Annotated in this window: 55 protein-coding genes; 43 read left to right on the forward strand and 12 right to left on the reverse strand. The window is 76.2% G+C overall.

All coding sequences use genetic code 11. The features are described from left to right. Positions 1-129: 129 nt before the first annotated feature. From aroC to nusB, 7 genes are read left to right on the forward strand one after another with little or no spacing between them, the layout of a single operon-like run. A complete protein-coding gene (gene aroC, locus ACI8AD_RS19750; protein ID WP_456872229.1) occupies positions 130-1308 on the forward strand; it encodes a chorismate synthase in 1179 nt (392 codons plus the stop codon). Further along, positions 1305-1838 carry a shikimate kinase gene (locus ACI8AD_RS19755; RefSeq protein ID WP_456872230.1) on the forward strand — a complete coding sequence of 178 codons (534 nt, stop codon included), beginning with the start codon at positions 1305-1307 and terminating at the stop codon, positions 1836-1838. The genes aroC and ACI8AD_RS19755 overlap by 4 nt, the downstream gene beginning before the upstream one ends. A 5-nt stretch (positions 1839-1843) precedes the next feature. Beyond that, a complete protein-coding gene (gene aroB, locus ACI8AD_RS19760; RefSeq protein ID WP_456872231.1) occupies positions 1844-2884 on the forward strand; it encodes a 3-dehydroquinate synthase in 1041 nt (346 codons plus the stop codon). Positions 2885-2915: 31 nt separating this feature from the next. Next, positions 2916-3350, forward strand: a complete 435-nt coding sequence (aroQ, locus tag ACI8AD_RS19765; RefSeq protein WP_456872232.1) for a type II 3-dehydroquinate dehydratase — start codon at positions 2916-2918, stop codon at positions 3348-3350. Then, entirely contained in the window at positions 3347-4468 is a 1122-nt protein-coding gene (locus ACI8AD_RS19770) for a M24 family metallopeptidase (protein WP_456872233.1), read from the forward strand. Before aroQ ends, ACI8AD_RS19770 begins: the two co-directional genes overlap by 4 nt. Beyond that, the gene (efp, locus tag ACI8AD_RS19775) at positions 4469-5029 is read left to right on the forward strand and encodes an elongation factor P (RefSeq protein ID WP_456872234.1); all 561 of its coding nucleotides are present in this window, start codon (positions 4469-4471) and stop codon (positions 5027-5029) included. A 35-nt stretch (positions 5030-5064) separates the two neighbouring features. After that, on the forward strand, positions 5065-5475 hold the full coding sequence (gene nusB, locus ACI8AD_RS19780) for a transcription antitermination factor NusB (protein ID WP_456872235.1): 411 nt from the start codon (positions 5065-5067) through the stop codon (positions 5473-5475). A 37-nt stretch (positions 5476-5512) separates the two neighbouring features. Here the strand turns inward: nusB and ACI8AD_RS19785 are convergent, their stop codons facing one another. Beyond that, entirely contained in the window at positions 5513-5662 is a 150-nt protein-coding gene (locus ACI8AD_RS19785; RefSeq protein ID WP_456872236.1) for a hypothetical protein, read from the reverse strand. Positions 5663-5979: 317 nt separating this feature from the next. Next, complete coding sequence (gene bldD, locus ACI8AD_RS19790) at positions 5980-6522, reverse strand: transcriptional regulator BldD (protein ID WP_089404849.1); 543 nt, start codon at positions 6520-6522, stop codon at positions 5980-5982. Positions 6523-6753: 231 nt separating this feature from the next. Here bldD and pyrR point away from each other — a divergent pair, with 231 nt between their 5' ends. From pyrR to ACI8AD_RS19880, 18 genes are all read left to right on the forward strand, one after another. Beyond that, positions 6754-7335 carry a bifunctional pyr operon transcriptional regulator/uracil phosphoribosyltransferase PyrR gene (pyrR, locus tag ACI8AD_RS19795; RefSeq protein ID WP_456872237.1) on the forward strand — a complete coding sequence of 194 codons (582 nt, stop codon included), beginning with the start codon at positions 6754-6756 and terminating at the stop codon, positions 7333-7335. After that, on the forward strand, positions 7332-8249 hold the full coding sequence (locus tag ACI8AD_RS19800; protein ID WP_456872238.1) for an aspartate carbamoyltransferase catalytic subunit: 918 nt from the start codon (positions 7332-7334) through the stop codon (positions 8247-8249). The genes pyrR and ACI8AD_RS19800 overlap by 4 nt, the downstream gene beginning before the upstream one ends. After that, entirely contained in the window at positions 8246-9547 is a 1302-nt protein-coding gene (locus ACI8AD_RS19805; protein WP_456872239.1) for a dihydroorotase, read from the forward strand. The genes ACI8AD_RS19800 and ACI8AD_RS19805 overlap by 4 nt, the downstream gene beginning before the upstream one ends. Then, positions 9544-10650 carry a glutamine-hydrolyzing carbamoyl-phosphate synthase small subunit gene (gene carA, locus ACI8AD_RS19810; RefSeq protein WP_456872240.1) on the forward strand — a complete coding sequence of 369 codons (1107 nt, stop codon included), beginning with the start codon at positions 9544-9546 and terminating at the stop codon, positions 10648-10650. The genes ACI8AD_RS19805 and carA overlap by 4 nt, the downstream gene beginning before the upstream one ends. Further along, positions 10650-13943 carry a carbamoyl-phosphate synthase large subunit gene (gene carB, locus ACI8AD_RS19815; RefSeq protein WP_456872241.1) on the forward strand — a complete coding sequence of 1098 codons (3294 nt, stop codon included), beginning with the start codon at positions 10650-10652 and terminating at the stop codon, positions 13941-13943. The genes carA and carB overlap by 1 nt, the downstream gene beginning before the upstream one ends. Next, positions 13940-15268, forward strand: a complete 1329-nt coding sequence (locus ACI8AD_RS19820) for a dihydroorotate oxidase (RefSeq protein ID WP_456872242.1) — start codon at positions 13940-13942, stop codon at positions 15266-15268. The genes carB and ACI8AD_RS19820 overlap by 4 nt, the downstream gene beginning before the upstream one ends. Then, the gene (gene pyrF / locus ACI8AD_RS19825) at positions 15265-16143 is read left to right on the forward strand and encodes an orotidine-5'-phosphate decarboxylase (RefSeq protein ID WP_456872243.1); all 879 of its coding nucleotides are present in this window, start codon (positions 15265-15267) and stop codon (positions 16141-16143) included. Before ACI8AD_RS19820 ends, pyrF begins: the two co-directional genes overlap by 4 nt. Further along, on the forward strand, positions 16140-16433 hold the full coding sequence (locus ACI8AD_RS19830; RefSeq protein ID WP_456872244.1) for a hypothetical protein: 294 nt from the start codon (positions 16140-16142) through the stop codon (positions 16431-16433). Before pyrF ends, ACI8AD_RS19830 begins: the two co-directional genes overlap by 4 nt. A gap of 292 nt (positions 16434-16725) precedes the next feature. Continuing rightward, the gene (gene mihF / locus ACI8AD_RS19835) at positions 16726-17082 is read left to right on the forward strand and encodes an integration host factor, actinobacterial type (protein WP_089404841.1); all 357 of its coding nucleotides are present in this window, start codon (positions 16726-16728) and stop codon (positions 17080-17082) included. Positions 17083-17138: 56 nt separating this feature from the next. Further along, positions 17139-17741, forward strand: coding sequence for a guanylate kinase (gene gmk / locus ACI8AD_RS19840; RefSeq protein WP_456872245.1), 603 nt, complete (start codon positions 17139-17141; stop codon positions 17739-17741). Between the two features lie 52 nt (positions 17742-17793). Continuing rightward, positions 17794-18057: a DNA-directed RNA polymerase subunit omega gene (gene rpoZ, locus ACI8AD_RS19845; RefSeq protein WP_012949163.1), complete on the forward strand. Its 264-nt coding sequence runs from the start codon at positions 17794-17796 to the stop codon at positions 18055-18057. 136 nt (positions 18058-18193) lie between these two features. Next, on the forward strand, positions 18194-19438 hold the full coding sequence (gene coaBC / locus ACI8AD_RS19850; protein WP_456872246.1) for a bifunctional phosphopantothenoylcysteine decarboxylase/phosphopantothenate--cysteine ligase CoaBC: 1245 nt from the start codon (positions 18194-18196) through the stop codon (positions 19436-19438). 75 nt (positions 19439-19513) lie between these two features. Beyond that, entirely contained in the window at positions 19514-20707 is a 1194-nt protein-coding gene (gene metK / locus ACI8AD_RS19855) for a methionine adenosyltransferase (RefSeq protein WP_456872247.1), read from the forward strand. Positions 20708-20831: 124 nt separating this feature from the next. Beyond that, positions 20832-22778: a primosomal protein N' gene (locus tag ACI8AD_RS19860; RefSeq protein WP_456872248.1), complete on the forward strand. Its 1947-nt coding sequence runs from the start codon at positions 20832-20834 to the stop codon at positions 22776-22778. A 170-nt stretch (positions 22779-22948) separates the two neighbouring features. After that, positions 22949-23482, forward strand: a complete 534-nt coding sequence (gene def / locus ACI8AD_RS19865; RefSeq protein ID WP_456872249.1) for a peptide deformylase — start codon at positions 22949-22951, stop codon at positions 23480-23482. Continuing rightward, positions 23431-24408 (forward strand): methionyl-tRNA formyltransferase, encoded by a 978-nt coding sequence (gene fmt / locus ACI8AD_RS19870; protein ID WP_456872250.1) that lies wholly within the window; start codon positions 23431-23433, stop codon positions 24406-24408. Before def ends, fmt begins: the two co-directional genes overlap by 52 nt. Continuing rightward, entirely contained in the window at positions 24405-25814 is a 1410-nt protein-coding gene (locus tag ACI8AD_RS19875; RefSeq protein ID WP_456872251.1) for an RsmB/NOP family class I SAM-dependent RNA methyltransferase, read from the forward strand. Before fmt ends, ACI8AD_RS19875 begins: the two co-directional genes overlap by 4 nt. Before the next feature lie 52 nt (positions 25815-25866). Next, positions 25867-26391, forward strand: coding sequence for a hypothetical protein (locus tag ACI8AD_RS19880; protein ID WP_456872252.1), 525 nt, complete (start codon positions 25867-25869; stop codon positions 26389-26391). 52 nt (positions 26392-26443) lie between these two features. Here the strand turns inward: ACI8AD_RS19880 and ACI8AD_RS19885 are convergent, their stop codons facing one another. Beyond that, entirely contained in the window at positions 26444-28708 is a 2265-nt protein-coding gene (locus ACI8AD_RS19885; protein WP_456872253.1) for an immune inhibitor A domain-containing protein, read from the reverse strand. A gap of 210 nt (positions 28709-28918) precedes the next feature. On the opposite strand from ACI8AD_RS19885, the gene rpe reads away from it, so the two are divergent. From rpe to ACI8AD_RS19930, 9 genes are all read left to right on the forward strand, one after another. Further along, positions 28919-29593, forward strand: coding sequence for a ribulose-phosphate 3-epimerase (gene rpe / locus ACI8AD_RS19890; RefSeq protein ID WP_456872254.1), 675 nt, complete (start codon positions 28919-28921; stop codon positions 29591-29593). Continuing rightward, the gene (gene ribD, locus ACI8AD_RS19895; RefSeq protein WP_456872255.1) at positions 29590-30651 is read left to right on the forward strand and encodes a bifunctional diaminohydroxyphosphoribosylaminopyrimidine deaminase/5-amino-6-(5-phosphoribosylamino)uracil reductase RibD; all 1062 of its coding nucleotides are present in this window, start codon (positions 29590-29592) and stop codon (positions 30649-30651) included. Before rpe ends, ribD begins: the two co-directional genes overlap by 4 nt. A 1-nt stretch (position 30652) precedes the next feature. Next, entirely contained in the window at positions 30653-31288 is a 636-nt protein-coding gene (locus ACI8AD_RS19900) for a riboflavin synthase (RefSeq protein ID WP_456872256.1), read from the forward strand. After that, on the forward strand, positions 31285-32631 hold the full coding sequence (locus ACI8AD_RS19905) for a bifunctional 3,4-dihydroxy-2-butanone-4-phosphate synthase/GTP cyclohydrolase II (RefSeq protein ID WP_456872257.1): 1347 nt from the start codon (positions 31285-31287) through the stop codon (positions 32629-32631). Before ACI8AD_RS19900 ends, ACI8AD_RS19905 begins: the two co-directional genes overlap by 4 nt. Next, positions 32628-33155, forward strand: a complete 528-nt coding sequence (gene ribH, locus ACI8AD_RS19910; RefSeq protein WP_456872258.1) for a 6,7-dimethyl-8-ribityllumazine synthase — start codon at positions 32628-32630, stop codon at positions 33153-33155. The genes ACI8AD_RS19905 and ribH overlap by 4 nt, the downstream gene beginning before the upstream one ends. After that, positions 33152-33415 (forward strand): phosphoribosyl-ATP diphosphatase, encoded by a 264-nt coding sequence (locus ACI8AD_RS19915; protein ID WP_456872259.1) that lies wholly within the window; start codon positions 33152-33154, stop codon positions 33413-33415. The genes ribH and ACI8AD_RS19915 overlap by 4 nt, the downstream gene beginning before the upstream one ends. A 31-nt stretch (positions 33416-33446) precedes the next feature. Continuing rightward, complete coding sequence (gene hisG, locus ACI8AD_RS19920; protein WP_456872260.1) at positions 33447-34313, forward strand: ATP phosphoribosyltransferase; 867 nt, start codon at positions 33447-33449, stop codon at positions 34311-34313. Further along, the gene (locus ACI8AD_RS19925) at positions 34310-34756 is read left to right on the forward strand and encodes an SSI family serine proteinase inhibitor (protein WP_456872261.1); all 447 of its coding nucleotides are present in this window, start codon (positions 34310-34312) and stop codon (positions 34754-34756) included. Before hisG ends, ACI8AD_RS19925 begins: the two co-directional genes overlap by 4 nt. A gap of 95 nt (positions 34757-34851) precedes the next feature. Further along, a complete protein-coding gene (locus tag ACI8AD_RS19930) occupies positions 34852-35667 on the forward strand; it encodes a DUF899 family protein (RefSeq protein WP_456872262.1) in 816 nt (271 codons plus the stop codon). A 76-nt stretch (positions 35668-35743) separates the two neighbouring features. Here ACI8AD_RS19930 and ACI8AD_RS19935 read toward each other — a convergent pair whose 3' ends face one another. Beyond that, positions 35744-36733 (reverse strand): DUF2877 domain-containing protein, encoded by a 990-nt coding sequence (locus ACI8AD_RS19935; protein WP_456872263.1) that lies wholly within the window; start codon positions 36731-36733, stop codon positions 35744-35746. Positions 36734-37000: 267 nt separating this feature from the next. On the opposite strand from ACI8AD_RS19935, the gene ACI8AD_RS19940 reads away from it, so the two are divergent. Both ACI8AD_RS19940 and ACI8AD_RS19945 read left to right on the forward strand, forming a co-directional pair. After that, complete coding sequence (locus ACI8AD_RS19940) at positions 37001-38938, forward strand: PucR family transcriptional regulator (RefSeq protein ID WP_456872264.1); 1938 nt, start codon at positions 37001-37003, stop codon at positions 38936-38938. A gap of 258 nt (positions 38939-39196) precedes the next feature. Then, complete coding sequence (locus ACI8AD_RS19945) at positions 39197-39664, forward strand: hypothetical protein (protein WP_456872265.1); 468 nt, start codon at positions 39197-39199, stop codon at positions 39662-39664. Positions 39665-39713: 49 nt separating this feature from the next. Here ACI8AD_RS19945 and ACI8AD_RS19950 read toward each other — a convergent pair whose 3' ends face one another. Continuing rightward, positions 39714-40586, reverse strand: a complete 873-nt coding sequence (locus tag ACI8AD_RS19950; protein WP_456872266.1) for an SDR family NAD(P)-dependent oxidoreductase — start codon at positions 40584-40586, stop codon at positions 39714-39716. A 90-nt stretch (positions 40587-40676) separates the two neighbouring features. Here ACI8AD_RS19950 and ACI8AD_RS19955 point away from each other — a divergent pair, with 90 nt between their 5' ends. The 3 genes from ACI8AD_RS19955 to ACI8AD_RS19965 all read left to right on the forward strand — a co-directional run bounded on the left by ACI8AD_RS19955 (position 40677) and on the right by ACI8AD_RS19965 (position 43128). Then, positions 40677-41252, forward strand: a complete 576-nt coding sequence (locus ACI8AD_RS19955; protein WP_456872267.1) for a TetR/AcrR family transcriptional regulator — start codon at positions 40677-40679, stop codon at positions 41250-41252. Positions 41253-41325: 73 nt separating this feature from the next. Continuing rightward, on the forward strand, positions 41326-42069 hold the full coding sequence (locus tag ACI8AD_RS19960; RefSeq protein ID WP_456872268.1) for a DUF5995 family protein: 744 nt from the start codon (positions 41326-41328) through the stop codon (positions 42067-42069). Between the two features lie 18 nt (positions 42070-42087). Next, entirely contained in the window at positions 42088-43128 is a 1041-nt protein-coding gene (locus tag ACI8AD_RS19965) for a heparan-alpha-glucosaminide N-acetyltransferase domain-containing protein (protein ID WP_456872269.1), read from the forward strand. Positions 43129-43134: 6 nt separating this feature from the next. Here the strand turns inward: ACI8AD_RS19965 and ACI8AD_RS19970 are convergent, their stop codons facing one another. Continuing rightward, complete coding sequence (locus ACI8AD_RS19970; RefSeq protein ID WP_456872270.1) at positions 43135-44031, reverse strand: polysaccharide deacetylase family protein; 897 nt, start codon at positions 44029-44031, stop codon at positions 43135-43137. Positions 44032-44151: 120 nt separating this feature from the next. On the opposite strand from ACI8AD_RS19970, the gene ACI8AD_RS19975 reads away from it, so the two are divergent. Next, positions 44152-44910 carry an SDR family NAD(P)-dependent oxidoreductase gene (locus tag ACI8AD_RS19975; protein WP_456872271.1) on the forward strand — a complete coding sequence of 253 codons (759 nt, stop codon included), beginning with the start codon at positions 44152-44154 and terminating at the stop codon, positions 44908-44910. Positions 44911-44927: 17 nt separating this feature from the next. Here ACI8AD_RS19975 and ACI8AD_RS19980 read toward each other — a convergent pair whose 3' ends face one another. Both ACI8AD_RS19980 and ACI8AD_RS19985 read right to left on the reverse strand, forming a co-directional pair. Further along, positions 44928-45410, reverse strand: coding sequence for a VOC family protein (locus ACI8AD_RS19980; protein ID WP_456872272.1), 483 nt, complete (start codon positions 45408-45410; stop codon positions 44928-44930). A gap of 118 nt (positions 45411-45528) precedes the next feature. Beyond that, complete coding sequence (locus ACI8AD_RS19985; protein ID WP_456872273.1) at positions 45529-47109, reverse strand: helix-turn-helix domain-containing protein; 1581 nt, start codon at positions 47107-47109, stop codon at positions 45529-45531. 85 nt (positions 47110-47194) lie between these two features. On the opposite strand from ACI8AD_RS19985, the gene ACI8AD_RS19990 reads away from it, so the two are divergent. Both ACI8AD_RS19990 and ACI8AD_RS19995 read left to right on the forward strand, forming a co-directional pair. After that, positions 47195-47947, forward strand: a complete 753-nt coding sequence (locus tag ACI8AD_RS19990) for an SDR family oxidoreductase (protein WP_456872274.1) — start codon at positions 47195-47197, stop codon at positions 47945-47947. A gap of 101 nt (positions 47948-48048) precedes the next feature. Beyond that, positions 48049-48963 carry a DMT family transporter gene (locus ACI8AD_RS19995; protein ID WP_456872275.1) on the forward strand — a complete coding sequence of 305 codons (915 nt, stop codon included), beginning with the start codon at positions 48049-48051 and terminating at the stop codon, positions 48961-48963. A 44-nt stretch (positions 48964-49007) separates the two neighbouring features. Here the strand turns inward: ACI8AD_RS19995 and ACI8AD_RS20000 are convergent, their stop codons facing one another. From ACI8AD_RS20000 to ACI8AD_RS20015, 4 genes are all read right to left on the reverse strand, one after another. After that, complete coding sequence (locus ACI8AD_RS20000) at positions 49008-49868, reverse strand: DUF998 domain-containing protein (protein WP_456872276.1); 861 nt, start codon at positions 49866-49868, stop codon at positions 49008-49010. A 31-nt stretch (positions 49869-49899) separates the two neighbouring features. After that, positions 49900-50313 carry a hypothetical protein gene (locus ACI8AD_RS20005; protein ID WP_456872277.1) on the reverse strand — a complete coding sequence of 138 codons (414 nt, stop codon included), beginning with the start codon at positions 50311-50313 and terminating at the stop codon, positions 49900-49902. A gap of 35 nt (positions 50314-50348) precedes the next feature. Continuing rightward, entirely contained in the window at positions 50349-50552 is a 204-nt protein-coding gene (locus ACI8AD_RS20010; protein ID WP_456872278.1) for a hypothetical protein, read from the reverse strand. 64 nt (positions 50553-50616) lie between these two features. Beyond that, positions 50617-50925 (reverse strand): hypothetical protein, encoded by a 309-nt coding sequence (locus tag ACI8AD_RS20015; RefSeq protein ID WP_456872279.1) that lies wholly within the window; start codon positions 50923-50925, stop codon positions 50617-50619. A 489-nt stretch (positions 50926-51414) separates the two neighbouring features. Between ACI8AD_RS20015 and ACI8AD_RS20020 the strand changes: the two genes are divergently transcribed. Continuing rightward, positions 51415-53778, forward strand: a complete 2364-nt coding sequence (locus ACI8AD_RS20020) for an ExeM/NucH family extracellular endonuclease (RefSeq protein ID WP_456872280.1) — start codon at positions 51415-51417, stop codon at positions 53776-53778. The last annotated feature ends 70 nt before the right edge of the window (positions 53779-53848 follow it).

Genomic DNA, 53848 nt, shown 5'->3' on the forward strand with positions numbered 1-53848 from the left:
CTGGGGGCGGGGCGCCGGGGGCCCCGGCCGGCGGGGGGGGCGGGGGGCCCCCCCGCCGCACGATCAGGTCACCTGATCATCGCCCGGGCGGCGCGGGCGGGCGGGGCGTCGGCTCCTACACTCCGGGGCATGTTGCGCTGGCTGACCGCCGGTGAGTCGCACGGCCAGCAGCTCACCGCCGTCCTCGAGGGACTGCCCGCCGGCGTGCGGGTGCAGACCACCGACCTCGACGTCGACCTCGCCCGCCGCCGCCTGGGCCACGGCCGCGGCGCGCGGATGTCCTTCGAGCAGGACGAGGTCACCCTCACCGGCGGCGTCCGGCACGGCCTGACCATGGGCGGCCCGATCGCGGTGCAGGTGGGCAACACCGAGTGGCCCAAGTGGACGACGGTCATGTCGCCGGACCCGGTCGACCCCGAGGTGCTCGAGGGCCAGGCGCGCAACGCCCCGCTGACCCGCCCGCGGCCCGGCCACGCCGACCTCGCCGGCATGCAGAAGTACGGCTTCGACGACGCCCGCCCGGTGCTCGAGCGCGCCAGCGCCCGCGAGACCGCCGCCCGCGTCGCCCTCGGCACGATCGCGCGGGCGTTCCTCCGCCAGGCGCTCGGCGTCGAGGTGGTCAGCCACGTCGTCGCGATCGGCCCGGTCACCGTCCCCGACGGCGTCGTCCCCGGCCCGCAGGACAACCCGCGCATCGACGAGGACCCGGTGCGCTGCGCCGACCCGGCCACCAGCCCGGTCATGGTCGCCGAGGTCGACGACGCCCGGAAGAACGGTGACACCCTCGGCGGCGTCGTCGAGGTCGTCGTCCACGGCCTGCCCCCGGGCCTGGGCAGCCACGTGCACTGGGACCGCCGCCTGGACTCCCGGCTGGCCGCCGCGCTCATGGGCGTGCAGTCGGTCAAGGCCGTCGAGGTCGGCGACGGGCTGGAGACCGCCCGCCGCCGCGGCTCGGTCGCCCACGACGAGATCGTCAGCGCCGACGGCCGGCTGCGGCGGGTCACCGACCGCGCCGGCGGCATCGAGGGCGGCATGACCACCGGCGAGGTGCTGCGGGTCCGCGCCGCGATGAAGCCGATCTCCACCGTGCCGCGGGCGCTGGCCACCGTCGACGTCGCCACCGGCGACGCCGCGGTCGCGATCAACCAGCGCAGCGACGCCTGCGCCGTGCCGCGCGGGTCGGTGGTGATGGAGGCGATGGTCGCCCTCGTGCTCGCCGACGCCGCGCTGGAGAAGTTCGGCGGCGACTCGGTGGCCGAGACCGCCCGCAACGCCCGCGCCTACCTCGACGCCCTCCCGTTCCGGTGAGCCGGCCCCTCCTCGTGCTCGTGGGCCCGCCCGCGTCGGGCAAGACCACCGTCGGCACGGCGGTCGCCGCCGCGCTCGGCGTGCCCTTCCGCGACACCGACGCCGACGTGGAGGCCCGGGCCGGCACCACCGTCGCCGACCTGTTCGTCACGCACGGCGAGCCGCACTTCCGCGCGCTGGAGGAGGCCGCCGTGGCGGCGGCCCTGACCGGGCACGACGGCGTGCTGGCCCTCGGCGGCGGCGCGGTGCTCAGCGCGGCCAGCCGCGAGCTGCTCGTGGCCTACGGGCGGGACGGCGGCACCGTCGTCCACCTCGACGTCGACCTGCCCTCGGCCGCCAAGCGCGCCGGCCTGTCCCGCGACCGCCCGCTGCTGGCGGTCAACCCCCGCGCGATGCTGCGCACCCTGCTGGAGCAGCGCGCCCCCCTGTACGCCGAGGTGGCCACCGCGGTCGTCCCCACCGGCGGCCGCACCCCCGACGACGTCGTCGCCGACGTGCTGTCCGCGCTGCCCGCCGGGACCGCCCGGTGAGGCGGGTGACCGTCGCGGGGGAGGAGCCCTACGACGTCGTCATCGGCCCCGGTGCGCAGGCCGAACTGGGCCTGGTGCTGGCCGGCACACCGAAGGCCGCCGTCGTGCACGCCCCACCGCTGGCCGCCCTCGCCGGTGCCGCCGTCGAGACGCTGCAGACCGCCGGGGTGGCCGCCGAGGCCGTCGTCGTCCCCGACGGGGAGGCGGCCAAGACCGCCGCCGTCGCCGCCGCCGCGTGGGAGGAGTTCGGCCGGCTCGGGCTCACCCGCTCCGACGCCGTCGTCGGCGTCGGCGGGGGAGCGGTCACCGACCTCGCCGGGTTCCTCGCCGCCACCTGGGTGCGCGGCGTGCGCGTCGTGCACCTGCCCACCAGCGTCCTCGGCATGGTCGACGCCGCGGTGGGCGGCAAGACCGGCATCAACACCGGCGCGGGCAAGAACCTCGTCGGCGCGTTCCACCCGCCGGCCGGCGTGCTCGCCGACACCGACGTCCTCGCCGGGCTGCCCGAGGCGGAGTTCCGGTCCGGCATGGCCGAGGTCGTCAAGTGCGGCCTCATCGCCGACGGCACGATCCTCGACCTGCTCGAGGCCGACCCCACCGGCCGCCGCGACACCGAGGAGCTCGTCGAGCGCGCCGTCCGGGTGAAGGCCGACGCGGTGGGCCAGGACCTCTTCGACACCGGCGTCCGCGAGTTCCTCAACTACGGCCACACCCTCGGCCACGCCATCGAGCGCGTCGAGGACTTCGGCTGGCGGCACGGCGAGGCGGTCGCCGTCGGGCTGGTGTTCGCCGCCGAGCTCGGCGTGCGGTCCGGGCGGCTGTCGCGGGCCGAGGCCGACCGGCACCGCGACCTGCTCACCGCCATGGGCCTGCCCACCCGCTACGCCGGGGACTGGGCGGCGCTGCAGGCGGTGATGCGGGTGGACAAGAAGGCCCGCGGCGCGACGTTGCGCTTCGTCGTCCTCGACGGCCTCGGCGACCCGGGGATCCTCACCGACCCCGATCCCGCATGGCTCGACGCGGCGTGGGCCGCGGTCGCCGCGTGACCACCCGCCCCACCACCCCGACGGAGGCAGCGTGACCGTCCAGGTCCTCAACGGCCCCAACCTCGGCCGGCTCGGCACCCGCGAGCCCGAGGTCTACGGGACGACGACGTACGCGCAACTCGTCGAGCTGCTCGAGGACGCCGGGCGCGAGCTGGCCCTGGAGGTCCGCGTCCGGCAGACCGACGACGAGGCGGAGATGCTCCGCTGGATCCACGAGGCCACCGACGCCGGTGACCCCGTGGTGCTCAACCCGGCGGCCTGGTCGCACACCTCGGTCGCGCTGCACGACGCGCTCGCCGCGCTCGGCGCGCCGCTGGTGGAGGTGCACATCAGCAACGTCCACAAGCGCGAGCCGTTCCGGCACCACTCCTACGTGTCGGCGGTGGCCGACGGCGTCATCGCCGGCCTGGGCATCGAGGGCTACGTGCTGGCCCTGCAGTGGCTGTCCCTGCGGGGCGCGCGGTGAGCGGCAGCGGGGCGCAGCGGCGGGAGGCGCAGCGGCGCGAGCGGCTGCGGGCGACGGCGGCCGAGCGCGGCCTGGACGCCGTGCTGGTCACGAATCTCCTCAACGTGCGCTACCTGACCGGCTTCACCGGCTCCAACGGCGCACTGCTGCTGCGCACCGACGGCGGCGACGTCCTCGGCACCGACGGCCGCTACACCACCCAGGCCGGCACCCAGGTGCCCGACGTCGAGCTGCTCGTCGACCGCGCCACCGTGCCGGCGCTCGCCCAGGAGGCGGTGCGGCGCGGCGCCGGGCGGCTCGGCTACGAGAGCCACGAGGTCACCGTCGACGGGCACGCCCAGCTGCAGCGGGTGCTCACCGACGCCGCCGCCGGCGGCACGGTGCCCGAGCTGGTGTCGGTGCAGCGGGCGGTGGAGGCGCTGCGCGCGGTCAAGGACGACGACGAGGTCGACGCCCTGCGGCGGGCCTGCGCGGTCGCCGACCAGGCGCTGGCCGAGCTCGCCGCCGAGGGCGCCCTGCGGCCCGGGCGCACCGAGCTCGAGGTCGGCCGGGAGCTCGACGCCCGGATGCTGACCCTGGGGGCCGAGGCGCCGTCGTTCGAGACGATCGTGGCCACCGGCGCCAACTCGGCGATCCCGCACCACCGCCCCGACCGCACGGTGCTGGCCGGCGGCGACCTCCTCAAGCTGGACTTCGGCGCGACCGTCGACGGCTACCACTCGGACATGACCCGCACGCTGGTCCTCGGGCACGCCGCCGACTGGCAGCGCGAGATCCACGCCCTGGTGGCCGAGGCGCAGGCGGCCGGGCGGGCGGCGCTGGCCGTCGGTGCCGACGTCGTCGCCGTCGACGCCGCCGCCCGCGACGTGATCGCCGCCGCCGGGCACGCCGAGCACTTCACGCACGGCCTCGGCCACGGCGTGGGCCTGGAGATCCACGAGGCACCGGGCATCGGCCCGCTCGGCGCGGGTAGGCTGACCGCCGGCATGGCCGTCACCGTGGAGCCGGGGGTCTACCTCCCCGGCCACGGCGGTGTCCGGATCGAGGACACCCTCGTCGTCACCGGTGACGCGCCCGAACTGTTGACCCTCACGAGCAAGGAACTGCTGGTCCTCTAGATGGCTACCACCAACGACCTCAAGAACGGCATGGTCCTCAACCTCGACGGCCAGCTGTGGTCCGTCACCGAGTTCCAGCACGTCAAGCCCGGCAAGGGCGGTGCGTTCGTGCGCACCACGCTGAAGAACGTGCTCTCGGGCAAGGTCGTGGACCGCACCTTCAACGCCGGCACCAAGGTCGAGACGGCCACCGTCGACAAGCGGAACATGACCTACCTGTACAAGGACGGCGCCGACTTCGTCTTCATGGACGGCGAGACGTTCGACCAGATCCACGTGCCGGCCGAGACCGTCGGCAGCGGCGCGGACTACCTGCTGGAGAACACCGAGGCCGTCGTCGCCGTGCACGAGGGCACGCCGCTGTACGTGGAGCTCCCGGTGACCCTCGAGCTCGTCGTCGAGCACACCGACCCGGGCCTGCAGGGCGACCGCTCCACCGGCGGGACGAAGCCGGCCACCCTGGAGACCGGCGCGCAGATCCAGGTGCCGCTGTTCGTCAACACCGGCGACAAGCTCAAGGTGGACACCCGCGACGGCCGGTACCTCGGCCGCGCCAACTGACCCCGCCTCCCGGCACCGCACCCCGGACCCGTCCGATGGCCGCCCGCACCAAGGCGCGCAAGCGCGCCGTCGACGTCCTCTACGCCGCCGACCTGCGGGGCGCCGACGCGCTGGAGCTGCTGCGCGAGCGCGTGGCGCTCGCCGACCCGCCGGTGCCCGACCACGCGGTCCGGCTGGTGGAGGGCGTCGCCGCGCACGCCCGGCGCATCGACGAGCTGATCGGGCAGCACGCCCGCGGCTGGTCGCTGGAGCGGCTGCCCGACGTCGACCGGGCGATCCTCCGGATGGCGGTCTTCGAGCTGCTGTGGGTCGACGACGTGCCCGACGCCGTCGTCATCGACGAGGCCGTGGAGCTCGCGCGGGCGCTGTCCACCGACGACTCGCCGGCCTACGTCAACGGCGTCCTCGGGGCCATCCTCGACGCCGAGGTGCCCACCTCCTCCTGAGCCCCGGGCAGGCCGCTCGAGCCGGCCCCCAGCAGGCTCAGCCGCGCACGCCGGCCTCGGCGGCGGCCAGCATCGCCGCCGCCCGGACCCCGGCGTTCAGCCGCCGCGCCCGGCGCAGCGCGGACCGCAGGTCGGCCGCCAGCAGGACCTCGGGGTCGGGCATCGGGACGGGCGGGGCGGTGCTCACGCAGGACTCCTCGGGGGCGCGGTGTCGGTGCCGCCGACGCTAGGTGCGCCCCCTGACAGTTCCCGGTGACCGGCCTGCGCCCTCGTCGTGTGCACGCACCGCGGCCCGGGAGCCGTCCCGCGCGCGGGAGGTGCACGTACCGCGGCCGGCCGCGCCCGCGGACCGCGCTGCGTGCACGGACCGCGGACCCGACCGCTCCCGGACGCGACGAGGCCCGCCCCGGCAGCAGCCGGGACGGGCCTGGTGACGTGCTGGAACGGCCCCCGCAGGGGCCCGACGCGAGCTCGCGAGCGGTGGGGGGGTGAGAGGGTCCTCCGTCAGCGGGGGGCGCGCCGGCGGTCCCAGGCGTCGTCCTCGTCGTCGGCACCGGCGGCGCCGAGGCCGTCCATGCCGCCGGGGTTGAGCACGCCCCACTCGATGAGCCGGGTGGTCAGCTCGTCGGGGCTCATGTCGTAGATGATCGCCAGCGACTTGAGGTCCTCGGCGCGGATGGAGAGGACCTTGCCGTTGTAGTCGTGCCGCTGGGCCTGGATGGTCGAGGCGTAGCGGGCCAGCGGGCCGGCCTCGTCGGCGGGCAGCGAGCCCAGCGACTCGAGGTTCAGCACGATCTTGGTGGTGGACGTGACGGCCGAGGAGGGGCGCGGGTCGGGCAGCAGCTCGGAGACCGGCACGCCGTAGAAGACCGCCAGCTCCGAGAGGCGCTGCACGGTGACCGCCCGGTCACCGCGCTCGTAGGACCCGACGACGACGGCCTTCCAGCGGCCGTGCGACTTGTCCTCCACGCCCTGCAGGGAGAGGCCCTGCTGGTTGCGGATCGCCCGCAGCCGGGCACCGAGGGCCCGCGAGTAGTCCGTGCTCATCCGTGTCTGCTCACTGTCCGTCGTCGTGTGGAGGGCTCGGTCGTCACGCAGCGTACTGGTAACGCGGGAGTCACGACAGCACATCCCTCGTCCGTGCGCATCCTCGTCCACGCAGGGCCACCTGCGGCACCCCGGGGCGCGGCACGTTCACCCGACCGCGTGCAGTACGGTCGGCACCGGTCCGATCCGCTCCTTTAACGACCCGTCCCGTGAGGCGGGGAAGGAGGCCTGATGGCCGGCTCTCGCGAGCCTGCTGCGAGCCGCACGTCCACCGCCGGCGTCCTGCTCGCCCCCGCCGACGTCGCCCGTGTGGTCGACCGCATGGCGCACCAGCTGATCGAGAAGGCCGGCGACGCCCTCGCCGACCTCGTGCTGATCGGCATCCCCACCCGCGGCGCCCCGCTGGCCCGCCGCCTCGCCGCCCGCGTCGCCGCGTTCAGCGGCACGGCGGTCGACGTCGGCACCGTCGACATCACCCTCTACCGCGACGACCTGCGGCTGCGCGGCGTCCGGGCGCTGGAGGACACCCTCCTGCCGGCGCAGGGCATCGACGGCCGGCTGGTCGTCCTCGTCGACGACGTCCTGTTCTCCGGGCGCTCGGTGCGCGCGGCCCTGGACGCGCTGCGCGACCTCGGCCGCCCGCGGGCGGTCCAGCTCGCCGTCCTGGTCGACCGCGGCCACCGGGAGCTGCCGATCCGCGCCGACTACGTGGGCAAGAACGTGCCCACCGCGCGCACCCAGCAGGTGCGCGTCCACCTGACCGAGACCGACGGCGCCGACGAGGTGCTGGTGACGGAGGGGGAGGGCCGGTGAAGCGGCACCTGCTGGAGAGCGCCGACCTCGACCGCGACGACGCCACGCTGGTGCTCGACACCGCCGCGCAGATCGACCAGGCGCTGGCCGGCCGCGAGGTCAAGAAGCTGCCCACGCTGCGCGGCCGCACGGTGGTCAACCTCTTCTACGAGGACTCCACCCGCACCCGCATCTCCTTCGAGCTGGCGGCCAAGCGGCTGTCCGCCGACGTCATCAACTTCTCCGCCAAGGGCAGCAGCGTCTCCAAGGGCGAGAGCCTCAAGGACACCGCGCTCACCCTCGAGGCGATGGGCAGCGACGCGATCGTCGTCCGGCACGGCGCCTCCGGGGCGCCCCACCGGCTGGCGAACTGGGTGCGGGGCAGCGTGGTCAACGCCGGCGACGGCACCCACGAGCACCCCACCCAGGCGCTGCTGGACGCCTACACGATCCGCCGCCGGCTGGGCCGCCTCGACGGCGTCCGGGTGACGATCGTCGGCGACGTCCTGCACAGCCGGGTGGCCCGCTCCAACGTGTGGCTGCTGACGACGCTGGGCGCCGAGGTCACCCTCGTCGCCCCGCCGACGCTGCTGCCGGTGGGCGTGGACTCCTGGCCGGTGGAGGTCTCCTACGACCTCGACGCCGTGCTGCCCAAGGCCGACGCGGTGATGATGCTGCGGGTCCAGGCCGAGCGGATGAACGCCTCGTTCTTCCCCAGCGCCCGGGAGTACAGCCGCCGCTACGGCCTCGACGCGCTCCGGCTGGCCGCGCTGTCCGACGACGCGATCGTCATGCACCCCGGCCCGATGAACCGCGGCATGGAGATCGCCGCCGACGTCGCCGACTCGGTCCGCTCGACGATCGTCGAGCAGGTCGGCAACGGCGTCAGCGTGCGGATGGCCGTGCTGTACCTGCTCCTGGGAGGCAACGCGTGACCGTGCTCGTCAAGGGGGCGCGCGTCCTCGGCGGCGAGCCCGCCGACCTGCTGCTGAAGGACGGCCGGATCGCCGCGGTCGGCGAGCGGCTGAGCGCGACCGGCGCCACCGTCGTCGACGCCGACGGGCTGGTCGCCCTGCCCGGCCTGGTCGACCTGCACACCCACCTGCGCGAGCCCGGCCGCGAGGACGCCGAGACCGTGGAGACCGGCAGCCGTGCCGCGGCGCTGGGCGGGTTCACCGCGGTGCACGCCATGGCCAACACCGACCCGGTCGCCGACACCGCCGGGGTCGTCGAGCAGGTGTGGCGGCTGGGCCGGCAGGCCGGGCTGGTCGACGTCGTCCCGGTCGGGGCGGTGACCGTGGGCCTGCGCGGCGAGCGGCTGGCCGAGCTCGGCGCGATGGCCGACTCCGCCGCCCGGGTGCGGGTCTTCTCCGACGACGGGCACTGCGTCGCCGACCCCGCGCTCATGCGCCGCGCGCTGGAGTACGTGAAGGCCTTCGACGGCGTCGTCGCCCAGCACGCCGAGGAGCCGCGGCTGACCGCCGGCGCGCAGATGAACGAGGGCGACCGCTCGGCGCGGCTCGGGCTCACCGGCTGGCCGGCCGCCGCCGAGGAGGCGGTGATCGCCCGCGACGTGCTGCTGGCCCAGCACGTGGGCGCCCGGCTGCACGTCTGCCACGTGTCCACCGCCGGGTCGGTGGAGCTGCTGCGCTGGGCGAAGTCCCGCGGCGTGCAGGTGACCGCCGAGGTCACCCCGCACCACCTGCTGCTCACCGAGGCCTGCGCCGAGTCCTACGACCCGGTGTTCAAGGTCAACCCGCCGCTGCGCACCGAGGAGGACGTGCGGGCGCTGCGGGCCGGGCTGGCCGACGGCACGATCGACGCCGTCGCCACCGACCACGCCCCGCACGCGGTGGAGGACAAGGAGAGCGAGTGGGCGCAGGCCCGGCCCGGGATGCTCGGGCTGGAGCAGGCGCTGTCGGTCGTCGTCGAGACGCTGGTGGAGCCCGGCCTGCTGGACTGGGCCGGGGTCGCCGACCGCATGTCGGTCCGCCCGGCGGCCATCGGCCGCCTCGACGGGGCCGAGGACCGCGCGCACGGCCGCCCGCTGGCGCCCGGCGAGCCGGCCAACCTGCTGCTGGTCGACCCCGCCGCCCGGGTCGTCGTCGACCCGGCCGCGCTGGCCAGCCGCAGCCGCAACACCCCCTACGCCGGGCGTGAGCTGCCCGGCCGCGTGGTCGCGACGTTCCTGCGCGGCGAGGCGACGGTGCTCGACGGGAAGGCTGTGCGGTGACAGAGGCTGTGCTCGTCCTGGAGGACGGGCGGACGTTCCGCGGTGAGGCCTACGGGGCGGTCGGCACCACGGTCGGCGAGGCGGTGTTCGCCACCGGGATGACCGGCTACCAGGAGACGCTCACCGACCCCAGCTATGCCGGCCAGATCGTCACGATGACCGCGCCGCACATCGGCAACACCGGCGTCAACGGCGAGGACGACGAGAGCCGCCACATGTGGGTGGCCGGGTTCGTCGTCCGCGACCCCGCCCGCCGCCCGGCGAACTGGCGGGCCACCGGCACCCTCGACGACGAGCTCGCCGCGCAGGGCGTCGTCGGCATCAGCGGCGTCGACACCCGCGCGCTGACCCGGCACCTGCGCGAGCGCGGCGCGATGCGGGCGGGCATCAGCAGCGAGTCGCTGGACGCCGACGCGCTGCTCACCCGGGTGCGCGCCGCCGAGAGCATGGTCGGCGCCGACCTCGCACCGCAGGTGAGCACCCGCGCGCCCTACGTCGTGCCGGCGGTGGGGGAGCGGCGGTTCACCGTCGCCGCGCTCGACCTGGGCATCAAGACCGCCACCCCGCGGCACCTGGCCGCCCTCGGCGTCGAGACCCACGTGCTGCCCGCGACGGCGACCGCCGACGACCTGCTGCGGCACGGCACCGACGGCGTCTTCCTCTCCAACGGGCCCGGCGACCCTGCCGCGGCCGACTACGCGGTGGCCGCCGTGCGCGGCGTGCTCGACGCCGGCCGGCCGCTGTTCGGCATCTGCTTCGGCAACCAGCTGCTCGGCCGCGCGCTGGGCCTGGGCACCTACAAGCTGCGCTTCGGCCACCGGGGGCTCAACCAGCCGGTGCTCGACCGGGTCAGCGGCACCGTGCGGGTGACCAGCCACAACCACGGGTTCGCCGTCGACGCGCCGCTGGACCGGGCCACCGACACCCCCCACGGGCGGGTCGAGGTCAGCCACGTCGGCCTCAACGACGACGTCGTCGAGGGGCTGCGCTGCCTCGACGCGCCGGCGTTCAGCGTCCAGTTCCACCCCGAGTCCGCCGCGGGCCCGCACGACGCCGCGCCGCTGTTCGAGCGGTTCACCGACCTGATGGGGGAGGCCCGCTGATGCCCAGGAGAACCGACATCTCGCACGTCCTGGTCATCGGCTCCGGGCCGATCCTCATCGGGCAGGCCGCGGAGTTCGACTACTCCGGCACCCAGGCCTGCCGCGTGCTGCGCGCCGAGGGGCTGCGGGTCAGCCTGGTCAACAGCAACCCGGCGACGATTATGACCGACCCCGAGGTCGCCGACGCCACCTACGTCGAGCCGCTGACGCCGGAGTTCGTCGAGCGGGTCATCGCCCGGGAGCGCCCCGACGCGCTGCTGGCCACCCTCGGCGGGCAGACCGCGCTCAACATCGCCATCGGCCTGTACCAGAACGGCACGCTGGAGCGGTACGGCGTGCGGCTCATCGGCGCCGACGTCGACGCGATCAACCGCGGCGAGGACCGGCAGCTGTTCAAGGACATCGTCCGCGCGGTCGGCGCCGACACCCCGCGCTCGCGGGTCTGCTCGACCGTCGAGGAGGCCCTGGCCACCGCCGCCGACGTCGGCTACCCGGTGGTCGTCCGGCCGTCGTTCACGATGGGCGGGCTGGGCTCGGGCTTCGCCACCGACGAGCCGATGCTGCGCCGGATGGCCGGCCACGGCCTGACCGACTCCCCGGTGCACACCGTGCTCGTCGAGGAGTCGGTGCTCGGCTGGAAGGAGTACGAGCTCGAGCTCATGCGCGACCGCAGCGACAACGTGGTCGTCGTCTGCTCGATCGAGAACGTCGACGCCATGGGCGTGCACACCGGCGACTCGGTCACCGTCGCACCGGCCATGACCCTCACCGACGTCGAGTACCAGCGGATGCGCGACGTCGGCATCGCGGTGCTGCGCGAGGTCGGCGTCGACACCGGCGGCTGCAACATCCAGTTCGCCGTGAACCCGGCCGACGGGCGGCTGGTCGTCATCGAGATGAACCCGCGGGTGTCGCGGTCGAGCGCGCTGGCGTCGAAGGCGACCGGCTTCCCGATCGCGAAGATCGCCGCCAAGCTCGCGATCGGCTACACCCTCGACGAGATCACCAACGACATCACCGGCGTCACCCCGGCCAGCTTCGAGCCGGCGCTGGACTACGTCGTGGTGAAGATCCCGCGGTTCGCCTTCGAGAAGTTCCCCGGCGCGGACCCGCGGCTGACCACGACGATGAAGAGCGTCGGCGAGGTCATGGCGCTGGGCCGCAACTTCCCCGAGGCGCTGGGCAAGGCGATGCGGTCCACCGAGACGAAGGCCGCCGGGTTCTGGACCGGGCCGCCGGAGCACCGCTCGGCCGCCGAGCTGCTCGAGGCGCTGCGCACGCCCGTCGACGGCCGGCTGTACCTGGCCGAGCGGGCCCTGGCGGCGGGCGCGACGGTGGAGCAGGTGGCCGAGGCCAGCGGCTTCGACCCCTGGTTCGTCGACCAGGTCGCGCTGGTGCACGAGGTGGGCGAGCAGGTGCGCGCAGCGCCGTCGCTGACGCCGGAGCTGCTGCGGCGGGCCAAGCGGCACGGGCTCTCCGACCGCCAGGTCGCGGCGCTGCGGCCCGAGCTCGCCGGCGAGGACGGCGTGCGGGTGCTGCGCCGGCGCCTCGGCATCCGGCCGGTGTTCAAGACGGTGGACACCTGCGCCGCGGAGTTCGCCGCCCGCACGCCCTACCACTACTCGTCCTACGACGAGGAGACCGAGGTCGAGCCGCGGGAGAAGCCGGCGGTGCTCATCCTCGGCTCGGGGCCCAACCGGATCGGCCAGGGCATCGAGTTCGACTACTCGTGCGTGCACGCGGTCATGGCGCTGCAGGACGCCGGCTACGAGGCCGTGATGGTCAACTGCAACCCCGAGACCGTCTCCACCGACTACGACACCGCCGACCGGCTCTACTTCGAGCCGCTGACCTTCGAGGACGTCCTCGAGGTGGTCGAGGCCGAGCGGGCGGCCGGCCCGGTCGCCGGGGTGGTGTGCACCCTCGGCGGGCAGACGCCGCTGGGCCTGGCGCAGCGGCTCAAGGACGCCGGGGTGCCGGTGCTGGGGACCTCGCCGGAGTCCATCGACGCCGCCGAGGACCGCGGGGCGTTCTCCCGCGTGCTGGCCGACGCCGGCCTGCGCGCGCCCGAGCACGGCACCGCCACCGCCTTCGCCGAGGCGCGCCGCATCGCCGCGACCATCGGCTACCCGGTGCTGGTGCGCCCGTCCTACGTGCTCGGCGGCCGCGGCATGGAGATCGTCTACGACGACGCCACGCTCGAGGCCTACATCGCCAAGGCCACCGACGTCAGCCCCGCCCACCCGGTGCTGGTCGACCGGTTCCTCGAGGACGCCGTCGAGATCGACGTCGACGCGCTCTACGACGGCACCGAGCTCTACCTCGGCGGGGTCATGGAGCACATCGAGGAGGCCGGCATCCACTCCGGCGACTCGGCGTGCGCGCTGCCGCCGATCACGCTCGTCTCGGCGGACCTCGCGCGGATCCGCACCGCCACCGAGGCGCTGGCCGCCCGGATCGGCGTCCGCGGGCTGCTCAACGTGCAGTACGCGCTCAAGGACGACGTCCTGTACGTGCTGGAGGCCAACCCGCGGGCGTCGCGGACGGTGCCGTTCGTCTCCAAGGCGACCGCCGTGCCGCTGGCGAAGGCCGCGGCCCGGATCGCCGTGGGGGAGACGATCGCGGAGCTGCGGGCCGCGGGCGTGCTGCCGGCCACCGGCGACGGCGCGGACCTGGCCGAGCGGGCGCCGATCGCGGTCAAGGAGGCGGTGCTGCCCTTCCACCGGTTCCGCACCGTCGACGGCCACGGCGTCGACACCGTGCTGGGCCCGGAGATGAAGTCCACCGGCGAGGTCATGGGCCTCGACGACGGCTTCGGCACCGCGTTCGCCAAGTCGCAGGTGGCCTCCTACGGCCCGCTGCCCACGACCGGCACGGTGTTCGTCTCGCTGGCCAACCGGGACAAGCGGGCCGCCGTCTTCCCGGTCAAGCGGCTGGCCGACCTCGGCTTCCGCGTGCTGGCCACCGCCGGCACCGCGCAGGTGCTGCGCCGCAACGGCGTCGAGTGCGAGGTGGTCGGCAAGTACAGCGAGGGCCCGGGCAACTGCGTGGAGCGGATCCTCGCCGGCGACGTCGACATCGTCGTCAACACGCCGTTCGGGTCCCCGGGCAACAGCGGGCCGCGGCTGGACGGCTACGAGATCCGCACCGCCGCCGTCGCCGCGGACATCCCGTGCATCACCACGGTGCAGGGCATGGCCGCGGCGGTGCAGGGGATCGAGGCGCTGCGCCGCGGCGGCCTGGGCGTGCGCAGCCTGCAGGAGGTCCACGCGGCGCTGTCCACGCCGTCGTGACGATCGTCCGTGCCGTGCGCGACGACCTGGTCGCCCGCGGGCTCCTCGACGGGCTGGCCGCGGCCTACGCCGCCGGCCTCGCCCGCTTCGCGACGCCGCCCGACCTCGACGCCCGGGTCGCCCCCGCGGCCGCGCTCGCCGGCCGGCTCGCGGCGGGGGAGGCCGGGACGAGCGACCTGCCGCTGCTCACCCGGGTGCTGTTCCTCGCCGGGCACGGCGGGGTGCTCGCCGCGCACGATGTGCGGACGCCGTCCTACGACCTGCTCCGCTCCTACCGGGAGAACCTGGCGACGCCGGTCGGCCCGCGGCTGCCGGAGCGCCCGCGCGCGGGGGACCGGCGGTGGCGGGTGCTCGGCCGCGACGTCGGCTTCCCGATCGGCGTGCCCGCGTGCGTGCTGGCCGGCGGGGAGGAGTGGGTCCGCTTCCACGCGCGCAACGGGTTCAGCGTGCTCACCTACAAGACGGTGCGCAGCCGCGCCCACGAGCCCAACGCCCGGCCCAACTGGACCTTCGCGCCACGGCCCCCGGACGGCGACGTCGTCGTCTCCGACCCGTGGGACTGGGTCGAGCCCGGGGACCCCGGGGTGAGCACGGTGAACTCCTTCGGGGTGCCCTCGCCGCCGCCGGAGGAGTGGATGCCCGACCTCGAGCGGTCGCTGGCCGCGGTCGACCACGACCAGCTGCTGCTGGTCAGCGTCATGGGCTCCGGGGACGGCCCGGCCCTGGCCGGGGACTTCGCCGCGACGGCGCGGCTGGCGCAGGAGGCCGGCGCGACGGTGGTGGAGCTGAACCTCTCCTGCCCCAACACGCTCACCGCGTCCCCCGACGGCGTGCAGCCGCCGCTGTGCCTCGACGCCGACGCGACGGTCGCGGTGGTCGAGACGGTGCGCCGCGACCTCGACGACCGCACCGGCCTGGTCGCCAAGCTGTCGTGGCTCGACGAGCAGCGCCTCGCCGCGCTGGTGCCCCGGCTGGCCCCGCTGGTCGACGGCGTGGCGGGCATCAACACGGTCGCCCGCCGGGTGGTGCGCAGCGACGGCGAGCCGACCTTCCCCGGCCGCGCCGTCGCGGGGCTGTCCGGGGCCGCCGTCCGCGGGCAGGCGCTGGACCTCACCCGCCGCCTGGTCGCGCTGCGCGAGGCCGGTGGGCACCGCTTCGACGTGCTGGCGATGGGCGGGGTGACCGACCCGGCGTCGTTCCGGGCGCTGTACGACGCCGGCGCCGACGCCGTGCAGTCGGCCTCCGGCGCGTTCGCCGACCCGTTCCTGGCCCGCGACTGCATCGCCGCGCACGGCGACACCCTGCCGCGGGCGGTGCCGAGGTGACCGCGCCGTTCGGGCAGCGGCTGGCCGACGCCGTCGCCGCGCGCGGCCCGCTGTGCGTGGGCCTCGACCCGCACGGCGGGCTGCTGGAGCGCTGGGGCCTGCCCGACTCCCCGGACGGCCTCGCCCGGTTCACCGACGCCGTCGTCGGCGCGCTGGCCGGGGAGGTCGCCGTCCTCAAGCCGCAGTCGGCGTTCTACGAGCGGCACGGCTCGCGCGGCCTGGCGGTGCTCGAGGACGGCGTCGCCCGGGCCCGCGCGGCCGGCGCGCTGGTGCTGCTCGACGCCAAGCGCGGCGACATCGGCTCCACGATGGACGCCTACGCCGACGTGCTGCGGCCCGGGCACCCGTGCGCCGTCGACGCGCTGACCGTCAGCCCCTACCTCGGCCCCGGCGCACTGCAGCCGGCCGTGGACACCGCGCGGCTCACCGGCGGCGGGCTGTTCGTGCTGGCCCGCACCTCCAACCCCGACGCCGGCGCGCTGCAGTCCGCGGCGGTGGGGGAGCGGTCGGTGGCGCAGGTCGTCGTCGACACCGTGCGCGGCTGGAACACCCCGGGCTGGGTGGTCGGCGACCCGCTGCCCGACCTCGGCGCGGTGCAGGACCTCGGCAGCCGCTGGGGGGCGGCCACCGGGTCCTTCGGCGTCGTGGTCGGGGCGACCCTGCCCGACCTCGACGTCGACCTCGACGGGCTCGGCGGCCCGGTGCTCGCGCCCGGGCTCGGCGCCCAGGGCGGGACGCCGGCGGACCTGCGCCGGCTCTTCGGCGCCGGGCGCGCCGTCGTCCCGACCGTCTCCCGCGACGTGCTCGCCGCCGGCCCCGACCCGGCCGCCCTGCGCGCGGCGGCGGCGCGGTGGGCGGGGGAGCTCGCGGCGTGAGACGGGCGCTGCCCTGGGGGCTCGGGCTGCTGGGCGCGGCCCTCGCCGTCGCGGGGGTGGCCGTGTTCTGGTGGACGAACACCCACCCGGCGGCCGCGGGGATCCCCCGCGGCTCCGCGCCGCTGGAGCCCGTGGACGCCTACGACAGCACGCTCACCCTGACCTTCGACGACGGGTGGGCGGTGCTCTGGGACCGGGGCCACCTGGTGGGTGCGGGCCTGCTCGTGGCGGGGGCGCTCGTGCTCGCGGGGGTCGGCGGGTGGGTGCTGGGCCGCCGCTCCGCCCGCTGAGTTCCAGGTCCCCGGCGTGTCGTCCTCCGCGTGTCTCCCCGCATCGATGCGGACCTAATACGTTCCGTATACTTCGTGACCTGCGGCTCTCACGCACCGTCACACAGCCCGTGGACAGAGCGTGAGGAGCGGACGGACGGAGATCGGAAACTCCGCGCGCACCGCGCGTGACCTGCGGATTCCCGGTTACTAGGTTGACCGCCGGGCCCGAGACCACGGGTGCCGCACGGCACGGACACAGCACCGAGACGCCGGGGCGCAGGCCCCCGCGACGACACGATTGGGACGCACCATGCCCCTGCCTGACCTGTCCCCGGAACAGCGCGCCGCCGCCCTGGAGAAGGCCGCCGCGGCCCGCAAGGCACGTGCCGAGCTGCGCGAGCGGCTCAAGAGCAAGGGCGCCACGGTCGGCGACGTCCTGCGCCAGGGCGAGACCGACGAGGTCATCGGGAAGATGCGCGTGTCGGCGGTGCTGGAGTCCCTGCCCGGCGTCGGCAAGGCGCGTGCTGCGAAGATCATGGAGCGGCTCGAGATCTCCCCGACCCGCCGGGTCCGCGGCCTGGGCGCCAACCAGCGCCGGGCCCTGGAGTCGGAGTTCGGGGGCGAGCAGGTGGTCGCCGACCAGGTGCCCGCCGACTCGGCCAGCTGACCGGGATCGCCTGCCGCACCACACCGCACCACCGCACCGAGGACGAGGACGACGCGTTGCCCACTGCACCACGGTCCCCGGTCCCGGCGCGCCTCACGGTGCTCTCCGGGCCCTCGGGGGTCGGCAAGGGCACCGTCGTGGCGGAGGTCCGCCGCCGGTACCCCGAGGTGTGGGTCTCGGTGTCGGTGACCACCCGGCGGGCCCGGGCGGGGGAGGTGGACGGCGTCCACTACCACTTCGTCGACGACGCCGAGTTCGACCGGCTCGTCGCCGAGGACGGCCTGCTGGAGTGGGCGGAGTACGCCGGCAACCGCTACGGCACACCGGCCGCCCCGGTCCGCGAGCGACTCGCGACCGGGGCGCCGGCGCTGCTGGAGATCGAGCTGCAGGGCGCCCGCCAGGTCCGTGCCCGCGACGGCGGGGCCCAGCTGGTCTTCCTCGCGCCGCCGTCGTGGGCGGAGCTGAAGAGCCGGCTGGCCGGCCGGGGCTCGGAGCCGCCCGCCGTGCAGGAGCGCCGGCTGGCCATCGCGCAGGCCGAGCTGGACGCCGCGGGGGAGTTCGACGTCGTGGTGGTCAACGACGACGTCGCCAGGGCCGCCGACGAGTTGGTATCCTTGCTCGCTGCGCCGTCGTCGGAGACGACCGGCGCCTCCGAGTGACGGCCCCCGAGGCCCCTCACTCCCGCCGAACCAGCCGAGGAGTCCTGCGCCCGTGTCCGGAGTCGCACCTGCCCCCGAGGGCATCACCAACCCGCCGATCGACGAGCTGCTCGAGCGCACCAGCAGCAAGTACGGTCTGGTGATCTTCGCCGCCAAGCGTGCGCGGCAGATCAACGCCTACTACAGCCAGCTCTCCGAGGGCCTCCTGGAGTACGTCGGCCCGCTGGTCGACACCGCGCCGCAGGAGAAGCCGCTGTCGATCGCCCTCCGCGAGATCAACGAGGGTCTGCTGACCCACACCGCCGGCGAGAACTGACGGAGCACCCCCTCGCCCCCCACCGCTCGCAGGCTCGCGGCGGGGCCCTGCGAGGGGGCCGTTCCAGGCCCCTGCGAGTGACGCCCCCGGTACTCGGTGCCGGGGGTGTCGTCGTCTCTGCGGGAGGATGGGGCGCATGAGCCGGATCGTGCTGGGCGTCGCCGGGGGCGTGGCCGCGTACAAGGCCGCGCTGCTGCTGCGTGCGCTGACCGAGGCCGGGCACGACGTCCGCGTCGTCCCCACCCCCGGGGCGCTGCACTTCGTCGGCGCGGCCACCTTCGAGGCGCTGTCGGGCCACCCGGTGACCACCGACGTGTGGTCCGACGTGCCCGAGGTCGCCCACGTCCGGATCGGGCAGACCGCCGACCTCGTCGTCGTCGCGCCGGCCACCGCCGACCTGCTCGCCCGCGCCGCCGCCGGCCGGGCCGACGACCTGCTCACCGCCACGCTGCTCACCGCGCACTGCCCGGTGGTGTTCGTGCCGGCCATGCACACCGAGATGTGGCTGCACCCGGCCACCCAGGACAACGTGGCCACGCTGCGCCGCCGCGGCGCGGTCGTGCTGCCCCCGGCCGTGGGCCGGCTCACCGGTCCCGACTCCGGCCCCGGCCGGCTGCCCGAGCCCGCCGACGTCGCCGCGCTCGCCCACGTCGCGCTCACCGCCGGCGCCGGCGCGCTGCGCGCCGACCTCACCGGCCGCCGCGTGGTGGTCAGCGCCGGCGGCACCCGCGAGCCGCTGGACCCGGTGCGCTACCTGGGCAACCGATCCTCGGGCCGGCAGGGGTGGGCGCTGGCCCGCGTCGCCGCCGCCCGCGGCGCCGAGGTCACCCTGGTCGCGGCCAACGTCGACCTGCCCGCGCCGTTCGGTGTCCGCGTCGTCCCGGTCGGGACGGCGGAGGAGCTGCGCACCGCGGTGCTGGCCGAGGCGCCGGAGGCCGACGTCGTGGTCATGACCGCCGCGGTGGCCGACTTCCGGCCGGCGACGGTCGCGGCCACCAAGCTGAAGAAGGACAGCGCGAGCGAGCCCGACAGCGTGCCGCTGGTGCGCAACCCCGACGTCCTCGCCGAGCTGGTCACCAAGCGCACCCCCGGGCAGCTGGTGGTCGGGTTCGCCGCCGAGACCGGCGACGAGACCGGCGACGTGCTGGCCCACGCCCGCGCCAAGCTCGCCCGCAAGGGCTGCGACCTGCTGGTCGTCAACGACGTCTCCGGCGGCGGGGTGTTCGGCCGGCCGGACAACGCCGCCGTCGTCCTGGCCGCCGACGGCAGCGCCACCGACGTGCCCCACGGCACCAAGGACGCCGTCGCGGCGGCGGTCTGGCAGGCCGTGCTGCCCCGGCTGGCCCGACCGCCGGCCACCCCGCCCGGGGCGCGCCGGTAACGTGCTCCCCCGGCGCGGACCGCCCCGCGCCCCACCTCGTGACCGCGAGCCCGTCACCGAAGCAGGGAGAACCGAGTGCCACGCCGCCTCTTCACGTCCGAGTCGGTGACCGAGGGCCACCCGGACAAGATCGCCGACCAGATCAGCGACGCGATCCTCGACGAGATGCTCACCCAGGACCCGCACAGCCGGGTCGCGGTGGAGACCCTGATCACCACCGGGCAGGTGCACATCGCCGGCGAGGTCACCACCGCCGGCTACGTCGACATCGCCGACGTCGTCCGCCGGACCGTGCTGCGGATCGGCTACGACTCCTCCCGCAAGGGCTTCGACGGCTCCTCCTGCGGCGTGAGCGTCTCCATCGGCGCCCAGTCGCCCGACATCGCCCAGGGCGTCGACACCGCCTACGAGGCGCGCACCTCCGGCGCGGCCGACGACGAGATCGAGCGGCAGGGCGCCGGCGACCAGGGCCTGATGTTCGGCTACGCCACCGACGAGACCCCCGAGCTGATGCCGCTGCCGATCGCGCTGGCGCACCGGCTCGCGCGCCGGCTGTCGGCGGTCCGCAAGGACGGCTCGGTGCCCTACCTGCGCCCCGACGGCAAGACCCAGGTCACCGTCGTCTACGAGGACGACCGGCCGGTCGGCGTCGACACCGTCGTCGTCTCGTCCCAGCACGCCGAGGACATCTCCATCGAGCAGCTGCTCACCCCCGACGTGCAGGAGCTCGTCGTCGAGCCGGAGCTGACCGCGCTCGGCCTGCCCACCGAGGGCTACCGGCTGCTGGTCAACCCGACCGGCAAGTTCGTCATCGGCGGCCCGATGGGCGACGCCGGCCTCACCGGCCGCAAGATCATCGTCGACACCTACGGCGGCATGGCCCGCCACGGCGGCGGCGCCTTCTCCGGCAAGGACCCCTCGAAGGTCGACCGGTCGGGTGCCTACGCGATGCGCTGGGTGGCCAAGAACGTCGTCGCCGCGGGCCTGGCGCGCCGCTGCGAGGTGCAGGTGGCCTACGCGATCGGCGCCGCGCACCCGGTCGGGCTGTTCGTCGACACCCACGGCACCGGCACCGTGCCCGACGACGTCCTGGAGAAGGCGGTCACCACGGTGTTCGACCTGCGGCCGGGCGCGATCGTGCGCGACCTGGACCTGCTGCGGCCGATCTACGGGCCCACCGCCGCCTACGGCCACTTCGGCCGCACCGACGTCGAGCTGCCGTGGGAGCGCACCGACCGCGTGGAGGCCCTGCGCTCCGCCGCGGGCTGAGCGCACGGCACCGTCGTACCCGGCGGGGACACTGCTGCGCGACGACCCCGCCGGAACGGAGGACCCCCTGACCTCGGCTCCCGCGCAGGACGCGCCGGCCGGCCCGGGCACCCGCACGCCGCGGGTGGCGCGGGTCGTCGTCGACGTGCCGTTGGCGCACCTCGACCGGGCCTTCGACTACGCCGTCCCCGACGAGCTGGCCGGCGAGGTGCGGGCCGGGTGCCGGGTGCGGGTGCGGTTCGCCGGACAGCTGGTCGACGGGTTCGTCCTGGAGCTCACCGACGTCAGCGAGTCCGGCCGGGCGCTCGCGCCGCTGACCAAGCTGGTCTCGTCCGAGCCGGTGCTCACCCCGGAGGTCGCCGCGCTGGCCCGCTCCGTCGCCGAGCGCTGGGGCGGCACGCTGCCCGACGTGCTGAGGCTGGCCGTCCCGCCCCGCCGGGCCGCCGCCGAGAAGCGCCCGCCGGCCGAGCCGCCCGCGCCCCCGGCGCCCCCGGACCCGGCCGGCTTCGCGCGCTACCCGACCGGGCCGGCGCTGCTGGCCGCCGTCGCCGAGGGCCGCCCGGCCCGCGCGGTGTGGACGGCGCTGCCGGGGGAGGACTGGCCCGCCCGGCTGGCCGAGCTGTGCCAGGCGGCGCTGTCGGGCGGGCGCGGGGCGCTGGTGGTGGTCCCCGACGGCCGCGACCTCGACCGGCTGGAGGCCGCGGCCGCGGCGCGGCTGCCGGCGGGGTCGTTCGTCGTGCTCCGCGCCGACGCCGCCCCCGACGCCCGCTACCGCCGGTTCCTCGACGCCGCCCGCGGCAGCGCGAGGGTCGTCCTCGGCACCCGGGCGTCGGTGTTCGCGCCGGTCGCCGACCTCGGCCTGGTGGTGGTCTGGGACGACGGCGACGACCTGCACGCCGAGCCCCGGGCGCCCTACGCGCACGCCCGCGACGTGCTGCTGCACCGCGCCCACCTGGCCTCGTGCGCGGCGGTGGTCGCGGCCACCGCGCGGACGGCGGAGGCGGCGCTGCTGGTGGAGAGCGGCTGGGCGCACGAGCTCGTCGCCGACCGCGTCACGCTGCGCGCGGCCGGCCCGCGCGTGCAGGCCCTCGGCGAGGACTCCGAGCTCGCCCGCGACCCCGCGGCGCGCACCGCCCGGCTGCCCAGCCTCGCCCACCGGGTGGCCCGCGCGGCGCTGGCCGAGGGCGCCCCGGTGCTGGTCCAGGTGCCGCGCGCCGGGTACGCGCCGGGGCTGTCCTGCGACCGCTGCCGGGCACCGGCCCGGTGCGCCGTCTGCTCCGGACCGCTGGGCATCGCACCCACCCCGGGCCCGGGCGGCTCCCGGGTGCCGGCCTGCCGCTGGTGCGCCCGCCCGGCGGCCACCTTCGACTGCCCGCACTGCCACGGCAGCAAGCTGCGCGCCTCCGTCGTCGGCGCCGCCCGGACCGCCGAGGAGCTCGGCCGTGCGTTCCCCGGCGCGCCCGTGCGGGTGTCGGGGCGCTCCTCCGGGGTGGTGCCGTCGGTGCCGTCCGGTCCGGCCCTGGTCGTGGCCACGCCGGGCGCCGAGCCGGTGGCCGAGGGTGGCTACGGCGCCGCGCTGCTGCTCGACTCGTGGGCGCTGCTCGGGCGCGCGGACCTGCGGGCGGGGGAGGAGACGCTGCGCCGCTGGATGAACGCCGCCACGCTGGTGCGCCCGCACGGCTCGGTCGTCGTCGCCGCCGACGCCGCGCACCCCGTCGTCCAGGCGCTGGTGCGCTGGGACCCGGGCTGGCTCGCCGCGCGCGAGCTCGCCGACCGCCGCGCCCTCGGCTTCCCCCCGGCCACCCGGATGGCCGCCGTCTCGGGGTCGCCGGCGGCCCTGGCGGAGTTCCTCGACGCCGCCCGGCTGCCCGACGGCGCCGACCTGCTCGGGCCGGTCCCGGAGCCACCGCGGCCGGGGCAGGAGGGCGAGCGGGCGCGGTACCTGGTGCGGGTGCCGCGGGGGGAGGGTGCCGCGCTGGCCACCGCGCTGGCTGCGGTGCAGGGGGTGCGCAGTGCCCGCAAGGCGCGCGAGCACGTGCGCGTCCAGCTCGACCCACTCGAGCTCGTCTGACGGCGGACGCACGATCAGGTGACCTGATCGTGCGGTGTCCTGGCTCACCGCCGGAGCTGAGCCAGGACGCGGTGCGCTGAGCTCACCTGATCGTCGCGCGCGGGGCGGCCCGAGCGACCGCCCGGGCACTTCCGCGGAAGTGCGCGGAGGGCGCCACCTACGCTGGACCGGTGAGCGTCACCCCCATCCGGCTGCTCGGCGACCCGGTCCTGCACCGGCCCGCGGCGCCCGTCGTCGACTTCGACGCCGAGCTGCGGCGGCTGGTCACCGACCTGACCGAGACCATGCACGCCGCCGGGGGAGCGGGCCTGGCCGCGCCGCAGATCGGCGTCGGCCTGCGGGTGTTCACCTGGTACGTCGACGGCGAGGTCGGCCACCTGGTCAACCCCTCGCTCGACCTGGTCGGCGACGAGACGGAGGAGGCGCCCGAGGGCTGCCTGTCCATCCCCGGGTACCGCTTCGACTGCCGCCGCCACCTGCACGTGGTCGCCACCGGCTGGAACCAGCACGGCGACCCGGTCCGCGTCGAGGGCTCGGACCTGCTCGCCCGCGCGGTGCAGCACGAGGTCGACCACCTCGACGGCGTCGTGTTCGTCGACCGGCTCGACCCCGGGGCCCGCGCCGCCGCCCTCGCCGCGCTGGCCGAGGCCGAGTGGAGGGACATGGCCGCCTGGGTCCCGCGGGTGGAGGTGAGCCCCCACTGAGGCTGCTCTTCGCCGGGACGCCCGAGGCGGCCGTCCCCTCCCTCGACGCGCTGCTCGCCTCCGGCCACGAGGTCGCCGCCGTCCTCACCCGGCCTGACGCCCGCTCCGGCCGCGGCCGGACGGTGAGCCGCTCCCCGGTCGCCGAGCGCGCCGACGCCGCCGGCCTGCCGGTGCTGCAGCCCCGCTCGCCGCGCGAGCCGGAGTTCCTCGCGCAGCTGGCCGACCTCGCCGTCGACTGCGCGCCGGTGGTCGCCTACGGCGCGCTGGTGCCGCCGGCCGCCCTCGACCTGCCCCGGCACGGGTGGGTCAACCTGCACTTCTCGCTGCTGCCGGCCTGGCGGGGCGCCGCGCCCGTGCAGCACGCGGTCATGGCCGGGGACGAGGTCACCGGCGCCTGCACCTTCCGCCTCGAGCAGGGCCTCGACACCGGGCCGGTGTTCGGCGTGGTCACCGAGCCGATCGGCCCGCGCGACACCGCCGGTGACCTGCTCGGCCGGCTCGCCGTCAGCGGCGCCCGGCTGCTGGTGGCCACCCTCGACGGCATCGAGGCCGGCACCCTGCAGGCGCGCCCGCAGCCGGCCGACGGCGTCAGCCTGGCCCCGCGGATCGAGACCGCCGACGCCGAGGTCGACTGGGGCCTGCCGGCGCACGTCGTCGACCGGCGGGTGCGCGGGGTGACCCCGGCGCCGGGCGCGTGGACCACCTGGCGCGGCGACCGGCTCCGGCTCGGTCCGGTGGAGCCGCTGCCGGACGCGCCCGCACCGGCGCCGGGCGAGGTGGCGGTGGACCGGGGCGGCGTCGTCGTCGGCACCGGCCGCGGCGCCGTGCGGCTCGGCGAGGTGCAGCCGGCCGGCAAGCGGGTGCAGCCGGCCGCCGACTGGGCGCGCGGCGCCCGCCCGCGGCCGGGGGAGCGGTTCGGGACGTGAGCGGCCCGCCCCGGCGCCCGGCCGGTCCCCGCGGCGGCCGGCGCGACCGCCGCCCGCCCCGCCGGGCACCCCTCGACGGCGCCCGGCTCACCGCCTACGACGTCCTCGACGGCGTCTCCGCGCGGGAGGCCTACGCCAACCTGCTGCTGCCCCAGCTGCTGCGCGAGCGCGACCTCGAGCCCCGCGACGCCGCCTTCGCCACCCAGCTCGCCTACGGCGCGCTGCGCGCGCAGGGCACCCTCGACGCCGTCCTCGCCGGGCTGGTCGACCGCCCGCTCGACGAGCTCGACCGCCGGCTGCTCGACCTGCTGCGCCTGGGCGCCTACCAGCTGCTCGACCTGCGGGTGCCCGCGCACGCCGCCGTCGCCACCACCGTCGACCTCGTCCGCGCGATCGTCGGGTCCGGCGCGTCCGGGCTGGCCAACGCCGTCCTGCGCAAGGTGGCCGCCGGCGGCGACCGGGCCGCGTGGCTGGCGCGGCTGGACGCCGACGGCGACCGGCGCCTGGGCCTGGCCACCGACCACCCGCAGTGGATCGTGGCCGCCTGGCGCGAGGCCCTCGGCGGCAGTGACGAGGCCGGGGACGCCGAGCTCGAGGACGCCCTGCTCGCCGACGACGCCGCCCCCGAGGTGCACCTGGTCGCCCGCCACGTGGCCCGGGACGCGCTCGCGGCGGAGTCCGGGGGAACGCCGGGCCCGTGGTCGCCGTACGCGGTGCGCCTCGGCGGGGGCGACCCCGGGCGGCTGCCGTCGGTGCGCGCCGGCACGGCCGCGGTGCAGGACGAGGGCAGCCAGCTCGCCGCGCTGCTGCTCGCCCGCGCCCCGCTGGAGGGTCCCGACGCGCGCTGGCTGGACGTCTGCGCCGGCCCCGGCGGCAAGGCGGGGCTGCTGGCCGCCGTCCGCCCGGCCGGGGTGCACCTCACCGCCGCCGACCGCGCGCCGCACCGCGCCGAGCTGGTCCGCGGCGCCCTGGCCGGCGAGGACGACGTCGAGGTGCTCGTGGCCGACGGGCGGGAGCCGCCGTGGGCGCCGGGCTCCTTCGACCGGGTGCTGCTGGACGCGCCGTGCACCGGGCTGGGCGCACTGCGCCGCCGCCCGGAGGTGCGCTGGCGGCGCACGCCCGGCGACGTCGGCCCGCTGGTCGACCTGCAGACGGCGCTGCTGGACGCGGCGCTGGCCTCCGTGCGGCCCGGCGGGGTGGTCGCCTACGTGACCTGCTCGCCGCACGCCGCCGAGACCGTCGCGGTCGCCGACGCCGCGGCCGCGCGCGACGACGTCGAGGTGCTCCCGGTGGCGCCGCTGTTCCCCGGGGTGCCCGGGGTCGAGCGCGGCCGGTACGGGCAGCTGTGGCCGCACCGGCACGGCACGGACGCGATGTTCCTGGCCCTGCTCCGCCGCACCCGCTGACCGCGCCGGCGGGGGTGTCGCGCGCCGCCGTCGTCGCCTAGCGTGCCCCGCCGTGTCCGCACCCTCCAGCACCTGGCTCCCCGACGACTTCGCCCACCCCCTCCGGGCCGACCTGCCCACCGGCCAGCACCTGCGGCCGATGGGCCCGGCCGACACCGAGATCGACTTCCCGGCCGTCATGGGCTCGCGCGAGCGGCTGTGGGGGATCTACGGCGAGGCGTGGGGCTGGCCGCCGGCGCACATGACCCCCGAGCAGGACCGCGAGGACCTGGCCCACCACGAGCGCGAGATCGAGGCGCACGAGAGCTTCCTCTACGGCCTGTTCGAGGAGGACGAGGCCGAGCTGCTCGGCTGCCTGTACATCGACCCGCCGACCAAGGCCGGCGACGCCGACGCCGAGGTCTCCTGGTGGGTCGTCGACCGGCTGGTCGGCAGCGAGGTCGAGGCGGCGCTGGACGCGTTCGTGCCGCGCTGGCTGGCCGCCGACTGGCCGCTGCGGGCACCCCGGTACGTCGGCCGGGACCTCACCTGGGCGGAGTGGGTGGCGCTGCCCGACCGGGACCGGGCCCCCGCCTGAGTGCGGAACGGCCCCCCGGCGTGCGCCGGGGGGCCGTCCGTCCTGCTGCGGGTCAGTTCACCCGCACCTGCATGAACCCGTCGTGCGCGCTGGTGCTCACCACGGTGATCCGGGTGCCGGTCCTCGGCACGTCCACGCCGCTCCAGCCGTTGGCGTCGGGCTGCTCACCCGGGGCCACGTACCAGTCCTGCGTGTCGTCGAAGGTCGGCACGGCGGGCAGCCCGCCGTAGCTGCCGGCCACCCCGGTGTCCGGGTCGTGCAGCGTGATCCGGTCGGTCGCCTGCCGCCCGAAGGTGGCGTCGTGCGACTGGATCCGCGGCCGCCAGCTCTCACCGGCGGCGGCGTCGGCCTCGTCGTCGGTCGGCTCGTACAGCAGCCCCGGGTGGGCGTCGACCGGCAGGATCAGCCCGGCACCCGGGTGGGCGCCGACGTTGTTGTCCGCGTACTGGGTGTTCCAGTAGCTGATCAGCAGGCCGTCCTGGTACGGCAGCCGCTCGGCCCAGTCCGGGTGCTCCGGGTCGCCGAAGTTGTACGGCCCGGTGCGCAGGCCGGCGTCGTAGCCGGTGTAGGCCCGGTTCTCGGCGATGTAGGCGTTGAAGAACGACTGCGTCGCCGTGCCGGTGGAGACGGTGAACCCGTCGAGGGCCCAGTCGGTCACCGCGGTGCCGTCGACCGCGACCGCGTCCACCTGCAGGCCCGGCTCGGTGGCCGCGCCGTCGGTCCAGTAGCGGAAGCCCACCTGGGCACCGGCCGGGACGCCGGCCAGCGAGGCGGACAGGTCGACCCACTGGCCGCCGGTGCTGCCGGTGATGCCCTGACCGGCGTTCTGGCCGTTGGGGTCGGTGGACGTCGACCGGTTCGTCGGCAGCGAGGTGAACGTCTTCCCGCCGTCGGTGGTGTAGACGGCGTAGGCGTAGTCCCAGTCCTGCTCGATCTGGTACTCCACCTTCGCGGTGAGCGTCGCGGCACCGGCGGGCAGCGCGGTCAGCATCGTGTTGTCGAGGTCGTCACCGGCGCCCGAGTACCAGAAGTCCGGGCCCTCGAACGGCGTGCCGATGGTCGTGGTGACCTCGCGGTCGGGCAGCACGACGACCAGCGCCTGCGCCTGCTTGGTGGTCGCCGTGGCCGGGCCGAGCTTCACGTTGGCCGTGGTCCCCGACCGCACCACCTGGGGGTCCAGCCAGCCCAGCTGGATCTTCTCCCACGCGCCCATGTGGGTGGGCCGGGTGCCGATGCCGTCGGCGGGCTCGCCGCTGTTGCCGTAGGAGCCCGAGGACATCAGCGTCCAGAACGCGGTGCTGTTCTCCGCGCCGCCGCTGTTGCCGGAGGTGTCGTAGAGGTCGGGCAGGCCGAGGTCGTGGCCGAACTCGTGGGCGAAGACGCCGACGCCGCCGTTCTCCGGCTCGATCGTGTAGTCCCCGATCCAGAACCGCGACCCGCCGACCCGGGTGCCGCCGAGCGGGTTCACCTCGCCGTCGACGGTCGGGCCGCCGGCCCCGACGCGGGTGGTCTGGTTGTACCAGCGGTGGCTCCAGATGGCGTCGGCACCGAGGACGCCGCCGCCGACCTCCTCGCCCATGCCCGCGTGCACGGCCTGGAAGTGGTCGATGTAGCCGTCGGGCTCGTCGAACTCGCCGTCGCCGTCGTGGTCGTAGCGGTCCCAGACGTCGAACTGCGCGAGGTACCCGTCGATCTCCTCGGCCGTCCGGCCCGCCGCCAGCTGGTCGGCGTACCAGGTGTTCACCGACTCGTTGACGAACTCCCACGGACGCCGGCCGTCGCCGCCCTCGCCGTAGTAGGACGCCGGGTGGTCGTCGACGGTGACCCAGTCCTCGACCTCGCCGGTCACGGTGTAGCGGCCCGAGGACAGCTCCTCGTAGTAGTTCGCGACGGAGTTCACGCCGGCGGCCGACGAGTAGAGCATCTCGTCGTAGTGGGCCTGCGAGAAGTCCTGCGCCCAGATGGTGGTGTTGTCCACGCTGCGGTCCGGCTGCGGGATCGCGTTGTGCGACAGGTCGCCGAACTCGCCGAGCACGGTCCAGATCGCGTCGCTGTCCTCCTGGGCCAGCTCGACGTACTGGCCGCGCGCGACCTCGACCACCCTGTTGTCCCCGGACGGCGTGGCCTCGCCGGAGAGGACCTCCTCGAGGGCCTGCTCGCGCAGCTCGCGCTGCTTGTCGCCGAGCGGGTGGGGCAGGTCGTGCGCCCGGGCGGGGGCCGCGCCGGGGTCCGCCGGAGGTGGTGCCGCGCTCGCGGTCGCGGGCAGGGCCACGACCAGCGCGGCACCCACGACCAGGGGCAGAGCTCTCTTCGTCAAACCGTCTCCCTTGTCGGACGAGGGCCGCCGACCGCCGGTGGGGAACCACCGAGGGTCACGCTCGGGCAGCCCGGGCTGACGCTAGGTAGCGGAGGGAGACATGTCGACAGACCGTGACCAAGCCGTAACAAACGAGACGGCGCGGTCCGTTGACGGGGTCCGACCGGGCCCGGCGGGCCGGTGATCGGCCCGCACCTAGACTCGGACGGCGTGGCCCGGACCCCGATGATCGCCCCCAGCCTGCTGTCCGCGGACTTCGCCCGGCTGGCCGACGAGGTGGCCCGCGTGGCCGACGCCGACTGGCTGCACGTCGACGTCATGGACGCCCACTTCGTGCCCAACCTGACCCTGGGCGGCCCGGTGGTCGAGGCCATCGCGCGGGTCAGCCCCGTCCCGCTGGACTGCCACCTGATGATCGAGGCGCCCGAGCGCTGGGCCCCCGGCTACGCCGAGCTCGGCGCCCGCAACGTCACCGTGCACGCCGAGGCCTGCACCGGGGACCCGCGCGACGTCGCCCGCGACCTGCGTGCCGCCGGCGCCCTGGCCGGCCTGGCGATCAAGCCCGGCACCCCGCTGGAGCGCTACGAGGACGTCCTGCGCGAGTTCGACACGCTGCTGGTCATGACCGTCGAGCCCGGCTTCGGCGGGCAGGCGTTCATCGCCGAGGTGCTGCCCAAGGTCCGCCGCGCCCGCGAGCTGGTCGACACCGGCCACCTCACGCTGCTGGTCGAGGTCGACGGCGGCGTCAACGCCGACACCATCGAGCAGGCCGCCGAGGCGGGCGCCGACGTCTTCGTCGCGGGCTCGGCCGTCTACGGCGCCGACGACCCCGCCCGCGCCATCGCCGGGCTCCGGGCGCAGGCGGCCGCGGCCGTCGCCGGGTGAGCGTGACCCCGGTCGAGTCGGCCGCCATGAGCCGGGCGCGCGAGCTCGGCGCGTCCGTCCTCGGCACCACCAGCCCCAACCCCGCCGTCGGCGCCGTCGTCCTCGACGCGGCCGGCGCGGTGGTGGGGGAGGGCGCCACCTCCCCGCCCGGCGGACCGCACGCCGAGGTGCGCGCGCTGGCGCAGGCCGGCGAGCGGGCCCGCGGCGGCACCGCCGTCGTCACCCTCGAGCCGTGCGCGCACACCGGCCGCACCGGCCCCTGCGCCGACGCGCTGCTGGCCGCCGGTGTGGCCCGCGTCGTCGTCGCGGTGCCCGAGCCCACGCAGCTCGCGGTCGGCGGCGCGCAGCGGCTGCGCGCCGGAGGGGTCGACGTCGAGCTCGGCGTCGAGCGGCAGGCCGCGGAGGAGGGCGCGCTGGCCGCGTGGCTGACCGGCGTCCGCGAGGGCCGGCCGTTCGTCGTCTGGAAGGCCGGCGCCACCCTCGACGGGCGGGTCGCCGCGGCCGACGGCACCAGCCGCTGGATCACCGGGCCGGTCGCCCGCGCCGCGGTGCACGCGCTGCGCGCCACCTGCGACGCCGTCGTCGTCGGGTCGGGCACCGCCCTGGCCGACGACCCGCAGCTCACCGTCCGCGACGCCGAGGGCCGCGACCTGCCCCGGCAGCCGCTGCGCGTGGTGCACGACCGGCGCGGCCGGCTGCCGGCGACCGCCCGGGTCCTCGACGGCGCCGCGCCGACCCTGGTCAGCCGCGCCGCCGGGCCGGCCGAGCTGCTCGCCGAGCTGTTCGACCGCGACGTCCGGCGGGTGCTGCTCGAGGGCGGCCCCACGCTGGCCGCCGCGTTCCTGCGCGCCGGGCTGGTCGACGAGGCCGTCGTCCACCTCGCGCCCAAGCTGCTCGGCGCCGGTCCCTCGCTGGTGGGGGACCTGGGAATCACGACGGTCGGCGCGGCGCTGGACCTGCGCGTGCGGGACGTCACCGTCCTGGGCGAGGACGTGCAGGTGCGCCTGCGGCCCACCCGGCACACTGGTGTCGGGCGTCAGGCGGACGGAGAGGACTGAGGTGTTCACAGGCATCGTCGAGGAGGTCGGCACCCTCGTCGTGCGCGAGGACCTCGGCGGACCCCGGGGCGACGCCGCGGTGCTGCGCATCCGCGCCCGCCGCGTGCTCGAGGACGTCTCCCTCGGCGACTCCATCGCGGTCAACGGCGTCTGCCTCACCGTCACCGGCGTCGAGCCCGACGGCGACGGCGCCGCCGTGTGGTCCACCGACGTCATGGCCGAGACGCTGCGGCGCAGCAGCCTCGGCGGGCTCGCCGGCGGTGACCCGGTCAACCTCGAGCGGGCGGTCAGCGCCACCACCCGCCTGGGCGGGCACATCGTCCAGGGCCACGTCGACGGCGTCGGCACGGTGCTCTCGCGCACGCCCGGGGAGCACTGGGACGTCGTGCGCGTGGCCGTGCCTCGGCAGCTGGCCCGCTACGTCGTGGAGAAGGGCTCGATCACCGTCGACGGCGTCTCGCTCACGGTCAGCGCGCTCAGCGCCGCCGACGACCCCGAGCCGTGGTTCGAGGTGAGCCTCATCCCCGCCACCCTGCGCGAGACCACGCTGGGCGGCCGCGCCCCGGGGGACCCGGTCAACCTGGAGGTCGACGTGATCGCCAAGTACGTGGAACGCCTGCTGGGAGCACGCCGATGACCGGAACGGTCCGCCTGGACACCGTCGAGAGCGCGATCGCCGCGGTCAAGGACGGCCGCCCCGTCGTCGTCATCGACGACGAGGACCGCGAGAACGAGGGCGACCTCATCTTCGCCTCCGAGCTCGCCACCCCCGAGCTCGTGGCGTTCATGGTCCGCTACACCTCGGGCTACATCTGCGTCTCGGTGACCGAGGCCGACGCCGACCGGCTCGACCTCCCGCCGATGTTCCGGGTCAACCAGGACCGCCGCGGCACCGCCTACACCGTCACCGTGGACGCCCGCGAGGGCGTGACCACCGGCATCTCCGCCGCCGACCGCGCGCACACCATCCGGCTGCTCGCCGACGCCCAGACCTCCTCGGCCGACCTCGCCCGGCCCGGGCACATCGTGCCGCTGCGCGCGAAGGACGGCGGCGTGCTGCGCCGGCCCGGGCACACCGAGGCCGCCGTCGACCTCGCCGTGCTCGCCGGGCTGCGGCCCTCGGGCACGCTGTGCGAGCTGGTCAGCGAGAAGGACCCGACCGGCATGGCCCGCGCCGAGGAGCTGCGGGTCTTCGCCGACGAGCACGACCTGTGCCTGATCTCCATCGCCGACCTCATCGCCTACCGCAAGCGCTTCGACAAGCTCGTCGAGCGGGTCGCCGAGGCCACCGTGCCGCTGGGGCCGGGCACCTTCACCGCCGTCGGCTACCGCAGCTCCTACGACGACCGCGAGCACGTCGCCTTCGTCTACGGCGACGTCGGCGACGGCGAGGACGTGCTGGTGCGGGTGCACTCCGAGTGCCTCACCGGCGACGTCTTCGGCTCGCTGCGCTGCGACTGCGGCCCCCAGCTGCAGGCGGCGCTGGCCGCCGTCGCCCAGGAGGGCCGCGGGGTCGTGCTCTACATCCGCGGGCACGAGGGCCGGGGCATCGGCCTGCTGCACAAGCTGCAGGCCTACCAGCTGCAGGACGCCGGCGTGGACACCGTCGACGCCAACCTCGACCTGGGGCTGCCCGCCGACGCCCGCGACTACGGCACCGGCGCGCAGATCCTCGTCGACCTCGGCGTGCACACCATGCGGCTGCTGACCAACAACCCGGCCAAGCGCGCCGGCCTCGAGGGCTACGGCCTGAAGATCACCGGCCGGGTGCCGCTGCCCAGCCACGTGACCGCGGAGAACCTGTCCTACCTGCGCACCAAGCGCGACCGGATGGGGCACCTGCTCGACATCATCGAGCCCGAGACCGAGTCCGGCCCGGCCGACGTCCCGGTCGCCGGCCCGGCCCCGGGCCCGGTCGCGAGCCCGGCCACCGTCCCGGGCACCGACGTGCCGCTGGGGCAGCAGGAGCAGCGGCTGTGAGCGGTCAGGGCCGGCCCGAGGCGGGAGCGGTCGACGCCGCCGGGCTCTCCCTCGGCATCGTCGCCACCACCTGGCACGCCGAGATCACCGACAGCCTGCTCGCCCGCGCCGTCGCGGCCGCCCGCGCCAGCGGGGTCCCCGAGCCGACCGTCGTCCGCGCGCCCGGTGCCGTGGAGCTGCCCGTCGTCGCCCAGGCACTCGCCGAGCGGCACGACGCCGTCGTCGCCCTCGGGGTCGTCATCCGCGGCGGCACGCCGCACTTCGAGTACGTCTGCGACGCGGTCACCGCGGGCCTGACCCGGGTCGCGCTCGACGCCGGCCGGCCGGTCGGCAACGGCGTGCTGACCTGCGACACCGAGCAGCAGGCCCGCGACCGCGCCGGGCTGCCCGGCTCGGCCGAGGACAAGGGCTGGGAGGCCGCGGTCGCCGCGCTGGCCACCGCGCTCACCCTCCGCGACCTGCGCGGGCCGCGGCACACCACCGGCTTCCAGGTCACCCCGGCCGCCGGGCAGGGGCGGGCGTGAAGACGTTCGACGCGCTGTTCGACGAGCTGTCGGCGAAGGTCGCCGCCGGCGACCCCGCCTCGGGCACCGTCACCGCCGTCCGCGACGGCGTGCACGCCGCCGGGAAGAAGGTGGTCGAGGAGGCCGCGGAGTCCTGGATGGCCGCCGAGCACGAGGGCCCCGAGCGGACGGCGGAGGAGATCAGCCAGCTGCTCTACCGGGTGCAGGTCCTCATGCTCGCCCGCGGGCTGACCCTCGCCGACGTCTACACCCACCTGTAACCGCACCCCCGAACCTCCCAGGAGTCCCGTCGTGCTGCGTGTCGCCGTGCCCAACAAGGGCGTCCTCAGCGAGCCCGCGGCCGCGATGCTCGCCGAGAGCGGCTACCGCCAGCGGCGCAGCACCAAGGACCTCGCCGTCTACGACCCCGACAGCGACACCGAGTTCTTCTACCTGCGCCCGCGCGACATCGCCGTCTACGTCGCATCCGGCACCCTCGACGTCGGCATCACCGGCCGCGACATGCTGCTGGAGACCACCCCGGCCGACGGCGAGGGCCCGGCCGCGGTCGAGGTGATGCCGCTGGGGTTCGGCCGGTCCTCCTTCCGGTTCGCCAGCCCCGTCGAGTCCGGCATCGACTCCGTCGAGCAGCTCGCCGGCCGGCGCATCGCCACCGCCTACCCGGTGCTGCTGCAGCACCACCTGCAGGAGCAGGGCATCAAGGCCGGCGTGGTCCGGCTCGACGGCGCGGTGGAGACCGCCTGCCGGCTCGGGGTGGCCGACGCGGTCTGCGACGTCGTCGAGACCGGGACGACGCTGCGCGCCGCGGGCCTGCGGATCATCGGCGAGCCGCTGCTGACCAGCGAGGCGGTGCTCGTCGGCCGCGAGGGCGCCGAGGAGGTCCCCGCCGTCGCCCAGCTGCGCCGCCGGCTGCGCGGGGTGCTGGTCGCCCGGCAGTACGTGATGCTCGACTACGACTGCCCCAACGAGCTGCTCGAGCGCGCCACCGCGCTCACCCCGGGCCTCGAGGGGCCGACGGTCAGCCCGCTGCAGACGCCGGACTGGTCGGCGGTGCGGGCGATGGTGCGGCAGAGCGACACCAACCGGGTCATGGACGAGCTCTGGGAGCTGGGCGCGCGCGCCATCCTGGTCACCAGCATCCACGCCTGCCGCTTGTGAGGTGCCGCCGCGCACCCCTGGTCCTGGCGGCCGCGCTGCTCGCGGCCGGCTGCGCCGACCGGGGGAGCGGGCCGACCGGACCGGGCGCGGCGACCCGGCCGCCGGCCGACGAGCTGCTCGTCGAGGTCGACCCGGGCGACGGGGCGGCCGCCGCGCGGTACACGCTCACCTGCGGGGACGCCCCCGGCGGGGACCACCCCGACCCGGCGGCGGCCTGCGCGCACCTGGCCGGCCTCGAGGACCCGTTCGCGCCGCTGCCCGACGACCTGGCCTGCACCGAGGTCTACGGCGGGCCGCAGACCGCCCGCGTCACCGGCACCTGGGGCGGCGTCCCGGTCGACCTCGATCTGTCGCGGACCGACGGCTGCCGGATCGCGCAGTGGGACGCCCTGGGCCCGCTGCTGCCCGGTCCGGTCGGCGCCGGCGACCCGCTGCCGGACTGAGGGCGCCCCGGCCGCGATGAGTTCCGGCCGGGCGGTGGGTCCCTCCTGGTGACCCTCGCCGGACGCCGTCCGGCACGAGACCCCCGGAGGGCACCGTGACGACCACCCCGGACCACCCGACCACCGGCCTGCCCGGCCGCCCGCCCGTCGTCGACCGGGCCACCTGGCAGGCCGCCCGCGACGAGCTGCTGGTCCGCGAGAAGGCCCACACCCGCGAGGGCGACGCGATCGCCGCGGCCCGCCGCCGGCTGCCGATGGTCGAGGTCGAGGCGACCGTCGAGGTCACCGGACCCGGCGGCCCGGTCCCGTTCCTCGACCTGTTCCAGGGCCGCGACGAGCTCGTCGTCTACCACTCGATGTGGTACGACGGCACGCCGCACCAGGGGCAGTGCGAGGGCTGCACCTTCAACCTCTGGCACCTCCGGGACGCCGTCTACCTCAACGCCCGCGGCGTCTCCTCCGCCGTCCTGACCTCGGGGGCGTGGGACGAGGTGGCCCCGTACGTCGAGTTCATGGGCTACACCCAGCCCTGGTACTCGGTGCGGGGCGTGGAGGAGCGGATCGCCACGGAGGAGGGGCACCTCGTCTGCTACCTGCGCGACGGCGACCGGGCCTTCCTCACCTACTCCACCACCGGCCGGGGCAACGAGCCGGCCGACGGGACCCTCGGCCTGCTCGACATGACGCCCTACGGCCGCCGCGAGGGGTGGGAGGACGTCCCCGAGGGCTGGCCCGAGCCGCCCCGGGTCGGCTCACCGGTCGGCGGGCACGGCGCGCCGATCTGCTGGTACTGGCGCTCCGACGCCGACGGGAACGCCACCTGGGGTCCCACCAGCCGCCCCGTGCCGCAGTGGACCCGCCCCGGCGCGACTCCCGAGCAGACCCTCGGCCGCCACGGCGGGCACGGCTGAGGCGGCCGGTGCCCGCACGCGACGGCGGCCCCCTCCCCGGGTGGGGAGGGGGCCGCCGTCGTCGGTGCCGGTGGGGTCAGCGCACCCGCGTGGTGCGGTCGACCAGGTCGATCGCGGTGCACAGGCCCAGCGCCATGGCCCGGCCACTGGTCGAGCCGGTGGCCAGCAGGCCCTCGATCGCCGGGCCCAGCGGCCGCTCGCCGACCAGGCCCTGCAGGACCGCGGCGTACTCGCCGCTGACCCGCCCGGCCGCCGCGTGGCGCAGCAGCGCCCGCGACAGCTCGGTCGTGCGGCCGGCGGCCAGGGAGTAGACGCCGGCGGCGAACCGCTCGGCGGCCGGGTGCCCGAGCAGCACCAGGCCGGCCATGGTGCCGGCCATGACGTCGTCGCCGGCCGGGGTCAGGCCGGGGCCGAGACCCACCAGCCGGGCCGCGGTGCGCAGCGCCGCGTCGAGGTCGGCGCGGCGGACCGCGCCGCGCAGCGCGGCCAGCGGCCCGCCGGGACCGGCGGGCAGGCCGGGCAGGGTGAAGGCGCTGTGCGGCACGCCCTCGCCGTAGAGGGTGGTGCGCAGCTGGCGCACGCCCTCGGGCAGCAGGGCCGGCCGCGGGCTGGGCAGCCGGGGCCGCGGGTCCCACCACGCCGCGGCGCGCACCACCAGGTCGCCGACGACGATGCGGCCGCCGCCCACCTCGGCGGGGGCGCCGCTGGGCAGCGAGACCAGCGGGCGGCCGTTGCTCGGCCGGAACAGCACGCAGCCCAGCGGCAGCCGGGCGGCGTCGCTGGTCAGCACGCCGACGACGTCGCTGCCGCGGTCGGTGGGGACCTGCAGGTAGACCGCCGCCGGGGCGCTCATCAGCACGCGGGCCGGGCGCACCGGACCGCGCAGCAGGTCGGCCACCCCGGTGCTGGCCGAGGACGGGACGGCGGAGGCGGGGCGGGCCGGCGACGCCGTCCGCAGCGTCTCCTGGACCGATGCGCGCGGGAGCGGGATCAGGGGGACACCGGCGCGGGCCGCGCGTCCCCGTTCCGTGCCGGCGCCGCCGGTGGTGTGGTCGATGGTGCGCATCCGCTTCGTCCTTCCCCGTCGGGACAATGGGAGCGACCCTCCGCTCGAGTCCTCCCACGGAGCCGGTCCCACCGCCGGAGGCGGGAGGGCACCGGGATCGGTGACCGCCTACCATCCAGCGGACGGGTACTGGCCGGCTTCGAAGCTAAGCGGCGAGTCGCACGTCCTCGTATGGCGAATGTGGCCAAGAATGGGGGGTGCCGTCCAGGCACACCTGCCAGGTTCCAGCAACTCGAGAACACCATCGGGCCACTAGGAGGGCGAGTCGTGACGCAGGGTGAGGTCTCGATGGCCTCCGGGTCCTACCCCACCGCACCGATGTCGTTCCCGCGCGGATGGCAGTCCGCCGGGGCGGCGCGGGCGGCGACCCCGCGGCACGAGTGGCGCGACCGCGTCGGCCTGCGGCTCGACGAGGCCCTGCGGCTGCCCCGCCTCACCGGGACCGAGGTCGTCACCGGCCGCTCGGGCCTGGACCGGGTGGTGCGGCACATGGTGGTCGACGACCCTGCGGTCCCGCTGGCCACCGCTGGTCCCGACGTCGTCGTCGTCCTCGGCGCCCGGCTGCCCCCGGCCGACGCCGCCGACGCCCGGGCGCTGGTCGACCGGCTCGACCAGGCCGGCACCGCGGCGCTGGCCTACCGCCGGACCGAGGGGCCGCCGGCCGTGCCCGCCGAGGTGCTCACCGAGGCCGAGCGCCGCGGGTTGCCGGTGCTCGCGCTGCCGCCGACCGTGCGCATGGACGAGGCGGTGTCGGAGGTGCTCGGCGCGGTCGTGCGCAAGCAGGGCGAGGCGCTCACCCTCTCCGCCCGCATGCACGACCAGTTCATCGACGTCGCGCTCAGCGGCGGCGGCCTGGCCGAGGTCACCGACCGGCTGGCCACCTACCTGGAGGGCGCTGCGGTGCTGGGGCTGGGCCCCGACCGCGAGATCGTCACCAGCGCCGGGCCGCCGGAGGACGTCATCGAGATCAGCGACTGGCTGTGGCTGCTCGACGCCGAGGCCGAGGACGAGCTGGCGATGATGGCGCCGGCCAACCGCCTGTCGGGCGTGCGCGCCGACCAGACCGTCGTCACCCCCGCCGACGTGCTCGCCGACGCCGACCTGTCCCCGGCCGACGGCATCCTGCTCGTCCCGGGCCACCACGAGCTGCCCGGCGGGGTGGGGGAGTACGCCGTCGCGCCGATCATGGCCGGCGAGCAGCGGCACGGCTGGCTGGTGGCGGTGCACCGCACCGGGCAGATGGTGGTCGGCGCCGGGGGTGTCCTCGAGCGGGCCGCCGTCGTCTCGGCGCTGTCGGTCATCCGGCAGCAGGCCGTGCACTCGGTGGAGCTGCGGTTCCAGGGCGACCTGGTCCGCCGGCTGGTCGCCGGGTCGCTGCGGCACACCGAGCGCGCGCTGGCCCAGACCCGGTCCTTCGGCTGGCGCCTCGACGGCCCGGTCGTGGTGCTGGTGACGGCCACCGAGACCGCCGCCGACCCCGCCGCCGACCCCACCCGCGCCCTCGACGTCCTCGACCGGCTCGCCGACGGCTGGCGGGCCGCACTGGAGTCGGAGGTCTCCGGGGCCGCGGTGGCGGGGCTGTTCACCGAGATCGTCACGGTGCTGCCGCTCGACGGCCGCACGCCCGAGGAGATCACCGCGCTGGTCACCGCGGTCACCAGCCGGGTCAACGCCCGGGTCCGGCGGGTGGGCCGGGTGCTGGCCACCGGCATCGGCCGCCCGGCGGGGTCGCTGTCGGCGCTGGGGGAGGCCTACCAGCAGGCGCAGCGGGCGCTCGGCGTCGGCCAGGAGATCCACGGCCCGGCCACCGTCACCCACTTCGACCAGCTCGGCGTGTTCCGGCTGCTGTCGCTCATCCCCGACAGCACCGAGCTGCGCAGCTACGTCGACGAGGTGCTCGGCTCGCTCGCCGACGCCGCCGACCCCGACTCCGCCGACCTGCGCGAGACGCTGCGGGTGCTGCTGGAGACCAACCTCAACGTCGCCGAGTCCGCCCGCCGGCTGCACTTCCACTACAACACGATGCGCTACCGCATCGGCAAGCTCGAGCGGCTGCTGGGGCCCTTCACCACCGACCCGACGCTGCGGCTGAACCTGCTGCTGGCGCTGCACGCGGCCCGGATGCGCGGCCTCGACCAGCCGCACCGGCCGCCGGTCGACGCCGGCCTGCTCCCGCCCGACGACGGCTTCGACGCCCTCGTCTAGGCGCTGTCCTGCGGATCTCGCCCGTCCCCGGGCGCCCGTCCGTGGCGGCGGATCCAGGGACGGGCTGCTGACGGACGACGTGCGGAGACGCGCACGTCCCGGCCTCGTGACCGCCCCTCGGCGCACACCGTCCGGCCCCGGGTGCACGGAGTTCCGTCGACGCGCCCGATCCGGAGGTGGGGCGTTCCCGCGGGAACGCCTCCGTCCCTCGGTGCACCCGGCTCCCCGAGTGGACCCTGCGCTGCGACACTCCTGCAGATGACGACCCCGATCGGCTCCGAGGCGCAGCGCCGCAACCCGGCACTCGAGCCGCTGGCGCCGCTCCTGGGCGACTGGCGCACGACCGGGACGCACCCCCTCGTGCCGGGGACGACCTTCCACGGCCGCACGTCCTTCGCCTGGCACGAGGGCGGCGCCTTCGTGGTGGTGCGCTCGGAGATGGACGAGCCGGAGGTCCCCAGCGCCGTGGCGGTGATCGGCTCGGACGACGCCGCCGGCACCCTCACGATGATGTACGCCGACGAGCGGGGCGTCTCCCGCCGGTACACCGTCGAGGCGGGCGACGGCGAGGTGTCGTGGCACCGCGACGAGGCGGGCTTCGCCCAGCGCATGGTGCTCACCGTCTCCGGCGACGGCAGCCGACTCGACGGGAGGGGGACCATGTCGCACGACGGCGGCCCCTGGGAGGACGACCTGCAGCTGTCCTACGAGCGCATCGACCCGTAGGAGGACGCCACGCTCAGCCGGTCCGCAGGACGGGCCCTGGGCGTCGCGGTCAGCGGGCCGCCAGCCCGACCAGCTCGTCGCTGACGTCCCACAGCTCGCGCGCCCGGGCGGGGTCGCGGCTCTCCGGAGAGGAGGGCGCCTCGACGCCGCGCTCGACGTAGCGGCCGCTGGTCCCGTCCGGACCGGTGACCACCGCCGCGAGCTGGGCGGCGGCCTGCCCGGGCGTCTGCGCCCCCGGGAGCCGCTCGAGCAGCGGGGTCAGCGTGCGGTACACCGCCCGGGCCCAGAGCGGGTAGTCGCGGGCCAGGCCGGTGGCCGGCACCAGGCCGGGGTCGACGGCGACGGCGTCGACGTCGGGGCAGCGGCGGGCCAGCTCCCGGGTGAAGTAGACGGTGGCCAGCTTCGACGTCGCGTAGGCCACCTGACCCGACCCCGGGCGGGGGGTGGCCAGCACCCGCGGCGACTCCCAGCGCGGCCGGGGGTAGGGCCCGGACTTCCGCAGCGTGCCGAAGTGGGTGCCGCTGCTGAGCACCACGACCCGGCCGCCCGGCGCCAGGTGCGGCAGCAGCAGCCGGGTGAGCAGGTGGTTGCCGAGGTGGTTGACCGCGAAGGTGAGCTCGTACCCGTCGGCGGAGGCGGTCCCGGTGCTGCGCACCTGGACGCCGGCGTTGAGCACGAGGACGTCGAGCGGCCCCCGGTCGGTGATCTCGCCGGCGGCCGCGCGGACGGAGGCCAGCGAGGCCAGGTCCAGCTCCACCACGCCCGTCCCCGGGCCGAGGGTGGCGGCCACCTGCCGTCCCCGGGCGACGTCGCGGACGCCGAGCAGCACCCGCCAGCCCGGCGTGGCGGCGAGCAGGCCGGCGGTGACCCGGCCCAGCCCGGAGGTGGCGCCGGTGACCAGTGCGGTGCGGGTCCTGTCCACGACGGCTCCTGCGGTGGGAGAGGAGGATCCGGGACGGCGTCCCGATGTGGGACTCTGTGCCACATCGGGACGACGTGTCAACATGGCGGCGTGACCGAGACCGCCGCGCAGCGCCGGCGCCGCCGCACGCGGGCCGAGGTGACCCGCCGCGCCGTCGCGCTGTTCGCCGCCCAGGGCTACGGCGCCACCAGCACCGAGCAGGTCGCCGCGGCGGCCGACCTCTCGCGCAGCACCCTGTTCCGGCTCTTCGCCGACAAGGAGGACCTGCTCTTCGGGCTCGAGGACGACCTGCTCGCCGCCGCCTCGGCCGCCGTCGCCGACGTGCCGCCGGAGCTGCCGCCGTGGGCGGCGCTGCGGACGGCCGCGGTGCGGATCGCCGAGCAGGTGGCCCCGCTGCGGGACGTGCTGCTGACCCGCGAGCAGGTGGTCGCCACGGTGCCGGCGCTGGCCGCCCGGGCCGCAGCCAAGCACCGGCGGTGGGAGTCGGCGCTGGCCGACGGGCTGACCGCCCGGGGCGTCCCGGCCGGCGACGCGCTGCTGCTGGCCAAGCTGGCGCTCGGGTGCTTCGAGGTGGCGCAGGCCGACTGGCTCACCGGCGCCGCCGGCGACCTGCCCGCGCTGCTCACCGCCGCGCTCGACCGGCTCCCCGGCCTGCTCGAGCTCTGACCGGGGCGCCGACCGGGGAGCCGGCCTGCGAGCCGGCCTGCGGAGCCGGCCGTCGCGCGGCACCATCGCGGGCGTGACGGCGCCGGTGGACGAGCTCATCGACCGCATGCAGCGGCTGCTCGACGGGCTGGCCGCGGAGGGCGATCCCGCGCGGCACTTCCTCGGCACGTACCTGCGCACCACGCAGGCCGTCGGCGCGGCGATCGACGCCGGGCGGTTCGAGGACCCGGACTGGGTCACCGACTGGGACGTCGACTTCGCCGGTCTCTACCTCGACGCCCTCGAGGCGCACCGCCGCGACCCGGCGACCGCGCCGGCGCCGTGGCGGGCGGCGTTCGGGACCGGCGAGGGGACCCGGCCCGAGGGCCACGTGCTGCTGGGCATGAACGCGCACATCAACTACGACCTGCCCCGGTCGCTGGTGCGGGTGATCGGCCCGGCCGACTTCGCCGACCCGCCGCTGCTGGACAGCCGCCGCCGCGACCACGAGTGCATCGACGAGGTCCTCGTCGGCCGGGTGGGCGAGGAGGACCGGGCGCTGGCGGCGGAGGGCAGCCGGCGCACCCTGCTCGACCGCGTCATGGGCGGGGCCAACCGCACCGCCGTCCGCGTTGTGCTGCGGGAGTCGCGGCGCAAGGTGTGGTCCAACACCCTGGCGCTGCACGCGGCGCGGCTGCAGGGCGCCGACGCCTACGCCCGCCGGGAGGCCCAGCTCGAGGCGGTCAGCGCCGCCCGGGTGGCCGACCTGCGTCGGTCCGGGCCGGTGCTGCTGCGGCTGGCCGTCCGCGGCTTCGGCGTCCTCCTGCCGGAGGACTGATCCCCCTATCGTGGAAGCGTGACGACCGGCCCGGGGGCCTCCCCTCCGGAGGTCGGCGCGCCGCCGCAGCGCCCGCGGCTCCGGCTGCGCGGGGTCGACGTGCTGCGCGGGCTCGCCGTCGTCGGGATGCTGCTCGTCGACAACCGCGGCAACGCGGCGATCCCCGACCAGCTCGAGCACGCCGCCTGGGACGGGCTGCGCGTGGCCGACGTCGTCTTCCCCGTCTTCCTGCTGGTCGTGGGCGTGTCGGTGCCCTTCTCGCGGCGGGCCCAGCAGCCGCGGCAGGCGCTGCTCCGGGCGCTGCGGCTGGCCGCCCTCGGCTGGCTGGTCGTCGCCGCGAAGTACTGGTCGCTCACCGCCGGGGTGGGCGTGCTCGGGCACATCGCCGGCGCCTACCTGCTGTGCTGGCTGCTGCTGCGGCTGCCCCGCCCGGCGCAGGTACCCGTCGCCGCGGGGCTGCTGGCCACGCTGAGCGTCCTGACGGTCACCCTCGGCGGCGGGCCGGACCGGTCGTGGGGGCGGACCGTGGACGCCGCGATCGGGGTGTCCTTCTCCGCCGAGGCGCCGCACTCCTACCTCGGCAGCGCCGTCACCGTCTTCCTCGGCGTGCTGGCCGGGCGGGTGCTGGCCTCCGACCCGGGGCGGGCGGCCCTCACCCGGCTGGCCGCGGGCGGCACCGCGCTCGTCGTCGCCGGCCTGGCCCTCGCGCCCCCCGTCGCGCTCAACAAGCGGCTGTGGTCGCCGTCGTTCGTCCTCGTCACCGGCGGGATCGCGCTGTTCGCGCTGGCCGCGCTGCACTGGCTGGTCGACGTGCGCGGCGTCGTCCGCCCCTTCCGGCCGCTGGAGGTGCTCGGGGTCAACGCCGTCGTGGCGTTCGTGTTCTCCGAGATCGTGTTCCGGGCGGTCCTGTCGCACGCGGTCCAGCCCGCGGTCGACGACTGGGTGACCTCGGTCGCCGGCGCGGTCGTGTCCGCCTGGCTCTACCCGGTGCTCTCGATCACGGTCGTGTGGGCGCTGTGCGCCGCGCTGCTGCGCCGCGGGATCGTCGTCCGGGTCTGACCCCGCTCAGTCGCCGTCCGGCGCGGGTGGCGGGCTGCCGCCGATCGGCTCGGGCACGCTGCGCTCGAGCAGCCGGTTCGCGCTCACCAGGGTGATCCCGCGGTCGGCGATCTGCCGCAGCGCCGTCGGCAGCGCCGCCACCTCCAGCTCCCGCCGCTGCGCCAGCGCCACCGCGAAGGCCGCCTCGGGGTCGAAGGTGCCGCGGCCGATGCCGTCGTGCAGGCCCAGGACGTCGCCGGCCTGGACCGTCTGGCCCATGTAGTCCTCGATCTCGGTGACCTCCTTCTTGTCGCCGGGGCCGCGGGTGACCGACCAGATGTAGGTGTCGTAGCCGAGCTCGGCGGCGATGCGCAGCGCGTAGCCGGTGAGCTCCCCGCGCGGGGGCCGGAAGCTGGTGAACGGCTGCCCGAGCAGGGCCTCGATCTCGTCCTTGCAGCGGACCATCTCCTCCTTGGTCTGCTCCTGGGTGAGCGTGGTGAGGTCGCGGTGGGTCCAGGTGTGGTTGCCGATCTCGTGCCCCGCGGCCACCACGTCGCGCAGCACCTCGGGGTGGTGGACGCCGTTCCAGCCCATGACGTTGAACGTCGCGGTCAGCCCCGCCTCGTCCAGCGCGTCGAGGATGCGCGGGGTGTACTCCGGCGTCGGGCCGTCGTCGAAGGTGATCGCGGCGACCGGCTCGGTCACCGTGGTGTTCCAGACGACCCGGCGGGTGCCGAGCCGGGCCACCCCCTCGCCCTCGTCGGCGGCGCCGGCGGCCTCGAAGAAGCGCTTCTCGGCACTCGCGGTCGCCCGGCGCCGCGCGTCGTCGTCGCCGGTGGTGACCAGCGCGGCGCCCGTCGCGCCCACCGCCAGGCCGGCCGCGCCCGCCCCGGCCCCCAGCAGGAACCCTCGCCTCGTCGTCATGGGAACGGTCTAGACCCGGTGGCGGGGCCCTGGGAAGCCGCACTTCCTCGCGCTGCCGGATCACGCCGGCGGCCGCAGGCTGTCCACGGTGCCGCACCCGCGGCGCGGGAGGAGGACCGCATGACCGACGCCGGCCGACCACTGTCCGGGAGGGTCGCCCTGGTCACCGGGGCGTCGTCGGGGATCGGCGAGGCGACGGCGGTCGCGCTCGCCCGGGCCGGTGCCGCCGTCGCGGTCGGCGCCCGCCGCGCCGACCGCCTCGCCGCGCTGGCCGAGCGGCTGCGCGGCGAGGGCGCGCGCGTGCTGGCCCTCGACCTCGACGTCACCGACGAGGCGTCCTGCCGCGACGCCGTCACGCGCACCCGGGCGGACCTCGGCGGCCTCGACGTCCTGGTGAACAACGCCGGCGTGATGCTGCTGGGCACCATCGTCGGCGCCGACGTCGAGGACTGGCGGCGGATGGTCTCGACCAACGTGCTGGGCCTGATGTACACGACGCACGCGGCGATCGACGGCATGCTGGAGCAGGGCTCCGGCGACGTCGTGAACGTCTCCAGCGTGGCCGGGCGCACCGCGCGGAGGGGCGCCGGCGTCTACAACGCCAGCAAGTGGGCGGTGAACGCGTTCAGCGAGTCGCTGCGCCAGGAGGTGACCACCCGCGGGGTGCGCGTCTCGCTGGTCGAGCCGGGGGCGGTGGCCACCGAGCTCACCGACCACATCACCCAGCCCGAGGCGAAGGCGGCCACGCAGCAGATGGTCGGCGGGATGACGCCGCTGCAGGCCGAGGACGTCGCCCGCGCGATCGTCTACGTCGTCAGCCAGCCGCGGCACGTGGCGGTCAACGAGGTCCTCGTCCGGCCCACCGACCAGGAGCGCTGAGCTCCCCGTCCGCCGCGCTACCCGGCCCCGCCGGGCCGGCGGCCCAGGGAGCCGGTGACCGCGTCGGTCCACTCCGGGGCCGCGGCGACGTCAGCAAGCCGCGGCGCGGTGAGGACGACGACGTAGCCGTCCGGGTCGGTCGCCACCAGGTCGCGGGTGAACCAGGGCGTGTCCACCGGTCCCTCGACGGAGCCGCCGGCCGCGGCCGCGTGCCGCCGCAGCCGCGCGGCCCGCTCGTCGAGGTCCTCCTCGCCGGCGGCGAAGCCGACCCGCGGGCCCGGCGTGGGCCGCCCGGGGACCAGCAGCAGGTCCTGGTAGCGCTGCCGGCGCAGGTGGACCAGGGAGTCCGTCCCGCCGGGGCCGGGCAGCGTGGCCAGCACGACGAACCCGAGGGCCTCGTACCAGCGCGTGGTCGCCGCCAGGTCGCTCACCGGGAAGGTGACGAACGCGGGCATGGGGTAGACGTCCCGGTCCACGCCGGGGGCTGCGGTGCCGGTCATGCCCGCGAGCGAAGCGCCTGACGTGGCGTCAGGGTCAACCCCCGGGGACCTGCCCAGGCATTGGAAGCTATCCGCACGTCCGAACGGCCGAGACGTGCGGATAGCTTCCTATGCCGCACTAGTCGGAGAAGACCTCGATCGAGGCGCCCATCTCGACCAGCCGCTCGTAGAGGTGCTCGTAGCCGCGGGCGATGATGTCGACGTTGCGCAGCACCGACGTGCCGCGCGCGGCCAGCATCGCCAGCAGGATGCACACCGCCGGGCGCAGCGCCGGCGGGCAGACCACCTCGGCGCTGCGCCAGCGGGTCGGGCCGGTCACCAGCACCCGGTGGGGGTCCATGAGCCGCACGTCGGCGCCCAGGCGGGTCAGGTCCGACAGGTGGATGGCGCGGTTGTCGTAGACCCAGTCGTGGATGAGCGTCGAGCCGGTGGCCGAGGCGGCGATGACGGCGAAGAACGGCAGGTTGTCGATGTTGAGGCCCGGGAACGGCATCGGGTGGATCTTGTCGATCGGGGCCTTGAGCTGCGAGGGGCGGATGGTGATGTCGGCCAGCCGGGTGTGGCCGTTGTCGGCCAGGTACTCCTCGGAGAGGGAGTGGCGCAGGCCCATCTCGGCCAGCACCGCCAGCTCGATCTCGAGGAACTCCACCGGCGCGCGGCGCACGGTGAGCTCCGAGCCGGTCACGATGCCGGCGGTCAGCAGGCTCATCGCCTCGACCGGGTCCTCGCTGATCGTGTAGTCGACGTCGGCGTCGAGCACCGCTCGGCCGGTCACGGTGAGCGTCGTCGTCCCGAGGCCCTCGACGCCGACGCCGAGCAGCTGCAGGTACAGGCAGAGGTCCTGGACCATGTAGTTGGAGCTGGCGTTGCGGATGACCGTGGTGCCCTCGGTGCGGGCGGCGGCCAGCAGCGCGTTCTCGGTGACGGTGTCGCCGCGCTCGGTCAGCACGATGGTGCGCCGCTCGGTCGCCGTCGGGGCGACGGTGGCCTGGTACTCGCCAGCGTGCGCCTCGATCGCCAGCCCGAAGGGCCGCAGCGCGATCATGTGCGGCTCCACGGTGCGGGTGCCCAGGTCGCAGCCACCGGCGTAGGGCAGCCGGAACTCGCGGGCCCGGTGCAGCAGCGGGCCGAGGAACATGATGATGCTGCGGGTGCGGCGGGCGGCGTCGGCGTCGATGCCGGCCAGGTCCAGCTCGTCGGGGACCTGCAGGGTCAGGTCGCGGCCGGCGGCGTCCCAGGTGGCCGAGACCCCGATGGAGCGCAGCACGTCGAGGATGCGGTCCACCTCGACGATGCGGGCGACGTTGCGCAGCGTCGTCCGGCCGCGGTTGAGCAGCGCGGCGCACAGCAGCGCCACCGCGGCGTTCTTCGACGACTTCACCGTCACGCTGCCGCGCAGCGGGGTGCCGCCGGTGACCCGCAGGTGCGTGGGGCCGGCCGGGCCCACGCTGATCAGCGCGCTCTCCAGCGCCTCGGACAGCCGGCCGAGCAGGTCCAGGGTGAGGTTCTGGCCGCCCTGCTCGATGCGGGCGACGGCGCTCTGGCTGGTGCCGAGGCGCTCGGCGAGCTGCTGCTGGGTCAGGCCACGGTGCCGGCGGGCGTCGCGCACCAGCGCGCCGATCCGCACGGCGGCGCCGCTGGCGGGGGGCAGGGCGGACGAGGGGGCCGTCGTCTCGGCCGGGAACTCGGTCGCGGTCACGGGAGGCCACGGTATCTCGTAGGTGAGATGCACCGGCGAGGCGCGCCGGGGAGGACCGGTCCGCCCGGAGCGGCAGACTGTGCCCATGGACGTCCTGGTCACCGGGGGAAGCGGTCAGCTCGGCCGGAGGGTGGTGCCCGTCCTGCAGCAGGCCGGCCACGCGGTCCGGCAGATGTCGCGGCGCGGCGCGGGTCCCGGCGGGGTGCGCGCCGACCTGGCCACCGGCCGCGACCTGCCGGCGGCCGTCCGCGGCGTCGACGTCGTCGTGCACGCGGCCAGCGACCCGCGGGGGGACCCGTGGCAGGTCGACGTCGCCGGCACCCGCCGCCTGGTGCAGGCCCTCGACCGCGGGCGCGTGCAGCACCTGGTCTACGTCTCGATCGTCGGCGTCGACCGGGTGCCCTGGAACTACTACCGGGCCAAGTTCGCCGCCGAGCAGGTGCTGCTGGCCTCCGGCCTGCCGGTGACGCTGTTGCGGATCACCCAGTTCCACCACTTCGTCGACGAGATGCTGGCCACCGCCCGCCGCGGCCCGGTGCTGCCGGTGCCGATGGGCTGGCAGGCCGCACCGGTCGACGTCGGGGAGGCGGCCGCCTTCGTGGCCGAGGTCGCCTCCGGTGCGGCGACCGGCGACGTCGTGGAGTTCGGCGGGCCGGAGGCGCTGTCGGCCGCCGAGCTCGCCCGCGCCTGGGCGGCCGCCCGCGAGCCCGGCGTGCGGGTGGTGGCCACGCCGCTGCCGGGACGGCTCTCGGCGGCCTTCCGCGAGGGCGGCGTGCTGCCCGGGCCGGGGGCCGCGCGGGGGCGCCGCACCTACACCGAGCACCTGCGGGGCGCCTGAACCGCGGCGATCCTGCCGGACTCCGCGCCGGGACTGCCGTCCCGGTGCGGTGTCCGGAAGTCGCCAGCGCGGCGTCGGTGCCGGTCCCTAGGTTCGGGGACGTGCCCCCAGCCCGCCCGGTCTCCCTGCCCGTCCTCACCGCCGTCACCGTCACCGTGCTGGCGTGGGCGTCGGCCTTCGTCGGCATCCGCGCGGTGGGCGCCGACCTCTCGCCCGGGGCCCTGGCGCTGGGGCGGCTGCTGGTCGGCGCGGCGGTGCTGGCGCTGCTGTCGGTGGGCCGCGGGTGGGTGGCACCGACGCCGCGCGAGTGGCGGCTGCTGGCCGTCTGCGGGGTCGGCTGGTTCGCCGTCTACAACGTGGCGCTCAACGCCGCCGAGCGGCACCTCGACGCCGGGACGACGGCGATGCTGGTCAACGTCGGGCCGATCCTCATCGCGGTCCTGGCCGGCGTCTGGCTGCAGGAGGGCTTCCCGCGCTGGCTGGTGGCCGGTCTCGCCGTCGCCTTCGCCGGGGTGCTGCTCATCGGCGTCGCCGGCCGGCAGGGCGGCGGTGACCTGCTCGGCGTGCTGCTGTGCCTGGTGGCCGCGGTGACCTACGCCGTCGGCGTGGTGGCGCAGAAGCCGGTGCTGCGCCGGCTGCCGCCGCTGCAGGTCACCGCCACCGCCTGCGCCATCGGGGCGGTGTGCTGCCTGCCGTGGGCCGGCGCGCTGGTGACCGAGCTGGCCACCGCGCCGGCGTCGTCGGTGCTGGGCACGGTCTACCTCGGGGTGGTGCCCACGGCGCTGGCGTTCAGCACCTGGGCCTACGCCCTGGCGCGCACCGAGGCCGGCCGGCTGGGCGTGACCACCTACCTGGTGCCGCCGCTGGTGGTGCTGCTGTCCTGGCTGCTGCTCGACGAGGTCCCGGCTCCGCTGGCGGTGGTCGGTGGCGTGGTGTGCCTGGCCGGCGTGGCGCTCTCGCGCCGGCGCGGGCCGGTGCGCGCCCCGGCGCCGGCCCGGCAGCCGGTCCGGAGGTAGGCGCGCGAGCCGATCGCTTCGACCGCCAGGCGGTCGCGACCGGTTCAGCGGCGCCGCGGGCCGGCCCAGGGGTCGTCGGGGTCGAGGTCGTCGTCGTGGTCGTCGTCGTGGTCGTCGGAGGGGCCGTCGTCGGGGGAGCCGGCCTGCGGACCGGTGCCGGTGGTGCCGCGCCGCTGCGCCGCCGCGGCCCGGCGGGCGGCGGCCTCGAGGGCGTCGTCGCGCTCGGCGGCGCTGCGGGCGCGGGCCAGCCGCTCCTGCTCCCGCGCCTCGGCGCGCGACCGGCGGCCGCCGGGCCCCGGCTCGTCGCGGGTGCGGGTGAGCCACCACAGGGCCGGGCCGGCCAGCGCCAGGCCGATCGGCAGCACGTAGGCCGCGGCCCGCTCGGTGCCGCCCTCGCCGAGCAGCCCGACCACCCCGGCGGCGTAGAAGACCGTCATCGCGGTGCCGAACAGGCCGAGCAGGACCACCGTGGTCCCCAGCGCCTCCGACCACGGCCGCACGGCGTAGGCCAGCGCCATGAGGCCCAGCCCGCCGCCGACCAGGTACAGCACCGCGCCGGTGGTGTGCAGCGACGGGTCGGTCAGGCGGGGGAAGACCCCGACCAGCAGCACGCCGAGCGCGGCGGCGCCGAGCAGCGCCACCGCCGGGCGGGCGGCGCGCCCGCGCAGCGCCGGCAGCAGCGCCACCGCGCCGGCGCCGATGAGCGCGGCCTGCACGACGAACGAGGCGTTCATCAGGGTGGAGCCGGGCCGGGTGGGGTCGCCCAGCGCGCTGATGACCTCCGCCGAGCGCGAGTAGGGCACCTCCGAGCTCAGCTGCGCGATCGTCTCGACGACGAAGAACTGCAGGGTCAGCAGCCAGGCGAGCGCGCCCCAGGTGATCCGCTTCCTCGACACGCGTCCCATGGTCCCAGCCGCGTCGCGGCCGGCTGCGGTGTCACGGGAGGTGGGCGAGGACGGCGGCGTACTGCGCCGGGGTCAGGTAGGAGGGGTTGCTGCCGGCCGGCGCGCGCAGCACCTCGGCGTCCCGCGCGGCCGGGTCGGCCAGCAGGTCGGCGCGGGGGATCGGGTCGGGCAGCAGGGTGAGCCGGACGACCACGACCGGGCCGTCGTCACCGGTCGCCACCTCGGCGGCCAGCACGCCGGTGGCGTGCACCCCGGGGCGGTCGCGGCCGCTGAGCCACAGCAGCACCGGCTGCCCGGGCCGCACGAGGCCCAGCCGGTAGGACGGCCGCAGGCAGCGGGTCACCTCGTGCGTCTGCCCGGGGCGCCAGCCGGGGACGACGGCGTCCGGCGGCCGGGCGGTCTTGACCACCCAGCAGCCGACGCCGTCGGGCCCGAGCCGGGTCACCGGCGTCCGCGCGGGACGCGCCCCGGGGTCGCCGTTCAGTCGGTCGCGGCGTGGAAGTCCGCCCCGGCCGGGTCGGCGTCGTCGGAGCCCACGGCCTGCCGCTCCTGCTCGGTGCGGTGCTGGAGTTCGTCGTCGTCGGGCCGGGGGTCGGCCTTGCCGTGCTGCTGGCGGTCCCGGGGCGCGGACTCCTCGGTGTCCATGACGTCGTCGAGGGTCGGGCGGTCGGGTGGCGTGGTCATCGCGGTACCTCCGTGGTCGGTTCTCTCCGGGAGGCCATAGCCGTCCCGTCGCCGGGGAAACGCCTCACCGCTGCTGCAGGGCGGCGGCGGGCAGCCACGCCTCGACCAGCACCGGCCCGTGCGGACCGGGGACGGCGTAGGCCACCCGGCCCTGCCAGCCCCCGGGCCGCTGCCGCCACTCGACGAGCAGGCCGGGGAGCCGGCCGGAGGCGCCCGGCGGGTCGTGCACCCAGCAGTGCCGGCCGGTGTCGTCCCGGCGCGGGGGCGGGAGGGCGCCGGCCGCCGGGGGCGGGCCGGCCGGGCGGACGCCGGAGTCGGCGGCGCGCTCGCCGAGCGACGGCCGTGACGACCCCCGGTGCATCCCGCCTGCCACCTGCGCAGTCTGGCACGCCGGTCGAACACGCGTTCGGTCGACGACGGCGCCGGACGACCGCGTGTCGGAACCGCGACACGCCGGTACCGGTGGGATCGGGGTCACACTGCACGCCGCAGTCATCCGGCCGTCACACCCCGTTGTCGGCCCGGGCACCTCGTGTGCCCACCATGTGGACGTCCCCGGCGCCTCTCGAAGGGTTCTCCGTGCGCTCATCCCCTGGATCCCGGCGCGTGCTCGCGCGCCGCGCCGCCCTCGGCACCGCCGCCGCCTCCCTGGCCGTCGTGGGCCTCCCCGCGATCGCCTCGGCCGCGCCGAGCACGCCGTTCATCTCCGAGATCCACTACGACGACGCCGGTACGGACACCGGCGAGTTCGTCGAGGTCGAGTTCCCTGCCGGGACCTCGTCGGCTGGCTGGAAGCTCTTCCTCTACAACGGCAACGGTGGCGTGGTCTACGACGCCGTCTCCCGGCAGACGCTCACCGTCGGTGACCGGTCCCGCCGTGGCCGTGGTCGACTACCCGGCCTCCGCCGGTGTCCAGAACGGCTCGCCCGACGGCCTCGCGCTCGTGGGTCCCGACGGCACGGTCGCGGAGTTCCTCTCCTACGAGGGCGTCTTCACGGCCGTCGGTGGACCGGCGGACGGGATGGTCAGCACCGACATCGGGGTGTCCGAGGAGGGTGTTCCCGAGGGGCAGTCGCTGTCCCGTCGGTACGACACCGACACGCAGGCGCTGCGGTGGTTCGGCCCGGCGGCGAGCACCAGGGGTTCGGTGAACCCCACGTTCACCCCCGAGCCCCCGCCCCCGCCGGCCGGCGTCTGCGACACCACCCCGACCTCCGAGATCGGCGCCGTGCAGGGGACCGGGGCCACCACGCCGGTGAACGGGACGACGGTCACCGTCCGCGGCGTCGTCGTCGGCGACGTGCCCGGGCTGTCCGGCTTCTACCTGCAGGACCCCGACGGCGACGGCGACCCCGCCACCTCCGACGGCGTGTTCGTGTTCAGCCCCGTGGCGGTGGACCTCGGCGACACCGTGGCGGTGACCGGGCGGGCCAACGAGTTCGGCGGCCAGACGCAGATCACCTCCCAGACCGACGTCGCGGTGTGCGCCGACGGCGACGAGGGCGACCTGCCGGCCGCCGTGGCGCTGGCGCTCCCGGCCACCGACGCCGAGCGGGAGCGGCTCGAAGGCATGCTCGTGGACCCCGACGAGGACCTCGTCGTCAGCGACGTCTTCCAGCTCGTGGGCGGCGCCCAGGGCGGCTTCGGCGAGCTGCTGCTCGCGGCCGACGGCGTGCTCCTGCAGCCCACCGAGGTGGCCCGGCCGGGCACCCCGGAGGCCACCGCCGTCGCCTCCGACAACGCCCGCCGCCGGATCGTCCTCGACGACGCCTCCACCGCGCGCACCGGCGTCACCAACCACCCCTACCTGACGGCGGCCGACCCGATCCGGGTCGGCGAGACCGTCGTGTTCACCGCCCCGACGGTGCTGGGCTACGGGTTCAACAACTGGCGGCTGCAGCCGGCCGACGGCACCCCCGAGGGCACGATCGGCACGCTCGGCGAGCGCCCCACGGCGCCGGACCCGGTGGGCGGTGACGTGCAGGTGGGCGCGTTCAACGTGCTCAACTACTTCACCACCCTCACCGGGCCCGACGCCCGCGGCGCGAGCAGCCCGGCGGAGTTCGAGGAGCAGGCGGCCAAGATCGTCAGCGCCATCGAGGCGCTCGGGGCCGACGTGGTCACCCTCATGGAGATCGAGGACACCGACTCCACCGGTGCCAGCCCGGGCGACGCCGACGGCGCCCTCGCCGACCTGGTCGGCCGGCTGAACACCGCCGCCGGGTACGACAAGTGGGCCTACGTGCCGCTGCCCGAGGAGCTCTACGCCGTCGACCGCGACGTGATCCGCAGCGCGATCATCTACCAGGACGACGTCGTGCAGCCGGTCGGCGACCCGGTGGGCCTGGTCGACGAGGAGGTCTGGGACAACGCCCGCGAGCCGCAGGCCCAGACCTTCGTCAAGGACGGCGACGCGTTCACCGTCGTCGCCAACCACTTCAAGTCCAAGGGCGCGGGCGGGGCGACCGGCGACAACGTCGACGCCGGCGACGGCCAGGGTGCCTACAACGGCGACCGCACGCGGCAGGCCGCCTCGCTCGCCGCGTTCGCCGACCGGCTGCGCGCCGAGACCGGGGACGAGGACGTCGTCCTGCTCGGTGACTTCAACGCCTACAGCCAGGAGGACCCGATCGTCGCCCTCCGCGACGCCGGCTACGCCGACCTGGGCGAGGAGTTCGACCCGGGCCGCTACAGCTACGTGTTCGACGGGCTGTCCGGCTCGCTCGACCACGCGCTGGCCACCGCGGCGCTGGAGGAGAAGGTCACCGGGCTGGCGCACTGGAACATCAACGCCGTCGAGTCGTCGGCCTACCAGTACGACGGCGACCCGGCGCTCTACGACGACGACCCCTACCGGTCCAGCGACCACGACCCGCTGGTCCTCGGGATCGACCTGGACGAGCGCTGCAACGGGCTGGTCCCGACCATCCGCGGCACCGACGGGGACGACACGCTGCGCGGCACCACCGGCGTCGACGTGATCATGGGTCTCGGCGGGAACGACACGATCACCGGCGGCAACGCCGACGACGTGATCTGCGGCGGCGCCGGGGACGACCGGCTGTCCGGGGAGAACGGCGACGACCGGCTGCTCGGCGGCTTCGGCGCCGACACCCTCGAGGGCGGCAACGGCGACGACACCCTGGTCGGCGGTCCGGGGGAGGGCGACGTCCTGACCCAGGGCCGCGGCACCGGGACGGCCGAGCAGGAGGGCGCGGAGTCCTAGGCGTCCGCTGGACACCCGGGCCGCCCGGGGCCCCCCGGGGGGCCCCCGCGCCCGCGGGCGCGGGGGTTGT

The organism is Geodermatophilus sp. SYSU D00766, assembly GCF_054049915.1.

Bases quoted from the DNA above. Each gene is read 5' to 3' on its own strand.
- aroC (WP_456872229.1), top strand. From the start codon at position 130: ATGTTGCGCTGGCTGACCGCCGGTGAGTCGCACGGCCAGCAGCTCACC.
- efp (WP_456872234.1), top strand. From the start codon at position 4,469: ATGGCTACCACCAACGACCTCAAGAACGGCATGGTCCTCAACCTCGAC.
- nusB (WP_456872235.1), top strand. From the start codon at position 5,065: ATGGCCGCCCGCACCAAGGCGCGCAAGCGCGCCGTCGACGTCCTCTAC.
- bldD (WP_089404849.1), bottom strand. From the start codon at position 6,522: ATGAGCACGGACTACTCGCGGGCCCTCGGTGCCCGGCTGCGGGCGATC.
- pyrR (WP_456872237.1), top strand. From the start codon at position 6,754: ATGGCCGGCTCTCGCGAGCCTGCTGCGAGCCGCACGTCCACCGCCGGC.
- carB (WP_456872241.1), top strand. From the start codon at position 10,650: ATGCCCAGGAGAACCGACATCTCGCACGTCCTGGTCATCGGCTCCGGG.
- mihF (WP_089404841.1), top strand. From the start codon at position 16,726: ATGCCCCTGCCTGACCTGTCCCCGGAACAGCGCGCCGCCGCCCTGGAG.
- coaBC (WP_456872246.1), top strand. From the start codon at position 18,194: ATGAGCCGGATCGTGCTGGGCGTCGCCGGGGGCGTGGCCGCGTACAAG.
- ACI8AD_RS19905 (WP_456872257.1), top strand. From the start codon at position 31,285: ATGACCGGAACGGTCCGCCTGGACACCGTCGAGAGCGCGATCGCCGCG.
- ACI8AD_RS19935 (WP_456872263.1), bottom strand. From the start codon at position 36,733: ATGCGCACCATCGACCACACCACCGGCGGCGCCGGCACGGAACGGGGA.
- ACI8AD_RS19945 (WP_456872265.1), top strand. From the start codon at position 39,197: ATGACGACCCCGATCGGCTCCGAGGCGCAGCGCCGCAACCCGGCACTC.
- ACI8AD_RS19970 (WP_456872270.1), bottom strand. From the start codon at position 44,031: ATGACGACGAGGCGAGGGTTCCTGCTGGGGGCCGGGGCGGGCGCGGCC.
- ACI8AD_RS19975 (WP_456872271.1), top strand. From the start codon at position 44,152: ATGACCGACGCCGGCCGACCACTGTCCGGGAGGGTCGCCCTGGTCACC.
- ACI8AD_RS19980 (WP_456872272.1), bottom strand. From the start codon at position 45,410: ATGACCGGCACCGCAGCCCCCGGCGTGGACCGGGACGTCTACCCCATG.
- ACI8AD_RS19990 (WP_456872274.1), top strand. From the start codon at position 47,195: ATGGACGTCCTGGTCACCGGGGGAAGCGGTCAGCTCGGCCGGAGGGTG.
- ACI8AD_RS20000 (WP_456872276.1), bottom strand. From the start codon at position 49,868: ATGGGACGCGTGTCGAGGAAGCGGATCACCTGGGGCGCGCTCGCCTGG.
- ACI8AD_RS20010 (WP_456872278.1), bottom strand. From the start codon at position 50,552: ATGACCACGCCACCCGACCGCCCGACCCTCGACGACGTCATGGACACC.